Source organism: Saccharopolyspora sp. NPDC049357 (genome assembly GCF_040677225.1).
Lineage (GTDB): Bacteria > Actinomycetota > Actinomycetes > Mycobacteriales > Pseudonocardiaceae > Saccharopolyspora.
Genome location: NZ_JBFAQJ010000036.1, coordinates 1 through 57,671, shown reverse-complemented (window position 1 = coordinate 57,671; position 57,671 = coordinate 1). Strand labels below are relative to the sequence as shown.

Below are 57,671 nucleotides of genomic sequence, written 5' to 3'. Positions count from 1 at the left end.
CAGCACCCGCCGCCAGCCCTCCGCAGGCTCACCCCAGCCCAGCCGCGAGCACACGCCCTGCTTCCAGTCCTGCCCGCGCGGCACCGTCGGCCACTCGCGGATGCCCACCGCAGCGGGCTTGACCGCCTCCCAGATGTCGACGTACGGGTGCCCGGTGATCATCACGTGCTCGTCGGTGATGCCCTCCACCAACCGCGATTCCTTGCTTCCCGCCACCAGGTGATCCACCAGCACCCCGACCCGGCGCCCCGGTTCCGGCCCGAACTCGGCCAGCAGCCCCGGCAGATCGTCCACGCCGTGCAGCGGCTCGACGACGACGCCTTCGACCCGAAGGTCGTGACCCCAGATCCGCTCGACCAGCTCGGCGTCGTGAATGCCCTCCACCCAGATCCGGCTCCCGCGCGCCGTGCGGGCCCGCAGACCCTCCACCTTCACCGAACCCGACGCCGACCGCGCCGGAGCCGCAGGGGAGCTCGTGCGCGCCGGCACCAGCGTCGCGGGCTTGCCCTCGAACAGGAACGCGGCCGGGCGCATCGGGAACAAGCGCTGCTTGCCGTGCCGGTCCTCCAGCACCACGTTGCCCTTCTCCACCCGCAGCACCGCACCGCAGAACCCGCTGGCCGGGTCCTCGACCACCAGCCCCGGTTCAGCCGGGACCTCCGGCACCTTCTCGCGCCGCGAGCCCGACAGGATGTCCCGTCCATAATCAACCGACCGCACGAGCGGACACGGTAATCCGATCGTGGCCCACCGTCGTGCCGCCACGCCGCAACCGTCCATGGGCGGAGTCACACCACACCTCCCCCGGGACCCAGCAAGGGTTTTCGATCCGTACCCTCTACCGACGTGCCATGCCCAAGCGCCACATTGGTTGTCTGGTCGTCCGCCTGGCTGCACGGTGCGGCCGCGTCGGACGACGTGCTCGATGCCCTGCAGACCTGGGGCGAGGTGCAGGAGTTCCGCGCCGCCGACGACGAGCTCGCCGCGCGCCTGGACCTGCCCGGCCCCCACGAGACCCCCGCCGGCCCCGCCCTGCTGCTGGCCGCGCTGCGCAAGGCCGGTGCCTCCACCGGCGAACTGGCGCTGCCCGTGCCCGGCGACGCCCGCGGCCTCGGCGGAGCCACCCCGTTCTCCAAGCTCGCGATGCGCATCGGCGAAGCCACCGTGCTGCCCGAAGCCGGACTGGGGCTGGTCCCCGAGCGCATCGCCGAAGACATCCTGCGCTGGACGGTGTTCGAGACCGGCGAACTGCCGCCCGCCGAACACCTGCCGATCGGCGAAGCCGAGCACGGCATGGCCTCGGCCATGCGCGAAGCCGCCACCGCCCTCATCGAACTCGGAGTCGCCAAGCAGCGCCCCGGTGTGCGCGAGGAGATCGCCCAGACCATCGCCGCCAAACCCACCCCGGACTGGCCGGAGAACATCCCCCAGCGCACGCTGCGGATCCTCCAGCGCGCCACCGAGGTCGAGGCGATCCTGTGGGTGGCCACCGACGACGCACCCGGCGGCGCCCTGTCGGCCTCGGCCATGCGCAGCCGCACCGACGCCCTGCGCCCGCTGTTCGACGCCGTGCGCGCCGCCCGCCGCGCCTCGGTCGCCGAGATGGTCCGCGTCCTGGCCGACCAAGCCGCCCGCTCCTGACCGACGTTGATGGGGGTGCCCGCTCCACCGAGCGGACACCCCCATCAACAGCCGAAAACCCTCAGCAGCAGCCGGGAGCGCACAGCGCCCCGTTGACCGTCGAGCCCGCCATCCGAAGTTCCGAGAGCTTGCACACCGGGGCGGCATCGGTGTGCTCGGCGATCAGCTCCACGATCATCTTCGCGAACCGCGGATCGGTGCCCGCCGTGGCCGCGCGCGCGAAACCCATCCCCAACCCGGCAGCTGCCTCCTCCGCCTCGTTGTCCAGGTCCCACACGACCTCGAGGTGATCGGAGACGAACCCGATCGGACTGACCACCACCGAGCCGACCCCCTTGGCGTGCAGGTCCTCCAGGTGTTCGCAGATGTCGGGCTCCAGCCACGGCACCTGCGGCGGACCCGAACGCGACTGCCACACCACGTCGTAGCTCTCCGCACCCACCCGCTCGGCCACCAGCCGCGCGGCCTCGGCGACCTGCCGCGAGTACCACTGCGGCCGCCCGTCGGCACCCGGCCGCTCATCCGCGCGCAGCGGGATCGAGTGCGCGGTGAACACCAACCGCGCCTGCTCGGCCCGCTCCCCCAGCTTTGCGTAGGCGGCGCGCACCGCATCGGCGTTGGCCTCGACGAACAGCGGGTGGTCGAAGAACTGCCGCAGCTTCACCAGCTCCGGCGCCCGCTGCCCGACCGACTCCCGCGCCCGCACGATGTCCTCGTGGTACTGCTTGCACCCCGAGTAGCCGCCCCACGCCGAGGTCGCGAACACCAGAGCCCGCCGCACCCCGTCATCGGCCATCCGCCCGACGGTGTCCTCGATCATCGGGTGCCAGTTGCGGTTGCCGAAGTAGATCGGCAGATCCCTGCCCCGCGCGTCCAGCTCGGACCGCAACGCGGCCATGATGTCCTCGTTCAGCCGGTTGATCGGCGACACGCCACCGAAGTGCAGGTAGTGCTCGGCCACCTCGTCCAAGCGCTCCGGCGGCACTCCCCTGCCCCGGGTCACGTTCTCCAGGAACGGCCGCACTTCCTCCGGGCCCTCCGGCCCCCCGAACGACAAGAACAGCAACGCATCAAAGCTCACCGAACCATCATCGCGCCGCTGATTCATCCCCGCGCAACCGGGGCGCACCCGATGTGAACCACGAGATGCCGGAAACGACGAAGGGCGCCCCGGACCATCTCCAGGGCGCCCCTCCACAAGATCGATCACACCCCCAGGGAGTGCACACCACCGTCGACCATGATCATCGAACCGGTCGTGGCGGGCAGCCAGTCCGACAGCACCGCGCAGATCGACTTGGCCACCGGCGTCGGGTCGTTGACGTCCCAGCCCAGCGGAGCCCGGTCGCCCCAGCCCGCCTCCAGGTCCGCGAAACCCGGGATCGACTTGGCCGCCATCGTCCGCACCGGACCCGCCGACACCAGGTTCACCCGCACGCCCTTGGGCCCCAGCTCACGCGCCAGGTACCGCGACGTCGACTCCAGCGCCGCCTTGGCCACGCCCATCCAGTCGTAGGCCGGCCACGCGACGCGCGCGTCGAAGTCCATGCCCACGATCGAGGAGCCCTCGCTCAGCAGCGGCAGCGTCGCGGTGCTCAACGACTTCAACGAGTACGCCGAGATCTGCACCGCTGTGGACACGTCCTCCCACGGGGCCTCCAGGAAGTCCCCGCCCAGGCACGACGCCGGCGCGTAGCCGATCGAGTGCAGCACCCCGTCCAGACCGCTGACGTGCTGGCGCACCCGCTCCGGCAGCGTCTCCAGGTGCTCGGCGTTGGTGACGTCCAACTCCAGCACCGGCGCCGGCTTGGGCAGCCGGTTGGCGATCCGCTCCACCAGGCTCAACCGGCCGAAACCGGTCAGCACCACCTCGGCGCCCTGCTCCTGGGCGGCCTTGGCCGCGTGGAACGCGATCGACGCGTCGGTGATCACCCCGGTGACCAGGATCCGCTTGCCTTCGAGCAATCCGCTCACGAATAAACCCCTTCGAAATCACATGCCGGGCGCCCACGCACCCGAGGTGGCCGGCACCAGCGCTGTGCCGGAAGTCCCTTCACCCGCTACCGAGCGGGTCAGTGCCCCATCCCGAGACCGCCGTCGACCGGGATCACCGCACCGGTGACGTACCCGGCCTCGTCCGAGGCCAGCCAGCGCACCGCGCCCGCGACCTCCTCCGGATCGGCCATCCGCGACAGCGGCACCTGCCCGAGGATCTCCTTCTTGCGCTCCTCCGGCAGATCGTCGGTCATCTCGGTCTTGACGTAACCCGGCGCGACGACGTTCGCCGTGATGCTGCGCGAACCCAGCTCACGCGCGATCGAACGCGCCATGCCCACCAGACCGGCCTTGCTCGCCGCGTAGTTGACCTGCCCCGGACCACCGGAGAGCCCCACCACCGACGAGATGAAGATCATCCGCCCGAACCGGTTGCGCAGCATGCTGCTCGCCGCGCGCTTGGCCACCCGGTACGAACCGGCCAGGTTCGCGTCGATGACCCGACCGAACTGCTCCTCGCTCATCCGCAGCAGCAGCGTGTCGTCGGTGATGCCCGCGTTGGCCACCAGCACCTCGACCCGCCCGTGCGCGGCCTCCACCTCGTCGAAGGCCGCCGCGACCTGGTCCGAGTCGGTGACGTCGCACTGAACGCCGAACAGGCCCTCGGGCGCACCCGATCCGCGGTGCGTGACCGCGACCTTGTCCCCGGCCGCCTGGAACGCTCTCGCGATGGCCAGGCCGATGCCGCGGTTACCGCCGGTCACCAGTACGGACCGTGCCACTGTGGATCTCCCATCGAACGCCTCAAGATTCGTTTCAGCCGCGACATTATCCGCTCAGCGAGCCCCACCGCTCATCGACTCCTTACACAAATGGGGCCCCTTTCTGGTGGCGTGCCTACACACCGGGCCACCCGCGCACGACAGACCGCACCCGCGGCCAGTACGGTGGCCCACCACGCTCGCACTGATCACCACGAGCGTGGTGCAACCGACACGAACCTGGGGGAATGCGCGGTCCCGCGACCGGCGTTGCCCGAGTACCTGCCCCACCATCCGAAGAGGGATCCAATGGCCACGGTCGAACTGACCAAGGACAACTTCGACGAGGTCGTCAGCGACGACAAGTTCGTCATCATCGACTTCTGGGCTTCCTGGTGCGGCCCGTGCAAGCAGTTCGCCCCGGTCTTCGAGAAGGGCTCGGAGACCCACGACGACATCGTCTTCGCCAAGGTCGACACCGAGGACCAGCCCGAGCTGGCCGCCGCCTTCGACGTGCAGTCGATCCCGACGCTGGCGATCATCCGGGACAAGGTCCTGGTCTTCCAGCAGCCCGGCGCCCTGCCCGAGAACGTCTTCGAAGACCTCGTCGGCCAGGCCCGCGACCTCGACATGGAGCAGATCAAGAAGGAAGCGGAGTGATCCGCCGGTGCCGGGCCCACGACCGGGCCCGGCACCGCCTCAGAACCCGCCCTCGGCCGCATCACCGGCCGACGCGTGCAGCACGCCCGGCAACTGGCTGATCTCCTGCACCAGCGTCGACACCGGCGTCTTGCCGCGCAGCCGCAGCGCCACCACCGCCGTGCGCTGCTCGTCGTCGGAGTCCTCCCGCTCGACCTGCAGGTCCAGCACCGCCCACCCGCGGCTGGTGCACAGCGTCAGCACGCTGCGCAGCACCCCGTAGCCGTCCAGGTAGCCCACCCGCATCACCTGCGGCTCCCGCAACGCCGGACGCACCGCCCGCAGCAGGTACGGGAAGCCGATCGCCACCAGGAAGTGCACCCCGGTCGTGGCCGCCGCCAGCACCACCAATCCCCCGCCGCAGGCCATCCCGACCGCGGCCACCAGCCACACCGAGGCCGCCGTGGTCAGACCGCGCACGGCATCCCGGCGCACGAAGATCAGCCCGCCGCCGATGAACCCGATGCCGGAGACGATCTGCGCCGCGACCCGCGACGGGTCCAGCGACACCCGGTCGAACACCAGCAGATCACCGAAGGCGTACTTGGACACCAGCATGAACAGCGCCGCGCCCACCCCCACCAGGGCGTGCGTGCGCAACCCCGCGCTCTTGGCCCGGATCTCCCGCTCCAGCCCGATGAGGCTGGAGAACAGCAACGCCGTCCCCAGCTCGATCAGGAGCGGTAGTTCGTCCAGCCCGGACACCACCGCATCAGCAGGCATCCCAGCAACCTAACACCGCTCCCGGCGGCGCGCGGCTACGACGAACGCGGCCTGCGGGCCAGGTACACCACCGCGGGCGGCAGGTTGCGCCACACCGTGCGGCTGACCACCGTCTCCTCGAACGTCGCCTTCAGGTCCGCGTGCTGCTTGCGCGCAGGCGGCGCCCACCGCGTCCAGGTGTAGGCGAACTGCGTGAACACCCCGTCCGGAGCCATCACCGACGCCAGCAGCTCCACCAGCGGAACCCCGTCCACCGGCGCGTGCGCCACCCACGGCAACCCGCTGACGACCACGTCGGCCTCGGCCAGTCCGCGCTCGGCCAGCAGGTCCGGAACGCTGCGAGCGTTCCCGCACACCGAGTCCACGCCCGGGAAGCGGTGCCCCAGATCAGCGGCCCAACCCTCGTTGAGCTCCACCGCCAGGTGCGTGCCCCGCCCGCCCAGGCGCCGCTGGATCACCTCGGTGAACGCACCCGTGCCCGGGCCCAGCTCCACCACGACCGGATCCCCGGTCAGCGGGATCGGCGCCACCATCTGCTCGGCCAGCGCCCGCGAACTCGGGCCCACCGCGGCGGTCGTGGTCGGCGACTTGACGAATTCCCACAAGAAACGAGCTGCCGTGTTCAAGGGGACGAGGCTCCTGTCGTCGGCTACGGCAATCGCCGACCGGCGAACAACGAGATCCCGGCCGCGATGATCGCGCAGAGAGTACCCAGCACCAACCACGGTTTGCTGGCGTCTGTGTGCTTGGTCTCGTAGCCGATCTGCTCACCCAGCGTCTCGTAGACCTCGCGCAACTGCTCCGCGCTGGCGGCCTTGTGGAACTCGCCGCCGGACAACCGAGCGATCTCTTGCATCGCGTCGTCGTCGACCTCGACCCACTCCTGCTCGCCCTCGATCTCGATCGAGCCGTGCTTGGTGCCGAAGGAGATCGTGGAGATCGGAACGCTGGCCTTCTTCGCCTCGAGGGCCTTCGTGTACGCGCCGCGCGGCGCGTCCATCTCTCGCGGAATGGTCTGCCCGCCATCGGCCATCAGCACGATCCGCGCCGGCGGAGCACCCGCCGGACCGCCGACCATCTTGCCGAACGAGTCGATGGCCTGCATCGACGCGTTGATCCCGTCACCGGTCGCGGTCGCCTCGGCCAGCTTGAGGGTGTCGATCGCCTGCTTGACGCTCGAACGATCCGTGGTCGGCATGACCAGCACCGTCGCCGTCCCGGCGAACGACACCAGCCCCAGGTTGATGCCCGGGGTGAGCTTGTCGGCGAACTCCTTGGCCGCGACCTTCGCCGCCTCCAACCGGTTCGGCTCCACATCGGTGGCCTTCATCGACAACGACACGTCGATGGTCAGCATGACCGTCGCCCGGTTGCGCGGAATCCGCTGCTCGGCCGTCGGACCCGACAGCGCCACCGTCAGCAGGATCAGCGCCACCCCCAGCAACGCCGGCGGCACGTGCTTCCACCAGCCCTGCCTGCCCGAGGCGACCCGGTCCAGCACCTCCAGGTTGGAGAACTTCAGCGAATCCCGCTGCCTGCGCCGCATCGCCCACACGTAACCGGCGACCAGGCCGGCGACCACGAACAGCAGCAGGAACCACCACGGCGCGGTGAACCCGGTCAGACTCAACATCACCCAGCTCCTCCGCCGGACCAGCCGCGCTTGCGCGCCATCACGAACCGCACGACATCGGCGATCCAGTCGGAATCGGTGCGCAGCACCAGGTGAGCGCACCCGGCCCTGCGCAGAACATTTGCCACGTCCTCGCGGTGCGCGGCCGCAGCAGCGGCGAACTCCTTGCGCAGCACCGGCGTCGTGTGCACCTCGCGCCGCCGACCCGTCTCCGGGTCCGACAGCAGCACCGTTCCCACGTCGGGCAGCTCCACGTCGCGGGGGTCGATCACCTCGATGGCCAGCAACGAGTGCCGGGCACCCAGCCCGCGCAGCGCGCGCTGCCAATCGGTGGAGCCCAGGAAGTCGGAGACCACCACCGCCAGTCCCCTGCGGCGCGGAGGCCGCCGCAACGATTCCAGGAGCCCGGACAGATCTCCCCGGGTGCCCTCCGGGGCCCGCGGGGTCTCGGCGACCTTCTTCAGCAGCGCCCGGGCGTGCGCGGCACCGCCGCGCGCGGGCAGCCGGTGCTGCCCGGTGCCGTTGTCCACCACCGCACCGATGCGGTTGCCACCGCCGCTGGTCAGGAACATGACGGCGGCCAGCGCCGCCACGGCCAGCTCCCGCTTGTCGCAGGCGGCGGTGCCGAAGTCCAGGCTCGGCGACAGGTCCATCGCCACCCACGTCTCCAGCTCGCGGTCGGCCACGGTCTGCCGGATGTGCGGCTCGGCCATGCGAGCGGTGACCGCCCAGTCCATCCGCCGCACGTCATCACCGGGCTGGTAGGCGCGGGCCTCCCCCGGCTCGCTGCCCGGACCGGGCACCAGACCGAGGTGATTGCCCTGCAGGAGACCGTCGAGCCGACCGCGCACGCTCAGCTCCAGAGCGCGCAGCGCGACCTCCATCCGCCCGGCCTCCAGGGCCGGTGGCGCCCATGCCGGGCGGTCACCGCCGGAGTCCGCGGGTGCCGCCACGTCTGCCCCTCCCCTCACTGGTGCGGTGGCATCGGCGGCTGGCCGTAACCGGGCTGCACGGCCGGACCGACCGGCGCGGCCTGCTGCTGCCCGCCCTGCGGGCGGGCCGACACCTGCGGCAGCGGCACGGTCTGCAGCACCCGGCCCACGATGTGCTCCACCGGGATGCCGTCGGCCAGCGCGTCGTAGGACAGCACGAGGCGGTGGCGCATCACGTCCGGCACGACGTCCACCACGTCCTGCGGCAGCACGTAGTCGCGCCCGCGCACCAGCGCCAGGGCGCGCGCGGCGGCGATGATGCCGAGGCTCGCGCGCGGCGAGGCGCCGTAGGAGACCCAGCCCGCGATGTCGGACAGGCCGTGGTCGTTGGGCATCCGGGTGGCGACCACCAGCCGGACCACGTAGTCGACCAGCGCGTGGTGCACGAACACCCCGGCGGCGACGTCCTGCAGCCGGATCAGCTCCTCGGGGTCGAGCACCCCGTTGGGCTCGGGCGGGGTGACGCCCATCCGGTAGATGATCTCGCGCTCCTCCTCCGCGGTCGGGTACTCGACCGGGAGCTTGAACAGGAAGCGGTCGCGCTGCGCTTCGGGCAGCGGGTAGACGCCCTCGTTCTCGATGGGGTTCTGGGTGGCCAGCACCAGGAACGGCGCGGGCATCGGGAAGCTCTCGCCGCCGATGGACACGTGCCGCTCGGCCATGACCTCCAGCAGCGCCGACTGCACCTTGGCGGGCGCGCGGTTGATCTCGTCGGCGAGCACGAAGTTGGCCAGCACCGGGCCGAGCTCGACGTCGAAGCGCTCGCTGCCCTGCCGGTAGATGCGGGTGCCGAGGATGTCGGCGGGCACCAGGTCGGGGGTGAACTGAAGCCGCGAGAACGAGCCGCCGACGACGCGGGCGAAGGTCTCCACCGCGAGGGTCTTGGCGACACCTGGCACGCCTTCGAGCAGGATGTGCCCCTTGGCCAGCAGGCCGGTCAGCATCCGCTCGACCAGGCGGTCCTGGCCGACGATGACGCGCTTGACTTCGAAGACGGTGCGTTCGAGCAGCTGCGCGTCGCGCGCGGGAGTGCTCGACGAACCCGCCTGACCCGCTGGACGCGCCGCAGCCGCTCCGGCGCCCCCGCTCTCACCGTTGCCGGCCTCGGTCACTTCTCCCAGCCTCCTCGTCGATGCGGCCGTTTCGGGCCGATCAAGATCCTGGCACGCCGCTGGCTCCTCGCGCACGAGGGGGCGCATCGAACGCCCACTCAACCCCATCGGCGGTATGACCCCTGTGAAGCCGAGCCGCGTTCGTCGTCTTGGCGGGGTTTTGGGTCTTGCTCGAGGAGCATTAATTTCATTCGACACTGAAGTCATAGACGCTGTTAACGGTTCGATGCGCCGCTCCCCCGGATTCGGCACCACGGGAGTGGTCAGCGTTCCGGCGTGCGAGCCCGTCGCAGGTCGTGCGGGGTGTCCACATCGGATACCTCAGCCGTGGTGGCGTCGATCCGAAGTGGATCCAGCGGCGCGAGAAGGTCTCGGACCGGCCGGTTCCGGACTTCCGCGGGCATCGCTTCGCGCAGGGACCGCAGGCGCCAGAGGCCGACCAGCCACTGCGCGCGGCCGCCGGGCTCGGACAGGACCGCTCCCCGAGCCGCTGGATCGTCGCGCAGCGCGGCGCGCAACCGGACCAGCGTGTCCTGGGTGAGGTGCGGGTGATCAGCGGCGAGGATCGCGACCAGCCCGTCGGCGTCGTCGATCAGTCGCAGCCCGGCCTCCACGGCCGCGAGCGGCCCTCCCCCGGCCGGCTCCTCGACCGTCCATCGGACGGGCGAGACCGTGGGCCGTTCGGGGCCGACCACCACGACGGGATCAGCGCCCGCCACCGCGTCGAGCGTGCGGTCCAGCAACGTCCGGCCGAGCACCGGCAGCATCACCTTGTCCACGCCGCCGAGCCGGCGCGCTCCCCCACCGGCCAGCACCACCGCCGCGAAATCCGCCACCCGGCAATGCTTGCAGCACCCCTGGTCCGGAGACCAGCCGGGCCGTCAGAGCACCCGCACCGCGTAGGGCGTGATGCCGCCGTAGCGGACCGAGGTGACGCGCACCCGGGAACCCGAGTACGGCGCCTCGACCATCTTGCCGTTGCCCAGGTAGAGGGCGACGTGGTGGATGGAGCCGCCGTCGTCCCAGAACAGCATGTCGCCGCGGCGCATCTGCGAGAGCGGGACGCGCTTGCCCGACTGCGCCTGGTACCCGCTGTAGTGGTCCAGCGAGACGCCCGCGGCGGCGAACGCGTAGATCATCAACCCGGAGCAGTCGAAGCCGATCTTGGCGTAGTCGCCGTAGGCGTCGGCCACTCCCCCGTCCCGGATGCCGCGAGTCGGCCCGCGCGAGTTGCCACCGCCCCACGCGTAGGGCATTCCCAGCTGCGACATCGCCCGTGAGATCACCGCCTCGACGTCGCCGGAGACCGCCGGTGCCGAGCTGCCCGCCTGGTCGTCGTTGCCGACCGGTTGAGCCGCGGCGGCCTGCTCCTCGCGGGCCTTGTCCTCCTGCCACTCCTGGTAGTCGGCGCGCTGCGCCTGCAGCCCGGTGACGCGGGAGCGGGCGGCGTCGAGCTCGGCCTGCGCGGAGTCGCGGTCGGCCTGCAGGCCCTGGGACTGCGCGGCCTGCTGCGCGCGGGCCTGGATCGCCGTCTGCTGCGCGGCTTCGGCCGCGGCGCGCGCCTCGTCGGCGGAGCGGCGCTTGGCCTCGGCCTCGTCGAGCGCGGCGCGGGTCATGGAGTCCTTGTTGACCTTCTCGATGCGCGCGCGTTCGAGATCGTCGAGGACGTCGAGCTGGGAGTCGCTGATCGCGTCGAGCAGCGAGGCCCGTTCGAGCATCTCCTGCGGGTCGCGGGCTCCGGCGTAGGCGGTGATCGAGCCGAGCTTGCTGCCCTGCCGGTAGCTGCTGGCGGCGAACTGGTCGAGCCGGTGGCGCTGCGCCTCGATCCGGTCCGCAGCCGAGCGCGCTTCGGCCGCGGCCGCGTCAGCGGCGACGCGTGCCTGGCCGTAGGCGTCCTCAGCGCGCTGGAGGTCGACGCGAGCCTTGTTCGCGTCCTCCATCTTCACCTCGACCTGCGACTGCAGACCGATCAGCCGGGACTCGGCCTCGGCGAGTCGGTTGGCCAGTTCACCGGCCTGGCCCGCGGTGCGCTGGGCTTCGGCCTTGCCCGCCTGGATCTCGTCGTCGCTGGGATTGGGCGGGGGAGGCGGGACGGCCACGCCGGTGCCGGTGGCTGACAGACCGACCGCGCACAGCAGCACCAGCACGCCGATCCTGCGTGCGCCTCTCGTCGTCGACAACACCCGTCACCTCCAGCAGATGCACCCGTTCGGTACCGAAACTTAGGCCGAACGGAGTCACAATTAGCCGGAGTTTGGCACTCCTGCCCCAGGCGCACCACACGAAACGGACGTTTCCCCTGCAACGTCAACCACTCGTGTCACATCTGTTCCCACGTGCTGGGATCTCCCCAGGTCCGCAGCGGCTCGGCGGAGTCGATCAGCGGCGCCGCCGCGAGGTCGGGCAGCACCTCGGTGAGCGGGCCGCGCAGGACCGCGTCGGCGATCTCGTCGTAGGGGGTGGGCTCGGCGTTGCAGATGATCAGCTTCGCCCCGGCCTTGGCCGCCAGCTCCGCGAAGGCCGCGGCCGGGTAGACGGTCAGCGACGTGCCCGCGGCGACGAACAGGTCGCAGTCCAGCGATGCGCGCCTGGCCTCCCGCAGCACGTCGGCGTCCAGCGCCTGGCCGAAGAACACCGTCGCCGACTTGAGGATGCCGCCGCACGAGCGGCAGTCCGGGTCCCGCTCGCCCTCGGCGACGCGCTGCAGGGCGTCGGTCATGGCGCCCGTGGCACCGCAGTGCACGCACACCGTGCGGCGCATGGTGCCGTGCAGTTCCAGCACCCGGTCGCGAGCCAGGCCGGCGCGCTGGTGCAGCTCGTCGATGTTCTGGGTCAGCAGTGCGCCGAGGCGCCCGGAGGCGTCGAGGTCGACGAAGGCCCGGTGCGCGGCGTTGGGTTCGGCGTGCCAGGCGGGGTTCTCGGCGCGGGCGCGCCACGCCTGCGCGCGGAGGCCCTCGTCGGCGAGGTAGCTGTCGATGTCGCTGAGCCGGGCGGCCTGCGGGTTGCGGGTCCACACCCCGTCCGGGCCCCGGAAATCGGGGATGCCGGAAGCGGTGGACACGCCCGCACCGGTGAGCGCGGTGATGCGCCGGGCGGCGCCGAACAGTTCGCGAGCGCGCTGCCAGGTCGCGCTGTCGTCAGCCCCCGAGGCTCGTTCCGTCACCTCCACAAGGTGCCACGGCCCGGGTCACCGGCGGCGCACCGGGCCGCCGTGTGTTGCCGGTCACGACCGTTCTGACCGGGCGCGCAGCGATCATGTGAAGTCCGTTTTTCTTGGCGGTAACGCGCGGCACGCACCGGGGAAACAGCTGGTTCCTACCTTCGGAGCAACCCGTTGAGAGGAGCCGCGTTGAACACGAACGCACGGGCCCCGAGAGGCCGCTGGATCGAGGGGTGGGACCCCGAGAACGAGGCCCTCTGGGAATCCACCGGTAAGCACGTCGCACGCAGGAACCTGATCTTCTCGATCATCTCCGAGCACATCGGCTTCTCCATCTGGAGCATCTGGTCGGTCCTGGTGCTGTTCATGGGGCCGGACATCGGCCTGCCGTTCACGGCGTCCGAGAAGTTCCTTCTGGTGATCACGCCGAACCTGGTGGGCGCGGTGCTGCGGCTGCCCTACGCGGCCGCGGTGACCCGCTTCGGCGGCCGCAACTGGACGATCTTCAGCTCGGTGGTGCTGCTGGTGCCCGCCGGACTGGCCTTCTACTTCGTGCAGCAGCCCGGAACTCCGCTGTGGGTGTTCATGCTCATCGGCGCCACGGCCGGTGTGGGCGGCGGCAACTTCGCATCGTCGATGACCAACATCACGATCTTCTTCCCGCAGCGGTTGCAGGGCTGGGCGCTGGGGCTCAACGCCGGTGGCGGCAACATCGGCGTGGCGACCATCCAGGTGGTCGGACTGCTGGTGATCGCCTTCGCGGGCAACACCCACCCGTCGTACGTGGCGGCGATCTACCTGCCGCTGATCGCGGTGTCGGCGGTGTGCGCGGCGCTGTTCATGGACAACGTCGATGCCATCAAGGCCAAGCCGGGAGCGCTGCTGGAGGCGTGCGGCAGCAAGCACACCTGGTGGATCTCCTTCCTGTACGTGGGCACCTTCGGCTCGTTCATCGGTTACAGCTTCGCGTTCGGCCTGGTGCTGCAGACCGAGTTCGACTTCACGCCGCTGCAGGCGGCGAGCTGGACGTTCCTGGGCCCGCTGATGGGTTCGCTGTCGCGACCGCTGGGCGGCTGGCTGGCCGACCGGATCGGCGGAGCGCGGGTGACGGCGTGGAACTTCGTGCTCATGGCCGTCGGGGTCGCGGTGCTGCTGGTGGCCTCGGCGCTGGGCTCGTTCGGGCTGTACGTCACGGCGTTCATCGTGCTGTTCCTGCTGACCGGGCTCGGCAACGGCTCGACCTACAAGATGATCCCGGCGGTCTACGCCAAGGAGGCCGAGGACGAGGTCACCTCTGGCGGCGAGGCCGTCGCGGCCTTCGCCAAGGCGCGCCGCCTCTCCGGTGCTGTCATCGGCATCGCCGGTGCGATCGGCGCGCTGGGCGGCGTCGGCATCAACCTGGCGTTCCGCTCCTCCTACAGCGGCGCGGCGGCCAGCGGTGACGCCGCGCTGACGGTGTTCCTCGCCTACTACCTGGTGTGCGTGCTGGTGACCTGGGCGGTGTACCTGCGGGGTGCGCTCAAGCCGGGTCAGGATCCGGCGGGGCTGCCGGCGAAGCGGACCGCGGAGGCCGGCCGTGCCTGAGGTCCGCACAGTGGCCACCCACTGCCCGTACTGCGCCCTGCAGTGCGGGACCCGGCTCACGCGCGAGCGGCGCGGGGTTTCGGTGCGGCCCACGGACTTCCCGGTCAACCAGGGCGGGCTGTGCCAGAAGGGGTGGACCGCTCCGTCCCTTCTGGACGTCCCGGACCGGCTGCGCCACCCGCTGGTGCGCCGCGACGGTGAGCTCGTCCCGGTTTCCTGGGACACCGCGCTCGACACCATCGCCACGGGCGTCGATCGCATCCGGGCCGAGCGCGGCCCGGATGCGATCGGGGTGTTCGGCGGTGGCGGTCTGACCAACGAGAAGGCCTACCTGCTGGGCAAGTTCGCGCGGCTGGCGCTGGGCACGAGTCAGATCGACTACAACGGCCGGTTCTGCATGTCCTCGGCCGCCGCGGCCGGGACGGCGGCGTTCGGGCTGGACCGGGGGCTGCCGTTCCCGGTGACCGACCTCGGTGGCGCCGATGTGGTGCTGCTGGCCGGGGCGAATCCGGCGGAGACGATGCCGCCGCTGATGCAGCACCTGCGCTCGCCGGAGCTGATCGTCATCGATCCGCGCAAGACGGCGACGGCCGAGCAGGCGGCACTGCACCTGCAGCCGCTGCCGGGCACGGACCTGGCGCTGGCGCTGGGGCTGCTGCACATCGCGGTGGTCGACGGGTTCAGCGACGTCGACTACATCCGCGAGCGCACCAACGGCTTCGAAGCGGCCTGGCAGCGGGCGATGTCCTGGTGGCCGGAGCGGGTCGAGCGGGTCACCGGGGTTCCGGTGTCCGAGCAGCGGCAGGCGGTGCGGATGCTCGCCGAGGCGGGCAGCGCCTACGTGCTCACCGGACGCGGTGCCGAGCAGCACAGCAAGGGCGTGGACACCGTGTCCGGGTTCATCAACCTCGCGCTGGCGCTGGGAATTCCGGGCCGTGCCGGCGGCGGCTACGGCTGCCTGACCGGTCAGGGCAACGGGCAGGGCGGCCGCGAGCACGGCCAGAAGGCCGACCAGCTCCCCGGCTACCGGATGATCACCGACCAGGCCGCGCGCGAGCACGTCGCCGAGATCTGGGGCGTGTTGCCGGAGGTGCTGCCCGGCGCGGGGCGCTCGGCCTACGAGCTGCTCGACGCGCTGGGCTCCGACGACGGTCCGCGCGCCCTGCTGGTGTTCGGTTCCAACCCGGCGGTCTCGGCGCCCAACGCCGAGCACGTGGTGCGGCGGTTGAAGTCCCTGGACCTGCTGGTGGTGGCCGACTTCGTTCCCTCGGAGACCACCGAGCTGGCCGACGTGGTGCTGCCGGTGACCCAGTGGGCCGAGGAAGAGGGCACCATGACCAACCTGGAGGGCCGCGTCCTGCGGCGCCGCCGGTTGCAGGTGCCCCCGGGACACGCGCGCAGCGACCTGGAGGTGCTGCACGGGATCGCGACCCGCCTGGGCGAACCCGGTCACCGCTACCCCACCCAGCCGCGCGAGGTCTTCGAGGAGCTGCGCCGGGCCTCCGCGGGCGGCAAGGCCGACTACTCGGGCATCAGCTACGAGCGCCTCGACGCCGGCGAGGCGCTGCACTGGCCGTGCCCGGACGGCGAACACCCCGGCACCCCGAGGCTCTTCCTCGACGGCTTCGCCCACGCCGACGGCCGGGCGAAGTTCCTGGCGGTCGAGCACCGCGACGCCGGTGACGTGCCGGCGGAGGTGTTCCCGCTGACCGCGACGACCGGGCGCGTGCTCGCGCAGTACCAGTCGGGCGCGCAGACCCGCCGCGTCGCCGAGCTCAACGAGGCCTCCCCGGAGGCGTTCGTGGAGGTCCACCCCGACACCGCCACCCGGGCCGGACTCGCCGAGGGCGTGCTGGCACGCGTCACCTCACCGCGCGGCAGCACGATCGCCAAGGTGCGGCTGGTGCCGACCATGCGCACCGACACGGTCTTCCTGCCGTTCCACTTCCCCGGCGACGGGCGGGCCAACCTGCTCACCGGTGACGCGCTGGACCCGCGCAGCCGGATGCCGGAGTTCAAGGTCAGCGCGGTGCGCATCGAACCCCACCGGGAGGTGGTGGCGCCATGAGCACCGTGCTCCCCCTCAACCGCCTCGCCGGGCGCGTGGTCGTGGTCGGCAACGGCCCTGCCGCGCACCGGCTGGTCGAGCGGCTGCGCGCGCTGGACCACGACGGGCCGATCACCGTGCTCGGTGCCGAGGAGCAGCCGGCTTACAACCGGGTGCTGCTGGGTTCGGTGCTCGACGGTTCGCTGCCCGGGCCCGCCGTGTCGCTGCCCGGCCTCGACGCCGAGGTGCACCTGGGTTGCGCGGTGGCCGACATCGACCGCGCGCGGCGGACGGTGCGCTGCGAGGACGGCCGCGAGTTCGGTTACGACGTGCTCGTGCTGGCAACGGGTGCGCGGCCGCTGATGCCCGAGATCATGGGCCTGGGCGCGGACCGGCTCACGGCGCTGCGCAGCCTCGCCGACTGCGCGCGCATCGACGCCGCCACCGGCCCGGTCGCGGTGCTCGGCGGCGGCGTGCTCGGCGTCGAGACGGCGCGGTCGCTGCTGGCGCGCGGGCACCAGGTGACGCTCGTGCACCGCGAGAAGCGCCTCATGGAACGGCAGCTCGACGAGGCCGGCGGCGCGATGCTGGCCGAACGGCTGGGCAAGCTCGGCATCGACGTCCGGCTCGGCGCCAAGGCCACCTCCTACCGGGCCGGGACGCTGCACCTCGGCGACGGTTCGGATGCGGCCGCGGAGCTGGTGGTGGCCTGCACCGGGGCGTGGCCGGAGGTGACCCTCGCGCAGCGCGCAGGGGTGTCGGTCAACCGCGGTGTGGTCGTCGACGACCGGTTGCGCACCAGCGACCCGCACATCCACGCCATCGGCGACTGCGCCGAGCACCGGGGCAGCACGCTCGGGCTGGTGGCCTCGGCGTGGGAGCAGGCCGACGCGCTGGCCGCGCACCTGGCAGGCCGCGACGCGGTCTGCTCCGGCTCCCGGGTGGTGACGCGGCTCAAGGCGCGCGGCATCGACCTGGTCTCCATCGGCTCGGTGCGCGCCCTGGACTCCGGCGACGCCGAGATCGTCACGCTCTCGGATCCGGCGCGGGGCCGCTACGCCAAGCTCGCGCTGCACTCCGGGCGGATCTCCGGCGCCGTGCTGCTGGGGTTCCCGGCCGCGATCGCGGCGATCAGCCAGCTGCACGACCGCGACCTGCCGATGCCGGCCGACCGCCTGTCGCTGCTGCTGGGCACCCCGACCGCGGTGCCGGGCGCACCGGTGGAGCTCCCCGAGGACGCGGTGCTGTGCCGCTGCAACAACGTCACCAAGAAGTCCCTGATCACCGCCTGGCACGGCGGCGCCCGCTCGGTCGCCGAGCTGGCCAGGGCAACGCGGGCGACCACCGGCTGCGGTGGCTGCGTCGACGACGTCGGCCGGCTGTGCAGCTCGTTGGCGGATCGCATCGAATCAGAAAGGGAGGGCGCGGCATGACCCGCACGCTCGTCGTCGTCGGCCACGGAATGGTCGGCCACCGGCTCGTTGAAACGCTCCGCGAACGCGATGAGGCCAACACCTGGCGGATCGTCGTCCTCGGCGAAGAGCCCCGCCCCGCCTACGACCGGGTGGGGCTGTCGTCCTACCTGGACGGCAAGAGCGCCGAGGACCTCAGCCTGACCGGCCAGGACGTCATCGACGACCCGATGGTGGACCTGCGCCTCAACTCCGCGGTGACCGGTGTGGACACCGGTGCCCGCACGGTGACGCTGGCCGACGGCGAATCGCTGACCTACGACGCGCTGGTGCTGGCGACCGGTTCGAAGCCGTTCGTGCCGCCGGTGCCCGGACACCAGCTGCCCGGCAACTTCGTCTACCGCACCATCGAGGACCTCGACGCGATCCGCGACTCCGCCACCGAGGGCGCCGACGGCGTCGTCATCGGCGGCGGTCTGCTGGGGCTGGAAGCGGCGAACGCGCTGCGGCTGCTGGGAATGCGGCCGCACGTGGTGGAGATGGCGCCGCGGCTGATGCCGCTGCAGGTCGACGAGGGCGGCGGGCAGGTGCTGCGCGGTCTCGTCGAGGAACTGGGTCTGACCATCCACGCCGGTGCGGCCACCCAGTCCATCGACGGCGAGGACCACGTCACCGGCGTGACGCTGGCCGACGGCACCGTCATCGACACCGACCTGGTCGTGTTCTCCGCCGGTGTGCGCCCGCGCGACGAGCTCGCCGAGATCGCCGGTGTGACGCGCGGTGAGCGCGGCGGCTTCCTCGTCGACGACGCCTGCCGCACCGACGTCGAGGGCGTGTGGGCCATCGGCGAGTGCGCCGCGGTCGACGGCCGCTGCTACGGCCTGGTCGCGCCCGGCTACACCATGGCCGAGGGCGTCGCCGAACAGCTGCTGGAGCTGGGCGAGGGCACCTTCCCCGGTGCCGACATGTCGACCAAGCTCAAGCTGCTCGGCGTCGACGTCGCCAGCTTCGGTGACGCCCACGGCACCACCGAGGGCGCGCTGGAGGTCGTCTACGCCAACAACGCGGCGGGCACCTACGCCAAGCTGGTGCTCTCCGACGACGCTCGGGTGCTGCTGGGTGGTGTGCTGGTCGGTGACGCCAGCGCCTACGCGGTGCTGCGACCGCTGGTGGACCGCGAACTCCCCGCCCCGCCCGAGCAGCTGCTGCTGCCCGCCGGGTCCGGTGTGGACTCCGGTGCGCTGCCCGACGACGCGACGGTGTGCTCCTGCAACAACGTGACCAAGGGGCAGATCACCTGCGCCATCGCCGAGCACGGGCTCGCCGATGTCGCCGAGGTCAAGTCCTGCACCAAGGCGGGCACCAGCTGCGGGTCGTGCGTGCCGATGCTCAAGACGCTGCTGAACGAATGCGGTGTCGTGACTTCCAAGGCGCTGTGCGAGCACTTCACCCAGTCGCGGGCGGAGCTGTTCGAGATCGTGCAGGCCACCGGCATCGGCTCCTTCTCCGAGCTGATCACCAAGCACGGTTCGGGACGCGGTTGCGACATCTGCAAGCCGGCGGTCGCCTCGATCCTGGCCAGCCTCGGCAACGGCCACATCCTCGAGGGCGAGCAGGCCGCGCTGCAGGACACCAACGACCGGTTCCTGGCCAACATCCAGCGCAACGGCACCTACTCGGTGGTGCCGCGGGTGCCCGGCGGTGAGATCACGCCGGAGAAGCTCATCGTGCTCGGTGAGGTGGCCAAGGAGTTCGGCCTCTACACCAAGATCACCGGTGGGCAGCGCATCGACCTGTTCGGCGCTCGGGTGGAGCAGCTGCCGGAGATCTGGAAGCGCCTGGTGGACGCCGGTTTCGAGTCCGGTCACGCCTACGGCAAGGCGCTGCGCACGGTGAAGTCCTGCGTGGGCAACGACTGGTGCCGCTACGGCGTGCAGGACTCGGTGAGCATGGCCATCCGGCTGGAGCTGCGCTACCGCGGCCTGCGCTCACCGCACAAGCTCAAGTCGGCGGTGTCGGGTTGCGCGCGCGAGTGCGCCGAGGCGCGCGGCAAGGACTTCGGCGTGATCGCCACCGACAAGGGCTGGAACCTCTACGTCGGCGGCAACGGCGGATTCACCCCGCGCCACGCCGAGCTGCTGGCCGCCGACCTCGACGACGAGCAGCTGATCAAGCTCATCGACCGGTTCCTGATGTTCTACGTGCGCACTGCCGACCGGCTGCAGCGCACCTCGGCGTGGGTCGAATCCCTCGAAGGCGGCTTGGAGCACCTCAAGGAGGTCATCGTCGAGGACTCCCTCGGCATCGCCGCCGAGCTGGAAGCCGCGATGCAGCGCCACGTCGACACCTACTCCGACGAATGGGCGGGCGTGCTGTCCGACCCGGGCAAGCTCTCCCGGTTCGTCTCGTTCGTCAACGCGCCGGACGCCCCGGATCCCACCATCCGCTTCATCGAGGAACGCGGACAGATCCGCCCGGGCCCGGTGAGCCTGCCGATGCCCGCATTTCAGTCCCTGAACCAGGAGGTGCACTCGTGAACTGGCAACAGATCTGCGAAATCGAACTGCTGCTGCCCGAGTACGGTCTTCCGGCGCTCGTCGGCGAACACCCGGTGGCGGTGTTCCGCACCCACGACGACCAGCTGTTCGCGGTGGGCAACGTCGACCCGTTCTGCGGCGCCGGGGTGATGAGCCGCGGCATCGTCGGTGACCGCGGTGGTGAGCCCACCGTGGCCTCGCCGATGCTCAAGCAGGTGTTCTCGCTGCGCACGGGTGAGTGCCTGGACGACCCCGACGCGCGACTGCCGGTGTTCCCGGTGCGGCGGCGCGAGGCGTTCGTGGAGGTCGCGCTCCCTTGAGCGAAGAACTGACCGGCTACACCGTCGCCGTGACCGCGGCTCGGCGGGCGGAGGAGCTGGGCACCCTGCTCGAACGACGGGGTGCCCGGGTCGTGCACGGCCCGGCTCTGCGGATCCTGCCGCTGTCCGACGACACCGAACTGCGACGGGTCACCGACGCCTGCATCGCGCAGCCGCCCGATGCCGTGGTCGCCACGACCGGCATCGGGTTCCGCGGCTGGGTGGAAGCGGCCGACGGCTGGGGCGTGGGGTCGGAGCTGCTGGCGGCCCTGGCCCCGGCGCGGCTGCTGGCCCGCGGCCCGAAGGCGCGTGGCGCGGTGCGGGCGGCGGGGTTGCCCGACCCGTGGTCGCCGGGTTCGGAGTCCTCGGCGGAACTGCTGGAGAACCTCCTCGACGGACCGCTGGATGGCTTGCGGATCGCAGTGCAGCTGCACGGCCAACCGCTGCCGGACTTCGTCGAGGCGCTGGAGTGCGCCGGGGCGAAGGTCATCGAGGTCCCGGTGTACCGGTGGACGGCCCCGGCCGACATCACCGCGCTGGAGAACCTGCTGTCCGCGGTGTGCGCGCAGCAGATCGACGCGGTGACCTTCACCAGCGCTCCCGCGGCGGCGAGCCTGCTGTCGCTGGCCGCAGATCGCGGCTGCCGCGAGGAGCTGCTGACCGCGCTGCGCGGCCCGGTGCTGGCGGCCTGCGTGGGCCCGGTGACGCACGCGCCGCTGGCCGATCACGGCGTGGCGGCGGTGATCCCGGAGCGCTTCCGCATCGGCGCGCTGGTGCGCGCGCTGTGCGAGGCGCTGCCGATGCGCTCGCCGACGCTTCCGGTCGCCGGGCACGACCTCCAGCTGCGCGGGCACGCGGCCATCCTCGACGGCGAGGTCAAACAGCTCTCCCCGCAGGGGAAGACGCTGCTGCGCGCGTTGGCCGAACGACCGGGCCGCGTGGTGTCGCGGCGCGCGCTGGCCGAGGCGCTGCACTGCGCCGGAGGGGCCGCCGACGAGCACGCGGTCGAGCAGGCCGTGGCCCGGCTGCGTTCGGCGCTGGGCGCGCCGCAGCTGGTCCAGACCGTGATCAAACGCGGATACCGACTTCCGCTGGAACCGATGAGGGACTCCCCGCGATGCGCAGATCCGCTGTGAACCCGCCGCTGCTGCTGGTCGCCCACGGAACCCGCGACCCCGGAGGTCCGCGGGTGGTCGAGGAGCTGGCCGAGGCCACCTCGGCGCGCCTGGGCGTGCCGGTGCACGTGGGCTACGTCGACGTCATCGGCCCGACCGTGGCCGACGCGCTGGCGTCCGCACCCGGCCCGGTCGTGGCGCTGCCCGCGTTCCTGGCGGCCGGTTACCACGTGCGCGTCGACCTCCCCGAGCAGATCGGCGCCACCGGCCGCGAGGACGTGACGATCACCGAGCCGCTGGGGCCGGCACCGGAGATCACCGAGGCCCTGCTGGACCGGCTCCGCGCGGCCGGGTGGCAGCCGGGCGACCGGGTGCTGTTCTCGGCGGCGGGTTCCTCCGACGAGCGCGCGCTGTCGGACGTGCGCACCGCCGCCCGACTGCTGGGCAGGCGCTGCGGGCAGTGGCTCACCCCCAGCTACATCACCACGGCGAGCCCGGCGACCGAGGCGCTGTGCGGCCCGGACGATTTCATCGCGCCCTACCTGCTGGCACCGGGACTGTTCCACCGCCGCCTCGCCGATCTCCCGGTCGCCGGGGTCGCCGATCCCCTCGGCGTTCACCCGGCGGTGATCGACCTCGTCGCCCAGCGCTACCGCTGCGCCGTGCAGGACGACGTCTTCGCGGCATGATCGACCGATCCGGTTGCGAGTAGGCCGTTCATCCGACGCCCGTGCTCCGTTCGTCGTAGCATTAATTGGTTGTCGCTTCCGCTAGGAGGTCGTCGCCATGGCGAGCACGAGCACCGGATCCGCGCAGCGAGGACGGAGGCAGCCGACGTCGAAGCAGGGCCGCTCGTCGGCGTCCTCGACGAAGAAGACGTCCGCGAGCTCCGAGTCGACGTCGCAGCCGCCCTCGAGCTCCTCGGGTGCTTCGATCCCCGTTCCGTACGTGACCGCGCAGCTGCACACCACGCACATCCCGTTGCCCGAGATCCCCGGACGCAACGAGGTCGCCTCGACGGTGACCGCCGTGCGCGGAGCGCTCCCCTCCCGCGAGCAGCTGCTGTTCTACAGCGGGCTGACGGCCGCGGCGGCGCTGAGCGTCATCGAATGGCCCGTCGCCGCCGCGATCGGCATCGGAGCAGCCGTGGTGCAGCGCAACGCGCGCCAGGGCGACGAGTCGGCCTGATCGCGCAGGGGGTGTGCCGATGCTGCGCTGGCTGCTGTCGCAAGCCGCCGAAGTCGCCGCACCGGTGTTGCAGGCTGCCCGCGCGGCCACCACCTCGCCCGGTGACCGCCGCGTCTGGCGCGGGCACCAGCGCAGCCACCTGGAGATGCGGGGTGCGCACCTGCCCGGCAACGACGACGCCGTCCGCGAGGTGCAGCGCCGGCTGAGCGAACTCGCCGGGGTCCGCAGCGCCGAGGTCAACGGGGTGCTCGGACGTGTGGTCGTCGAGCACGACCCCGAACTGCCCGACCTCACCGAACCCGCGCGGATCATCGGCGAGGTCGAGACCGGTTTCGGGCTGGGAGATCAGGACGTGGCGCCGCGCAGCCGGCGGCACCCGGGCAACGCCGAGGCCGTGCTGCGCGACGCCGGCGCGTTGGCGGTGAGCGCGGTGGGCCTGGGCTACGCGGGGCTGGGTGCGCTGCTGCCGGCGCGGTTGGTCTCCCCGCTGGTGCCGGCCGCGGTGTCGCTGGTCGACACGGTGCCGTGGATGCGCGATGGCCTGCAGCGCGTGATCGGACGCGCACCGCTGGACCTGGCGCTGGCGCTGGGCGGTGCCGCCGGGCAGGGCCTGGCCGGGCGCCCGCTGGGCGCGCTGACCGATCTGTGCGGGCGCTTCTGCTCCGCCCGCGAGACGCTCGCGCGCCATCAGGCCTGGCAGCACTGGGAGGACGCGCTGCCGCACGCCTGCCCCGCGCTGGCGCACCGGCCTCGCCCGCGCCCGGTTCCCGACGGGCCGGTGGAACGGGTCGCCAACGCCTCGGGCGGCGCGGCGCTGGGCGGTGCGATCACCGTCTACGCGTTGTCGCGCGCTCCGCAGCGCGCCCTGGCCGCGCTCATGGCCGCGGTGCCCAAGCCCGCCGCCGGCGGGCGCGAGGCGTTCGCGACGACGTTGAGCACGTCGCTGGCCTCGCGCGGCGCGCTCGTGCTGGAACCGGACGCGCTGCGGCTGCTCGACCGGGTGGACGCGGTCGTCTTCGACGCCCCTGCCCTGCTGACCGGACGGCGCGTGGTCGACTCGGTGATCGCGTTGGACGACGGCGCCGACTCCGCGGAGCTGTTCACCCGCGCGGGCGAGCTCGTCGATCCCGCCGATCCCACCGCGCATCGCAGCAGCGGGAGCTGGTCGGTCGCGCCGCTGGACGCGTCGGCCCATCCGCCGGAGGTCCGGCGCGCGGCGAAGGCCGAAATCGCTTGTGGCGCGACTGTTCTCGGCCTAGTCCATGATGGACGGACGGTGGCGCTGGTGGCCGTGGTCGACGAACTCGACCCGCTCGCCGAGGCCCTGGTCGACACCGCGCGAGCCGTGGCCGCCGACGTGCTCGTGACCGGGTACGGACTGGAGCGCAGGCTACTGGTGGACGGCGCGGTACCGGGCGGCTCCGAACTCGCCGACTCGGTGCGGGCGCTGCAGGACGACGGCGCCGTCGTCGCGCTGGTCTCGCACCTCGGTGGCGACGGCCTGGCCGCCGCGGACCTCGGCATCGGCCTGTCCACATCGGACTCCGCCGCCTGGGCCTCGGACGTGATATGCCCCAGCGCCGCGGTTCTCGACCTGCTGGTGGGCGCGGCCGCAGAGGCGCGGGCGGCGAGCAGGTACGCAGCGGGCATCTCGGTGGCCGGCGCGCTGCTGGGCGCGCTGTTCGCCGCGTTCGGCCCGGCCACCGGTGCCCCCGCCCGCGCTTCGATGCCGGTGCACGCCGCGGCGTTGGCCGCCTACGGAACCGGCGCCTGGGTCTCCCTCCGCGCCACCACCAGACCGCCGCCGCTCCCCCGCGAACGCACGCCGTGGCACGCGATGCCCGCAGCCACCGTCCTGTCCACACTGGACACCTCCGAGCGGGGACTCGCGGCGTCCGCGGCCGCCGAGCGGCACCGGCCATCCGACGACGGGCACGCTCCGGTGGGCGTGTTCGCAGCGACCGTCGAGGGCTTGATCACCCCGATCACGCCCGTGCTGGGCGCAGGGGCGGTGATCTCCGCGGGCCTGGGGTCGGTCGTGGACGCCGGGCTGATCTTCGGCGTGCTGCTGGCCAGCGCGCTCATCGACGGCGTCCAGCGGGCCGCCACCGACCGCGAGCTCGGCAAGCTGCTGGCCTCCGGGCGGACACCGGCGCGGCGACGCCGAGCCGGCAGCACCGAGATCGCCTCCTCCGACGAGCTCGTCCCCGGCGACGTCGTCGAGCTGCGCGCGGGTGACGGCGTGCCCGCGGACTGCCGGTTGCTGTCGGTGGAATCGCTGGAGGTCGACGAGTCGGGCCTGACCGGTGAATCCCAACTGGTCGCCAAGACCGCCGCACCCACCACCGCGCCCGCGGTCGCCGACCGCACCTGCATGCTCTACCAGGGCACGGTCATCGCCAGCGGTACGGGCGTCGCGGTGGCGGTCGCGGTCGGGTCGAACACCGAGCTGGGCCGCACGACCGCTCAGGTCACCGGGACCGACGATTCCACCGGTGTCGAAGCGTGGCTCGCGGAGCTGACCAAGAAGGTGCTGCCGGTCTCCATCGGGGCGGGCGCGCTGCTGTTCGCCTCCGACCTGCTGCGCGGGGTGCCGATGGGTCAGACCGTGGCGCGCTCGGTCGGCCTGGCGGTGGCCGCGGTGCCGGAGGGCCTGCCGTTCGTGGCGACCCTGGCCGAGCTCGCCGCGGCGCGTCGCATGTCCAAGCGCGGCGTCCTGGTGCGCAGCCCCGCCACCATCGAGGCGCTCGGCCGGGTCGACGCGCTGTGCTTCGACAAGACCGGCACCCTCACCCAGGGCCGGATCGCGCTCGGCGAGGTCTCCGACGGTCGCGGATCCCGCGGCGTGCACGACTTGCAGAGCGCGCACCGGGAGGTCGTGGCCGCCGCCCTGCGCGCCACTCCGCGTCCGCAGGACGACCACCCGCTGCCGCACCTGACCGACCGCGCGGTGCTCGACGGCGCCTGCGAGATCGGGCTGACCGCCGACGGCGAGGTGCTCGCCGAGCTGCCCTTCGAACCGTCGCGCGGTTTCCACGCCGTGCACACCGACCGGCTGCTGTCGGTCAAGGGCGCCCCGGAGGTGGTGCTGGACCGGTGTGCGAGCTGGCGGCGCGACGGATCGTCGCGCTCGTTCGACGCCGAGGCCCGCGCCGACGTCGACGCCGAGGTCGAACGGCTGGCGCTGCGCGGTTTCCGGCTGCTGGCGGTCGCCGAACGCCGGGTGGGAGAGGACTACGAGCTCACCGAATCCGATGTGGACGAGCTCGAACTCGTCGGCCTGCTCGGGCTGGCCGACCCGGTGCACGCCACCGCCGCGGAGGCCGTGGAACAGCTGGGGCGCGCGGGCGTGGACGTCATCATGATCACCGGTGATCACCCGAGCACGGCCGAGGCCATCGCCGCCGAGCTGGGGATGCTCGGCAACAAGCGAGTGCTGGCCGGAGCCCAGCTCGACGAGCTCGACGACGAGCAGCTGGCGGGCGAGGTGCCCAAGATCGCGGTGTTCGCGCGGGTCACCCCGGCGCAGAAGGCGCGCATCGTGCGCTGCCTGCGCGACGCCGGTCGGGTGGTTGCCATGACCGGCGATGGCGCCAACGACGTGCCCGCGATCAACCTCGCGCACGTCGGGATCGCGTTCGGTTCGCGTGCCACGGCGGCGGCCCGCGACGCCGCCGACCTGGTGGTCGCCGACGACCGCATCGAAACGCTCACCGACGGCATCGTCGAGGGCCGGGGCATGTGGACCTCGGTGCGCGAAGCGCTCGCGGTGCTGCTCGGCGGCAACCTCGGCGAGATCGGCTACGCGCTGGGCACCGGGCTGATCAGCCCGTCGGCCGCGCTCAACGCCCGGCAGCTGCTGGTGGTCAACATGCTCACCGACGTGCTGCCCACGATCGCCATCGCGGTGCGGCCACCGGCCGACCGGACCCCGGAGAAGCTGCTGGCCGAAGGGCCGGAGGCGTCGCTGGGCTCCGCGCTGGCGCGCGAGGTCGGCGCGCGGGCCGTCGCCACCGCCTCGGCGGCGGGACTGGCCTGGACTCTGACCCGGCCGCTGGCCACCGCCGCGCAGGCACGCACGGCGGGACTGGTCGCGCTGGTGTCCGCTCAGCTGGCGCAGACCCTGACCTCGCGCGGGCGCACGCCGCTGGTCGTGCTGGCCGCGGCCGGCTCGGTGCTGGTGCTGTTCGCACTGGTGCAGCTGCCCGGGGTCAGCCAGTTCTTCGGCAGCAGCCCGCTGCTGCCGCACCAGTGGGCCATCGCGCTCGGCGTCTCGGTGTCCGTCGCCCTGGCGATGCGGGTGTGGCAGATGTGGCCGGTGGGGCGCTCGTTCCTGCCCCGACCAGCGGAATTGGGTGCGGGTTCACCCGTCGGCCACCTGCCTTCCGAACCCGGCTAACCCGCTTGCCCCACAGTCGGAGGCGTCGAAGCACCACTGATTGGACGAGGACGCCACCGATGCCTGCATTCCTGACCACCATCCTCACCGCCGCGGCCATCGCGTTGATCGAGACGCTGGTCGTGCACCTGGTCAAGTCGGCGCTGCGCACCGCCTGAGTCACGGCGCCGGCGAACCGACCGGGCCCGCCAGCGCACCCGCCTCGCGATCGGAGGGTGCGGCGCGTTGCGCGACGTAGGCGCCGATCAGGATCAGCGCTCCGCCCACCAGCTGCGGCGTTCCCAGCGCCTCCGCCAGCAGCACCCACGCCAGCAGCGTGGCCACCACCGGTTCGAGGAACGCCACGCCGCCGGCGACCTGCGGGGACAGCAGGCGCACGGCGACGATCCCGGTGAGGTAGGCCAGCACGGTGGATCCGACGACGACCCACCCGACGGCGGCCATCGCCGGGACGTGGTGTCCGGCCAGCTCCACCTGACCCGCCAGCAGCGCGAAGTCCATCTCCCACGGCCGTGCGATCGCGGTGACCACCGCAGCGCCCAGCAGCAGCCCGAAACCGGCCAGCGCGAAGGGATCGACCTCCGCCGTCGAATCCGAGAGCAGGAAGTAGGTGGCCTGGCACGCCGCGGCTCCCAGGCTCAGCAGCAGGCCCAGCGGGTTGAAGCTCAGACCCGAGAACAGCTCGACCACGCACGCCAGGCCGACCACCGCCAGCAGCACGCCGATCACCGCGGAGCGGCTCACCGGTGCGCGGCGGACGAACCGGATCCAGCCCAGCACCAGCACCGGGCCCAGGAACTCGATCAGCAGCGCCACGCCGACCGGGATGGTGGCGATGGCGGCGAAGTAGCAGACCTGGACCCCGGCGACCGAGAACAACCCGTAGCCGATGATCAGGCGCGGGGCGCGGCGCAGCACCGGCAGGTGGCGCAGCAGGACCGGCAGCAGGAGCAGCGCTCCCCCGGCCAGCCGCAACCAGGCCACGTGCAGCGGGCTCAGCCCGGCGTTGATCAGCGGTTTGGCGAACGGTCCCGATCCGCCGAAGAAGATCGCAGAGGCCACGGCCACGGGCAGGCCGACGGCGCGGGGATCACGAGTCGGTGAGCGCACGGGCACATCGAAGCACGCCGAACCGCAACTCCGGTACTGGCGTGCCACACCGCCGAACAGCGCCACTGTCGCGTCCACGAGGCCCGCTGCCGGCAACATTCGGCCTCCCCGGTGTTCCAGAACCGAAAACGCCGCGTCCCGTGGTGGAAACACCCGCGTTTTTTGACGAAAAGCGCATAAGCGATCGACAGTCAGGTCACCCTTTGTTGAGCGGCTTTATAGGACACGCGTACTGTTAGCGGTGAAGAGCGCGAGTCCCCGCGCACGCTCAGCTGACGTGCGCGAGACTCGCAATCGTTCCCGAACTTGCGCCCGTCGCGAGATGGAGTTGAACGTGACTGCACCTGCGAGCAAGGACAGCTTCGGCGCACGCGGCACGCTGAACGTCGGCGACGCCTCTTACGAGGTGTTCCGACTCAGCGCCGTCGATGGTGCCGAGCGGCTGCCCTACAGCCTCAAGATCCTCCTGGAGAACCTGCTGCGCACCGAAGACGGTGCCAACATCACCGCCGACCACGTGCGCGCACTGGCCGGTTGGGACTCCAAGGCGGAACCCGCCACCGAAATCCAGTTCACCCCCGCCCGGGTGATCATGCAGGACTTCACCGGCGTTCCCTGCGTCGTTGACCTCGCCACCATGCGTGAGGCCGTCGCCGACCTCGGCGGCGACACCTCCAAGGTCAACCCGCTGGCGCCGGCCGAGCTGGTCATCGACCACTCGGTGATCATCGACGTGTTCGGCAAGCCCGACGCCTTCGAGCGCAACGTCGAGTTCGAGTACGGCCGCAACAAGGAGCGCTACCAGTTCCTGCGCTGGGGCCAGGGCGCCTTCGACGAGTTCAAGGTCGTCCCCCCGGGCACCGGCATCGTGCACCAGGTCAACATCGAGCACCTGGCCCGCACCGTGATGTCGCGCAACGGCCAGGCCTACCCCGACTCCTGCGTCGGCACCGACTCCCACACCACCATGGTCAACGGCCTGGGCGTGCTGGGCTGGGGCGTCGGCGGCATCGAGGCCGAGGCCGCGATGCTCGGCCAGCCCGTGTCGATGCTCATCCCGCGCGTGGTCGGCTTCAAGCTCACCGGTGAGATCCCCGCCGGCGCCACCGCCACCGACGTCGTCCTCACGATCACCGAGATGCTGCGCAAGCACGGTGTCGTCGGCAAGTTCGTCGAGTTCTACGGCTCGGGCGTCGCCTCGGTGCCGCTGGCCAACCGCGCCACCATCGGCAACATGAGCCCGGAGTTCGGTTCCACCGCCGCGATCTTCCCGATCGACGACGAGACCGTGCGCTACCTCAAGCTCACCGGCCGTCCGGCCGACCAGGTCGCCCTGGTCGAGGCCTACGCCAAGGAGCAGGGCCTGTGGCACGACCCGAGCCACGAGCCGGAGTACTCCGAGTACCTCGAGCTGGACCTGTCCACCGTGGTCCCGTCGATCGCCGGTCCGAAGCGCCCGCAGGACCGCATCGTGGTCTCCGAGGCCAAGCAGTCGTTCCGCACCGCGCTGACCGACTACACCGCCGCGCCCACCGATGACGCGGCCCTCGACGAGGCCGGCGAGGAGTCCTTCCCCGCCAGCGACCCGACGTCGATCAGCCCGCACGCCAAGCCGGAGTTGGTCTCCGCGGCCAACGGGTCCAACGGCCGGATCTCCAAGCCCGTTTCGGTCTCCTCCGACGAGCTGGGCGAGTTCGAGCTCGACCACGGTGCCGTGGTGATCGCCTCGATCACCTCCTGCACCAACACCTCGAACCCCTCGGTGATGCTCGGTGCCGCGCTGCTCGCGCAGAAGGCCGTCGACAAGGGCCTCACCCGCAAGCCGTGGGTGAAGACCTCCATGGCCCCGGGCTCGCAGGTCGTCACCGACTACTACGAGAAGGCCGGTCTGTGGCCGTACCTGGAGAAGCTCGGCTTCCACCTGGTCGGTTACGGCTGCACCACCTGCATCGGCAACTCCGGCCCGCTGCCGGAGGAGATCTCCGCCGCCGTGCAGGAGAACGACCTCACCGTCACCTCGGTGCTGTCGGGCAACCGGAACTTCGAGGGCCGGATCAACCCCGACGTCAAGATGAACTACCTGGCCTCGCCGCCGCTGGTCATCGCCTACGCCCTCGCGGGCACGATGGACTTCGACTTCGAGAACGACCCGCTGGGCAACGACACCGAGGGCAACCCGGTGTACCTGCGCGACATCTGGCCGTCGCCGCAGGAGGTCCAGAAGACCATCGACTCGGCGATCACCAACGAGATGTTCACGTCCTCCTACCAGGACGTGTTCAAGGGTGACGAGCGCTGGCGCGCGCTGCCCACCCCGGAGGGCGAGACCTTCGAGTGGGACGCGCAGAGCACCTACGTCCGCAAGCCCCCGTACTTCGAGGGCATGCAGATGGACCCGGCCCCGGTCACCGACATCTCCGGTGCCCGCGTGCTGGCGCTGCTGGGCGACTCGGTCACCACCGACCACATCTCCCCGGCCGGTGCCATCAAGCCGGACTCCCCGGCGGGCCAGTACCTGTCGGAGCACGGCATCGACCGCAAGGACTTCAACTCCTACGGTTCCCGCCGGGGCAACCACGAGGTGATGATCCGCGGCACCTTCGCCAACATCCGGCTGCGCAACCTGCTGCTGGACGACGTGCAGGGCGGCTACACCCGGGACTTCACCCAGGAAGGCGCTCCGCAGGCGTTCATCTACGACGCCGCGCAGAACTACGCCGCGCAGGACACCCCGCTGGTCGTGCTGGGCGGCAAGGAGTACGGCTCCGGTTCGTCCCGCGACTGGGCCGCCAAGGGCACCCGCCTGCTGGGCGTGCGCGCCGTCATCGCCGAGTCCTTCGAGCGCATCCACCGCTCGAACCTCATCGGCATGGGCGTCATCCCGCTGCAGTTCCCGGCGGGTTCCTCGGCCAAGTCGCTGGGCCTGGACGGCACCGAGACCTTCGACTTCTCCGGCATCACCAAGCTCAACGACGGTGAGACCCCGGAGACCGTGAAGGTCACCGCCACCAAGGCCGACGGCTCCCAGGTCGAGTTCGACGCCAAGGTCCGCATCGACACCCCCGGTGAGGCGGACTACTACCGCAACGGCGGCATCCTGCAGTACGTCCTCCGCAAGATGATCCGCTCCTGATCCTCCTGCTTTACCCTGGCAGGATCCTTTGAGAACGGGTCCGGTGGGAGTCACAAGCTCCCGCCGGACCCGTTCTCTCTTTTTTGTGTTCAAGACTCTGTGGTCTTGCTGTTTAGCGGTGCCGGAAGCGGAACCTGAGCGGCGGTGTCAGTTGCTTGCTTGGGGTGAAGAGAAAGCGACTCCGTCGCTTGCCTGACGGGGGTGCCGGTTTACGGCAGGTTCGGGCGCCGGCAGACGTAGGTCCTTGCCGGGGGCATGTTGCGCCAGACCGTGCGGGAGGTGATGACCTCGTCGAAGCTGACGTCGAGGCGGCGGCGGAACTGGCGCGCGCCGGACATGCCCAGGGCGTGCAGGTAGGCGAAGGTCGTGAAGGCGCCACCGGGGGTGAGCACCGAGCCGACCTGCTGCAGGATGTCGTGCTGCAGCTTGGCCGGGAAGATCGACCACGGCAGGCCGCTGACCACGGCGTCGACCCGGTCGATGCCCGCGGCCGACAGCAGCGCCCCCAGGTGCGAGGCGTCGCCCTGGATGACCTCCAGCCACGGGAGTGCCCGGTTGAGGTGTTCGACCATGCCCGAGTCCAGCTCGATCGCCACGTGCCGGCCGCCCGCGGGAAGCCGGTTGGCGATGGCCGAGCTCAGGGCACCCGTGCCGGGGCCGAGCTCGACGACCACGGGGCTACCGGTGCGCGGCACCACCGAGCCCATCTCGCGCGCGAGATGGGGTGAGCTGGGCGCGACGGCACCGACCTGGCCGGGCTTGCTCACCGCGCGCTCCAGGAAGGTCCGGTAGTTCTGCAGCACCGACGCGCCCCCTCGTCCGCTCCCCGGCCCCGCAGCGGGCGTCGTCGGGTCCGGGCTGCTGGGCGTGTGTGGAGAGGTCACGGATGCCTTCCCGATCGGTGAAGCCGGTCGTTGGTGCGCACCAGCCTATCGGGCGATCTGCGACCGGGCGCACAGCAGTGCCGCACACCACGGGACGCGAGGAGAAGATCAGGAAACCCGCAATTCACCGGGAAGTGCTCGACCGGTCGCGGAAAAAAGGGCGCGGAATTGCGTCGGAACCTGTAACGAAGTGCGTTCGAAGAACGATAGGGAAAGCTTCACGGGCTTGTCCCGAGTGGGAGCAAGCCCGTGCGCGCGCTTACCTCAGGCGACCTGCCCGACGGGCTCGATGACCTGGTCCGGGGTCTCGTCCGAACGCCTGACCCAGCTGGTCAGCGCTCCGGCCGCACCCAGAAGAACGATCGCCTCGGCCGCCAGGGCCACCCACACCGTTGCCACTACTTGCCTCCCTTCCACTGTCCGCCCCGCCTTCCGAGCGCGCGCACGCACATACCCGCCCAGGCGGGTCGATCGGAAGGAGGTTTGGGTAATAACCCGGTACGAACCAATCCTACGGCCGTGTTTCGGGACTTCCCAAACCAGACGGCTGTAATGTGCACGACACTCGAACAGCTGATCATCGCAGCCCCCGAGTCATCCACTTTCGGGTGAACGTCGCAGGTAGCGCGATCGTTCGCGCCGCGAAGCAAAATGGACGTCACTCATCCCCTTAACGGAGTACGCGGCATGCGACAATCCGCCCGAAGCACAACAGGGCCGAATCGAGGATCATGACCACCGAAACGACGCCGCGACTGCGCGCAGACGCACGCCGAAACCGGGACCGGATCATCACCGCCGCCCAGGCCGTGTTCACCGAACGCGGTACCGAGGTACCCATGGAGGAGGTCGCCCGAACCGCCGGCGTCGGCGTCGGCACCCTCTACCGCCGCTTCCCCGATCGGGACTCGCTGATCCGGGCCGTCGCCCACGACGCCTTCAGCTCCGTGCTGGAAGACACCCGCGCGACCATCGAGCAGGAGCCCGACGCGTGGCGGGCGCTCAGCCAGATCCTGCACCGCGGCATGGCGCTGCGCACGGTGGTCCGGCTGACGGTCCTGTCCTCCAGGGCGCGGGCGCTCATCAACGCCGACCCCAACACCGAGTCCGTGAACAACGAGTTCATCGCGCTGGTCGATGGACTGGTCAAGCGGGCCCAGGCCGACGGGACGCTGCGCGACGACGTCAGCACCGGCGACATCGCCGTGCTGAGCTCGCTGGCGCTGCAGGGCGTGCAGGCGCTGCCCGAGGAGCTGCGCACCGTGGCCCCGGCCCGCTACATCGCGGTGCTGCTCGACGGGTTGCGCGCCGACAACAGCCGCCCGCTCCCCGGTCGCCCGATCTCCGCTCAGGAAGTCGTGGTCCGCACCCCGGAGCTGGACATCTAGCTCCGGCGTGCCACGCCCGCGCGCAGCAGGTGGTAGCCGACCAGCGTCACCACCGTGCCCAGGGCGATGCCGCTGAACTCGAACGACGGGGTGATCTGCAACGACACCCCGCCGATGCCGGCGACCAGTCCGGCGGCCAGGGGCAGGAGGTTGACCGGGTCGGCGAAGTCCACCCGGTTCTCCACCCAGATCTTCGCGCCGAGCAGGCCGATCATCCCGTAGAGCACCACGGTGATGCCGCCGAGCACGCCACCGGGTGTGGCGGCGATGACCGCGCCGAACTTCGGGCACAGCCCGAAGGCGATGGCCACGATCGCCGCCACCCAGTAGGCGGCGGTCGAGTACACGCGGGTGGCGGCCATGACGCCGATGTTCTCCGCGTAGGTGGTGGTCGGCGGGCCGCCGACGGCGCTGGACAGGGCGCTGGCGAACCCGTCGGCGAAGATCGCGCGGCCGAGGCTGCCGTCGAGCTGGCTGCCGGTCATCTGCTCGACCGCCTTGACGTGCCCGGTGTTCTCGGCGATGAGCGCGATGACGGCCGGGAGCACGACGATGATCGCGGCCAGGTCGAACGAGGGCGCGTGGAATTGCGGCAGCCCGAACCAGGGCGCGTCGGCCACGCCGCTGAGGTCCAGCCTCGGGTGGGTGCTGACGTTGCCGTCCGCGTCGGGCGCGGTGATCGGACCGAAGAGCGCGTCGAACGCCCACGACAACGCGTATCCGCCGACCAGGCCGAGGAAGACGGCGATGCGCCCCCAGAAACCGCGCAGCAGCACGCTGGCCGCCAGAACGATCACCATGGTGATCAGCGCGACCCACTGGTCCTGCGGCCAGTAGGTCTCGGCGACCACGGGCGCGAGGTTGAAGCCGATCAGCATGACCACCGCACCTGAGACCGCCGGTGGCAGCATCCGGTGGATCGCCGCCGGCCCCGCGAAGTGCACGATCACCCCGACAGCGCCCAGCACGAGCGCGCAGATCAGGATCGCGCCGGTGACCGCCGAGCTGTCCCCGCCTCCGGCGCGGATGACGGTCACGGCCCCGACGAACGAGGCGCTGGAACCGAGGTAGCTGGGGATCTTGCCCTGCACGATGAGCAGGAACAGGATCGTGGCCACGCCCGAGACCATGATCGCCAGGTTCGGGTCCAGTCCCATCAGGACCGGGAAGACGAAGGTGGCTCCGAACATCGCCACCACGTGCTGGGCGCCGAGCCCGATCGTCCGGCCCCACGAGAGCCGTTCGTCCGGCGCGACGGCCTCACCGGGGCGCGGTGTCCCTCCGTCGCCGTGCAGCCGCCAGCCGATGCCCAGCTTCGAGCCCAGTCCCTGCCGCATGGGGCGCGCCTTCCTGTTCCACCCGCAGCGCGGGACCGCTAGATCGAGCGGAACTCTACAAACCGGTACCCGTGTGACTGCCGCCGCAGCCGGGCAACCACGCGGATCGGGTCAGCCCAGCACGGGGATGATCTCCTCGCCGTAGGCGCGGACGGTGTCGTCGATCGCGTCGTGCATGGCGTAGACGGCGAACTGGTCCACGCCGATCTCGCGGAGTTCGGCGAGCCGGTCCAGGTGCGCGGCTACCGGTCCGAGCAGGCAGAACCGATCGACGATCTCGTCCGGGACGAAATCGGTGCTCTGGTTGCCCGCGCGGCCGTGGTGCGTGTAGTCGTAGTGGCCGCCGCGGTTCTTGACGTAGTCGGTGAGGGCGGCCGGTACGGCCTCCCCCGCGTCGCCGTAGCGGGAGACGAGGTCGGCGACGTGGTTGCCGACCATGCCGCCGAACCACCGGCACTGCTCGCGCGCGTGCGCGAGGTCGTCACCGACGTAGGCCGGAGCCGCGACGCACACCGTGACCTCCCCCGGATCTCGTCCGGCCCGCTCTGCCGAGTCGCGGACGTGCTCGACCATCCACCGGGTCAGGTACGGGTCGGCGAGTTGCAGGATGAACCCGTCGGCCTGACGCCCGACCAGCTCCAGGGCCTTCGGCCCGTAGGCGCCCATCCACACCGGCAGACGCCCGTCGCGGACCCACGGCAGCCGGACCGGCGTGTCGTTCAGCACGGCCTCGCGACCTTCGGCGAGGTCCTTGATCACCCCCATCGCCGTGCCGAGAGTGGCCACGGTGGTGGGTCTTCCGCCGGTGACGCGCACCGCGGAATCACCGCGGCCGATGCCGCAGATGGTGCGCGGTCCGAACATGTCGTTGAGGGTGGCGAACAGCGAGGCGGTCACCGTCCAGTCCCGGGTGCTGGGGTTGGTCACCATCGTTCCGACTCGCAACCGCCGGGTGGCGGCGAGCATTTGGCTGTAGATGACGAACGGCTCCTGCCACAGCACGCAGGAGTCGAACGTCCAGCCGTGGGTGAAGCCCATTTCCTCCGCCTGCCGCATCCGGTCGACCAGCACCGATGCGGGCGGGTCGGTCTGCAGCACGAGTCCGAAGTCCATTGCCGCGCTCCTCAGCTCAGGTATCCGCAGGGTTCACGGCGCAGGAACCGGCCCCTGCCGGGCCGGCCGTGGTACTCGCCGTCGTGCACGATGGCCTCGCCCCGGGACAGCACCGTGCGCACCCGGCCCGTGATCCGCCTGCCCTCGTAGGCGTTGTAGTCCACGTTCATGTGGTGGGTCTCGGCCGAGAGCACCTGTTCGGCGCCGGGGTCGTAGATGACGAGGTCGGCGTCGGCGCCCGGGGCGATGGTGCCCTTGCGCGGGTGCAGCCCGAACATCCGAGCCGGGGCGGTGCTGGCCAGTTCGACCCACCGGCGGCGGCTGATCCGGCCCGCGACCACGGCGTCGTGCAGCAGGTCGAGGCGGTTCTCCACGCCCGGGATGCCGTTGGGGATCTTGGAGAAGTCGTCGCGCCCGAGTTCCTTCTGGCCGGCGAAGCAGAACGGGCAGTGGTCGGTCGAGACCACCGACAGGTCGTCGGTGCGCAGCGCCCGCCACAGCGACGCCTGGTGGTCGGCCGGGCGCAGGGGCGTGGAGCAGACGTACTTGGCGCCTTCGAACCCGGGTGCGGCCAGGTCGTCGACGGTCAGGAACAGGTACTGCGGGCAGGTCTCGCCGAAGACGGCGTGACCCTCGTGGCGGGCCTTGGTGATCTCGGCGACCGCCTCGGTCGCCGACACGTGCACCACGTAGAGCGGTGAACCGGCCACTTTGGACAGCTGGATGGCGCGGTGCGTGGCCTCGGCTTCCAGCAGAGGGTGGCGGACGCGACCGTGGTACTTCGGATCGGTGTGCCCGGCGTCGAGCGCCTGGCGGACCAGGACGTCGATGGCGATGCCGTTCTCGGCGTGCATCATGATCAGCGCGCCGTTCTCGCCCGCCTGCTGCATGGCGCGCAGGATCTGCCCGTCGTCGCTGTAGAACACGCCCGGGTAGGCCATGAACATCTTGAAGCTGGTGATGCCTTCGCCCACCAGCGCGTCCATCTCCTTGAGCACGCCGTCGCCGACGTCGGAGAGGATGCCGTGGAAGCCGTAGTCGATGGCGCAGTTGTCGTCGGCCTTGGCGTGCCACGCTTCCACGCCTTCGCGCAGCGTGCGGCCGACGGGCTGGATGGCGAAGTCGATGATGGTGGTCGTGCCGCCCCACGCCGCGGCGCGGGTGCCGGTCTCGAAGGTGTCGGCGGCGTAGGTGCCGCCGAAGGGCATCTCCATGTGCGTGTGGGCGTCCACACCGCCGGGGATGACGTAGTGGCCGGTGGCGTCGAACACCGCGTCGGCGGTCCAGTCCCGCGCCACGCCGGGTGCGGTGATGGCGGCGATCGTGTCGTCCTCGACCAGGACGTCGGCTTCGATCTCCTCGGTCGCGGTGATCACCAGACCACCGCGGATGACGGTTCTGCGCATCGCGGGCTCCCTCAGGGCTGGGTCAGCGGGCCGTAGGCGTCGGGGCGGCGGTCGCGGTAGAAGGCCCACTTGCGGCGGACCTCCTCGACGACGTCCAGGTCGAGGTCGCGGACCAGCAGTTCTTCGTCGGTGTCGCTGGCGGGGTCACCGACGAACTGGCCGTAGGGGTCGACGAAGTAGCTGGTGCCGTAGAAGTCGTTGTCGCCGTACTCCTCCACGCCGACGCGGTTGATGGCGGCGACGAAGTACTCGTTGGCCACGGCTGCCGCGGGTTGTTCGAGCTTCCACAGGTAGGACGACAGGCCCCGGCTGGTGGCCGACGGGTTGTAGACGATCTGGGCGCCCGCCAGGCCCAGCGCTCGCCAGCCCTCCGGGAAGTGCCGGTCGTAGCAGATGTAGACCCCGACGCGTCCGATCGCGGTGTCGAAGACCGGCCAGCCGAGGTTGCCGGGCCGGAAGTAGAACTTCTCCCAGAACCCGGGCAGGTGCGGCAGGTGGTGCTTGCGGTACTTGCCGAGGTAGGTGCCGTCCGCGTCGATCACCGCGGCGGTGTTGTAGCGGAAGCCGGGCCCGTCGACCTCGAAGACCGGCACGACGACGACCATCGACAGCTCGAGGGCGAGCGCGCACATGCGCCGCACGGTCGGGCCGTCGGGCACCGCCTCCGCCCAGCGGTGGTGCTCGTCCTCCTGGACCTGGCAGAAGTAGGGCGCGTTGAACACTTCCTGGAAGCCGATGATCCGCGCGCCCTGCGCGGCTGCGGCTCTGGCGTGCTGCTCGTGCGCGTCGACCATGCTCGCGGTGTCACCGGTCCACTTGGCCTGCACGAGTGCTGCGCGAACGACGTTGGGCATCGAGGAGGCCCCTCCCGCTCGGACTGACCGCCGGATCTCGGGCGGATGAAACCGAACGTAGGCCCCCTGGTGAACACCCGCAATGACCGCGCGATCACTCACGGTGACGCACTGCGCTCACGGGAGGAACCGCGTCACTCCCACCAGGGGCGGTAGCCGACGCCGTGCTTGTTGGCGCGGTCGACGTCGCGGCGCAGGGTGCGGGTGTCGCGGGCGACGCCGGGCGGGAAGCCGTGCTTGATGGCGCGATGCTCGCCGGTCTCGCCCATGTAGCAGACCGAGTAGAACAGCCCGACCAGCAGACCGAGGGCCAGCGAGCTCAACCGGATCCACATCGGACCGGGCAGCAGCATCAGCACGGCGCAGAACGGGGCGAGCTGGGTCAGTGCGCGGGCGAGGTGCCGCAACACCCAGGTGCGGCAGGTGACGTCGTGCAGCACCCACTCGGCGCACCGGTCCGGCAGCTTGCCGCCGAAGGCGTACCAGACCCATTGCGCCGGGTTGGGTCGTGATGACGGCGCGGGCGGGGTGGTCGCCATGGCTCCAGGTTAGTCCTCGTCGCAGTGCTTCGGGACCGTCCGTTCGGCCCTCGCGAACCGATCCTATGCACGCGTTGCCGGACGACATGACGCGACCACCGACAGCGATCTGCGTCACATTCGGGTGATTTGACGCCACGCTGGCGGGTGAAGCGCGTCCCAGTAGTAACGAGGGATTGCGGGAGCTCGATACCGCAATCGGAAAGGGGAGGAAAAGTGTTCGTCGTCGTCGTGGCAATGCTGCTGGTTCTGGTTCTGGGGTTCGTGATGTTCACCGACGCGCTGGAGGGCACCGGGTCGATGAGCACCCGGCGGGGGCTCCGCGATGTGGCCGCGCAGGTGAAGCGCAGCGCGCGGCTGTCCGACCACAACTGAGCGAAGACCACCGGCCCACCTCGCGGGCCGGTGGAGTTCTCCGGGGGTCAGAAGGGGGTCAGAGCAGTCCGCGGTGGACCAGGTTGGCGAGCAGGGAGCGCACGCCGAAGGTCCACTGCGGACACCGCTCGCTGCGGTTGACCCGGTTGGCGAGGGTGCCGAGCTTCGGGGTGGAAATCCGCACCACGTCGCCGACCTGGTGGGTGAAGCCCTTGCCGGGCGCTCCCCGATCCTCGGTGGGGGCGAAGAGGGTTCCGGTGTAGAGGATCAACCCGTCGGGGTACTGGTGGTGCGGTCCCAGCGCGGACGCGGCCAGTTCCTCGGGGTCTCGGCTGATCTCGCGCATCGAGCTGTGCCCGTCGAGGACGAACCCGTCCTCACCGCGCACCTCCAGCCGCACGTCCAGGTTCCGCACGTCGTCGAGGCCGAACCCGTCGTCGAACAGGCGCAGGAACGGGCCCAGGGATGCCGAGGCGTTGTTGTCCTTGGCCTTGGGCAGCAGCAAGGCGCTGCGGCCCTCGACGTCGCGCAGGTTGACGTCGTTTCCCAGCGTGGCGGCCACGATCCGGCCGTCGCTGCGGATCGCCAGCGCGACCTCGGGTTCCGGGTTGTTCCAGTCCGAGCCCTCCGCGATGCCGATCTCCGCGCCCGCGCCCACGGCCGCCAGCAACGGTGCCTTGGTGAAGATCTCCGGGTCCGGGCCGAGCCCGACCTCCAGGTACTGCGACCAGAGTCCGTCGCGCACCAGCACTTCCTTGACCGCGCGGGCCTCCTCCGAGCCCGGCCGGATCGCGGCGAGGGTGCCGCCGATCGCGGACTCGACCTGCTCGCGGATCTCCGCCGAACGGGTCACGTCGCCCGCGGCGCGTTCCTCGATGACCCGCTCCAGCATGCTCTTGACGAAGGTGACCCCGGCCGCCTTGAGCACCTGCAGATCTGCCGGCGCCAGCAACCTCGGCCCCGGCCCGCCGTCGACCGTCGCGTCGAGCACGCTGGCCAGCGGCCAGCTCTTGCGCGGCGCTGCGCCGCGGGCGAGCCCGACGGGATCGCGGTGCTCCAGCAGGTCGGTCAGCGTCGGGACCGTGTCGCTGAGGTCGACCAGCTCGTCTCCGCGCACGGCGACCACGGACGGGCCGGCCTCCTGCGGGTCGTGCACGCGGCCGACCAGGGTGGCCGCGTCGCGGTCGGTGGGCAGCACTTCACGCACGTCGTCGAGCAGCTTCACGTCGCACCTCTCGTTCGGCTCGACCGCAACATAGCGCCTCGAACACCGCGCGCCCCGCCTCTTCTCGCCCGCCCGCCATCCGGTGGGGAGGTGCGCTCGTCCCGCGTCCGGGAGGAATCAGGACGGTGCTGGCGAACGGGCGCGATGGTGACGTAAGGTTCGATCGACTCTCACTCGTTCGGGTGATGGTCTTTGGGCGGAATGGATCAACCGGCAGTGGGGTGAGTGGCAGTGGGCAGGTCGTCGTTGGCGCGATCCGGGCGAGGACGCCACCGGCGCGGCGCCGCGTGGCGGTACACCGCACCGGTGCTCGGGTACACCACCGCGGCGGTGCTCGCCGTCATCGCCGCCACCAGCGCGCACTACTCGCAGACGCGCGCGGACGAGGTCGCGATGCCGGAGCCGGAGAACGCCGCGCGGGCCCAGGCCGCCGCGCCGTCCCGGCAGTACCTCCCGCAGCTGATGCTGCCCCAGCCCGGCACTCCCCCGGTCGTCCCGATCATGCCGCCGCCGGCACCGACCGCACCGGCGATGGCGGGGCAGCAGACCGCTCTGCCGCCCTCGGAGGCTCCCGAGGAGACCACCGCGCGCAACTCCGCGCCGTCGACCACGACCGAACCGACGAGCACCCCGTCGGCGACCTCGGAGCCGACGCGGACCTCCGCACCCGCCCCGACCTCGGAGCCCGCCCAGACCTCCCAACCGACCCAGCCTTCCGAGCCGAGCCAGCCCTCGGAGCCGACGCAGCCCAGCACGCCGTCGGAGCCGAAGCCGGGCCTGCTGCCGCTGGTCGGGGGCGTCGTCGACGGTCTCGCCGGTCCGCTGCTGGGGAGCTGACGCCGCTCGCGGAGGCCGCGCACCAGTGGGATCGTGATCCCAGGAGGTGCCGGCCCATGGAAACGGTCGCGATCACCGGTGGCACCGGTCATCTGGGACGTCAACTGGTTCGCCTGCTCAAGCCGACGCACCGGGTTCGGGTGCTCACCCGCCACCCGGGCACGGACACCGACGTCGAATGGGTGCCCGGGGACCTGGCCACCGGCGCGGGCGTCGAGGAGCTCGTCGCCGGGGCGAGCACCGTGGTGCACGCGGCCACCTGGTCACCGGGGGCGCAGCGCGGATACCTGCTGCCGGTGGACTTCTGGCGCAGCCCACCGGACGTCGACGTCGACGGCACCTCGCGGCTGATCGAAGCCGCCACGGCCGCGGGCGTCGGCCACCTGGTCTACGTCTCGATCGTCGGCATCGACCGACCGGCGCTGCCCTACCTGCGGCTCAAGCACACCGCGGAGGAACTGGTCAGCGTCTCGGACGTGCCGTGGTCGATCGCGCGAGCCACCCAGTTCCACTGGCTGCTGGACCGGATGTTCGGTCGCGCCGCTCGACTTCCCGCCATCCCGCTGCCGGGCGAGCTGCTCACTCAGCCGGTCGACGAGCGCGATTTCGCCGACCACCTCGCGGGATGCGTGACCGAGGGGCCATCGGGACGGCGTCCGGACTTCGGGGGCCCCGAGGTGCTCACGCTGAAGCAGGCGCTGACGGCCTGGCGCGAGGCGCGCGGGACGAAGCCGCGCGTGCTCAACCTTCCCGCCCCCAAACGCCTTCGGCGCATCGCGTCGGACTGGACGTGCCCGAACGACCGGCGCGGCCGGACCACCTGGGCGGAGTGGCTGCGCAACCACCCCGCCCAGTGAGCTGATCAGGCGATCTTCACCAGCATCTTGCCGGTGTTGTCACCGCGCATCAGGCCCAGGAACGCGTCGGGAGCGTTGCGCAGACCCTCCACGACCGTCTCGCGGTAGTTGATCTTGCCCTCGGCCAGCCAACCGCCGACCTCGCTGACGAACGCCTCCTTGAGGTGGGCGTGATCCCCGACGATGAAGCCGCGCAGCTTCAGGCGCTTCTGCACGATCATCATCATGTTGCGCGGGCCGGGCTGCGGGGTCTCGTTGTTGTACTGCGAGATCATCCCGCACTCGGCGGCGCGGCCGAAGTCGTTGAACGCCGAGATCGCGGCCTCGAGGTGCTCACCGCCGACGTTGTCGAAGTACACGTCGATGCCCTCCGGCGCGGCCTCCTCGAGCTGCTTGCGGACGGGTCCGTCGTGGTAGTCGAACGCCGCGTCGAAGCCGACCTCGTCGAGCAGGTACTTGACCTTCTCCGGGGAACCGGCGCTGCCGATGACCTTCTTGGCGCCGCGCAGCTTGGCGATCTGGCCGGCCAGCGAGCCGACCGCGCCCGCCGCGCCGGAGACGAACACGACGTCGCCCTCCTTCTGCTCGGCGACCTCGACGAGACCCGCGTAGGCGGTCATGCCGGGCATGCCGAGCACGTAGAGGTAGGCGCTCGGCGGCGCCACGTTCGCGTCGACCTTCGTGGCGTGCTTGACGGGTACGACCGCGTAGTCGCGCCAGCCCAGCATGTGCAGCACCAGGTCGCCGGGCTGGTAGCCCTCGGCGTTGCTGCTCACGACCTCACCGACGGCACCGCCCTGGAGCGCCTCGCCGACCTCGAAGGGCGGCACGTAGGACTTGCCCTCGTTCATCCGGCCCCGCATGTACGGGTCGACGCTCATGACCAGGTTGCGGACCAGCACTTCCCCGGCGCCCGGCTGCGGAGCCTCCACCTCGACGAAGTCGAAGTTGTCCATCGTCGGCAACCCCTGCGGGCGGGACGCGAGGCGGATCTCCAGGCCCTTGCTCATTCAACTGCTCCTTTCACCAGAACACTTTCCCCGGACTCTACGCGGCGGCACCGGCCGGTCGCCGGGGGACGATCACGATCGATCTCGGACGCGGCCGCGCGCCCGCAACGCCGCGTTGGGCAGCTCCGGCGCGGCCAGCGCGGGCTCCGGGTATCCGCGCACGACACCGAAACGCCCTCGCTCGTCGGTGGTTTCGCGCCCGTTCTCCCACTCGGCCCTGGCCTGTGCGACCTCGTCGTGGGTGCGGCCGACGAAGTTCCACCACATGACGATCTCCTCCTCGAAAGGCACGCCGCCGAGCAACATCGCCCGACCGGGGCCTGCTGTCTCGATCGTCACGTCGCCGCCGCCCCGCCCCACGTAGAGCATGTCGCCGGTGCGCACCTCCCGGCCGTCGACCACCAGGTCCGACAGCGCCAGCACCGCGTGCTCGAAGTCCCGCTCGACCGGGATGCGCATGGTCGCACCAGGATTGATGGCCAGTTCCGCGCCGACCAGCGGGGTGTAGGTCTTGGCCGGGGAGGCCGCGCCGAGCAGCGAGCCCATCAGCACCACCACCGAGCCCTCCGGGGTGGCGATCACCGGCAGGTCGCCGTGGTGCTCGAAGTGCGGGTCCACTCCCCGCTCGTCGGCGGGCAGCGCGACCCACAGCTGCACGCCGTGCAGGACCGCCGAGTGATCCGCCGGGGACTCCTCGGAGTGCGAGATGCCTCGGCCCGCGGTCATCAGGTTCAGCTGACCCGGCTCGACGAGCTGGGTGTTGCCGAGGCTGTCGCGGTGCAGGACCTGCCCGTCGAGCAGCCAGCTGACGGTTTGCAGACCGGTGTGCGGGTGCGGCGGCACCTGCATCCCGGCCTGACCTGAGATGTCCGCCGGACCGTAGAAGTCGGCGAAGCACCAGGCGCCGACCATCCGCCGGTCGCGGTTGGGCAGCGTCCGGCCGACCAGCATCGCGCGCGGACCGCCGAGCGGAACCTCGCGCGGTCGCAGCAGTTCGGGTTCTGGAGCAGCGGTGGTCACGCCTCCGCAGCGCAGCTCGTCGGGTTCGTTCTCGACATTGCTCACGTCCTCAGCCTCCTCCAGCGGGCCCGAGCATGCACAATCATCGTTGAAACATCATCCAACGACGGGAGAGCCGCGGTGAGCACCGAGCCCGCGATCACGGACAACCCCGACGCCGACCGGTTCGAGATCCACGTCGGCGGGGAGCTGGCGGGCTTCGCCGAGTACAAGCTCAAGACCGGGCAGATCTCGTTCACCCACACCGAGATCGACGACGGCTTCAGCGGTCAGGGCCTGGCGAGCCGGCTGGTGCGCGCCGCGCTGGACGAGGCTCGGGGGCGCGGGCTGGCGGTGCTGCCGTTCTGCCCGTACGTGCGCGGCTGGATCGCCAAGCACCCCGACTACGTCGACCTGGTCCCCGCCGAGCGCCGCGCCGGCTTCGAGCTGTGACACCACGTCCCAGATTGTGAGCCCTGCTAACTACCGGGGCTAGGCTGGCCACGACCACCCCCTACGCGATCAGGAGTCGATCCGTGCCCGACACTCCCCCACGTCGCCGACTCGGCCGCAACGGTCCCGAGGTCAGCGCCATCGGCTACGGCGCGATGGGCCTGTCCGGCGTCTACGGCACCGCCGACGACGCCGAATCGGCGAAGCTGCTCAACGACCTGCTCGACCTCGGGGTGAACTTCCTCGACACCGCCGACGTCTACGGCGACGGCCACAACGAGCAGCTCATCAGCGGGCTGCTCGCCGAACGCCGCGACGAAGTCGTGCTGGCCACCAAGTTCGGCGCCAACAAGGAGACCGGCGGCGGAAAGCCCGAGTACGTCCGGCAGGCCGTGGACGCCAGCCTGTCCCGGCTGGGCACCGACCACATCGACCTCTACTACCTGCACCGGCTGGACCGCACCACGCCCATCGAGGACACCGTCGGAGCGATGGCCGAGCTGGTCGCCGAGGGCAAGATCGGCCACATCGGGCTCTCGGAGATCAGCGCCGCGACGCTGCGCCGCGCGCACCAGGTCCACCCGATCACCGCGGTGCAGCAGGAGTACTCGCTGTTCACCCGCGACCCGGAGGCCGAGCTGCTGCCGGCGACCCGCGAGCTCGGCGTGAGCCTGGTGGCCTACTCGCCGCTGGGACGCGGGGTGCTCACCGGCTCGTTCACCAGCGCCTCCGACGTGGAGAACCTGGAGGTCCGCAAGAAGCGCTACCCGCGGTTCCAGGAGGAGAGCCTGCAGCGCAACATCGAGCTGACCCGGCCGCTGCGCGAGCACGCGGACCGCCTCGGGATCACCCCGGCGCAACTGGCGCTGGCGTGGCTGCTGGCTCAGGGCGAGGACGTCCTGCCGATCCCGGGCAGCCGCCGGATCGCCCGCGTCGAGGCCAACGTCCAGGCGGCCCACGTCAGCCTCAGCCCGGAGCTCGTCGCGGAGCTGTCCGAGCGGTTCCCGCCCGGCACCGCCGCGGGCGAGCGCTACCACCCGGACGGGATGTCCCGCCTGGACCGCTGACCACCTCAGCCCCGGGCGCCACCGTCCACGGCACCGGCGCCGATCAGCCGACGGTGGCTCCGAACAGAACGCCGAGCAGGTAGGTGACCGCCGCGGCCCCCAGGCCGATGGCCAATTGCCGCAGCGCCCGGGGCAGCGGGGCGGCTCCGGACAGAACGCCGACCGTGGCGCCGGTGAGCATCAGCGCGAGCCCCACCAGCACGACCGAGGTCACGATCGCCACCGGCCCGGTCAGGCCGACGGCGAAGGGCAGGACCGGGATCAGCGCACCGGAGGCGAAGAACACGAAGCTCGACACCGCTGCCTTCACACCCGACCCGACCACCTCGTGGTCGTCCGCGGCCTCCGCCGACGCCTCCGCGCGCAGGCTGGTCTCGGGGGCGTCGTCGGATTCCTGGTGGACGTGCGGCAGCGTCGACCGCAGCTGCCGCAGCAGGGCGTCGGCGCGGCGCTGCGCCTCGGCCTCGTCCATGCCCCTGGCCCGGTAGACGAGGGCGAGCTCGTTGGCGTCGACGTCGAGGTGCGGGACGACCGCGCGGGCTTGCGGGTCCGGAGCGGCCGCGGCGAGGAGCTCGCGCTGGGAGCGGACCGAGATGTATTCGCCGGCACCCATCGACAGGGCTCCCGCCAGCAGACCCGCGAACCCGGTCAGCAGCACGACCTCGGACGACAGGTTTCCGCCGATCACGCCCAGGACCAGCGCGAGGTTGCTGACCAGACCGTCGTTGGCGCCGAAGACCGCCGCGCGGAACGATCCCGACACCCGGGCGCGGCCGCGCGCGGCCAGGGCGCGCACGACCTCCTCGTGGATGCGCTCGTCGGCCGCCATCGAAGCCGGCACGTCCTGGTCGTAGTGGTACGGCGAGCGGCTTTCGGCGCGCTGGGCCAGGGCCAGGACGAACACCGAGCCGAAGCGGCGCGCCAGGGCCACCAGGACGCGCATCCGGACCTGCCCGCGCCGCTGCGGGCCGATCTCGTCGCCGAGCAGGTCCTCCCAGTAGCGGGCGTGGCGCTCCTCGGCTTCGGCGAGGTCGAGCAGGATCTCCCGCTCCTCGCCGCTGCGGCGAGCGGCCAGGCTCCGGTAGACGCGGGCCTCCTCGCGCTCGTCGGCGAGCCGGCGCCGCCAGCGCCGGATCGAACGGCCGTCATTGATCTTGTCCTGCACGCGTGCAGCCTCCCAGCGCCGACACGCGGTCACCACTCGACTCGCCGCTCACCCCTTCCGGCGACGGGCGGCCCAACCCGGCCCACTCCACCCGCGTGCCAACCCGGGTGAGGACACCTGCGCGGCTGCGGCACATCCGTTCCGTGACACGCGTGACCCCGTCGCGTGACGGCTGGGGCGGGTGGTGCAAGGTAGGGTTCCTGCGGCGCCGGGCGGACCGACGGAGGCTGATCGCATGAACCCCAAAGCCGTGACCGTGATCGTGATCGTCGTGGTGCTGGTGTGCGGCTCCCTGCTCGTGCGCGACCCCGTCTCGGCCGCTGAGGCGGTCCGCAACGCGGTCACCACCATCATCGGCGCGGTGACCACCGTCGTGAGCTCGCTGACCACCTTCTTCCAGGCGCTGTTCCAGCCCAAGTAGCACGAACTCGGCTGCTCAGCACCGCCGGAGGCAGTAGTCTGGGTCGGCAATGTCGTGAATCCGGGACACCTGGGGTCGACATGAGCAAGCTGACCCAGCCGACGAAGCCCGAGAGCAAGCTGTCCCGCTCGATGGCCGAGGGAGCCGACGAGCTGGACAAGCGATTCCGCGCGGCACCGGGGATGAGGCGCCAGCTCAACAAGGTCTTCCCCACCAACTGGGGTTTCCTGCTCGGCGAGATCGCCCTCTACAGCTTCATCGTCCTGCTGCTGACCGGCACCTACCTCGCGTACTTCTTCGACCCGTCGATGGCCGAGGTGACCTACGACGGCCGGTTCACCAACCTCCGCGGCGTCCAGATGTCCCGGGCGTTCGAGAGCACGCTCGACATCTCCTTCGAGGTCCGGGGCGGGATGTTCGCCCGGCAGCTGCACCACTGGGCCGCGCTGATCTTCATGGCCGCGATCGTGGCGCACATGTTCCGGATCTTCTTCACCGGAGCGTTCCGACGCCCGCGCGAGACCAACTGGCTCATCGGCGTCAGCCTGTTCGTGCTGGGCATGTTCGAGGGCTTCATCGGCTACTCGCTGCCCGACGACCTGCTCTCCGGCACCGGCCTCCGGATCGCCTCCGGCATCCTGCTGTCCATCCCGGTCATCGGCACGTGGCTGCACTGGCTGCTGTTCGGCTCGGAGTTCCCCGGTACCGAGATCATCCCGCGCTTCTACCTGTTCCACGTGTTCCTGCTGCCCGGGATCATCCTCGCGCTCGTCGCGGCCCACCTGGCGATCGTGTGGTACCAGAAGCACACCCAGTACCCGGGGCCCAAGCGCACCGAGTCCAACGTGGTGGGTGTGCGGATCATGCCGGTGTTCGCGGCGAAGTCGGCCGCGTTCTTCCTCATCGTCACCGGCGTGCTGGCGATCATGAGCGGCATCTTCCAGATCAACTCCATCTGGAACTTCGGCCCCTACGTCGCGTCGCAGGTCTCCTCCGCCTCCCAGCCCGACTGGTACATGATGTGGACCGACGGGATGGGCCGGTTGTGGCCGCCGTGGGAGCTCTACCTCGGGCCGTTCACCATCGGTTCCCCGTTCTTCCCGCTGATCCTGGGCATGGGGCTGGTGTTCACCGTCGCCGCGATGTACCCGATGCTGGAGCGCAAGCTGAGCGGCGACGACGCGCACCACAACCTGCTGCAGCGCCCGCGCGACAACCCGGTCCGCACCTCGCTGGGCATGATGGCGATCGCGTTCTTCGTCGTCGTGCTCATCTCCGGGATGAACGACATCGTCGCCTTCGTGTTCCACCTGTCGCTGAACATGACGACCTGGGCCGGACGCATCGGGGTGCTGGTGCTCCCACCGCTGGCCTACTACATCACCTACCGGATCTGCATCGGGTTGCAGCGCGGCGACCGCGAGGTGCTGGAGCACGGCGTGGAGACCGGCATCGTCAAGCGGCTCCCGCACGGCGAGTTCATCGAGGTGCACCAGCCGCTCGGCCCGGTCGACGAGCACGGCCACCCTCGACCGCTGGACTACCAGGGCGCCCCGGTGCCCAAGAAGATGAACAAGCTCGGCGCGGCGGGGCACTCCGTCCCCGGCAGCCTGCTGCGGCCCGACCCGCCCGAGGAGACCCGGGCGCTGGAGTCCGCGCAGGAACAGGACGAGGAATCGCAGGTGAAATCCGGTCGACCACGCCCGCCCGAAGACTGAGGCCCGGTCCGCGCGAGCCGATCCGGCGCATAGGGTGCTCGACGTGTCCAACCGGGAACTCGTCGTGCTCGGCACCGCAAGCCAGGCGCCGACCCGCACCCGCAACCACAACGGCTACCTGCTGCGCTGGGACGGTCTGGGGCTGCTGTTCGACCCGGGAGAGGGCACGCAGCGGCAGATGACCTTCGCCGGCGTCAGCGCCAACGACGTCGACCACCTGTGCATCACGCACTTCCACGGTGATCACTGCCTGGGGGTGCCCGGGGTGGTGCACCGGATGTCGAGCGACCGGGTTCGCGGCGCGGTGCACGCGCACTACCCGGCGTCGGGCGCGAAGTTCTTCGGCCACCTGCGCTACGCGGCGGCCTACGACGACTCGGTCCAGCTCGACGAGCACCCGATCACCGGCGACGGCACGATCGCGCGAGGCCCGTTCGGATCGTTGCGGGCGGTGCGGCTGGAACACCGCATCGAGGTCTTCGGCTACCGGCTCGAAGAACCCGACGGCCGCCGCATGCTGCCGGACGCGCTGGCGCGGCTGGGCGTGCGCGGACCCGACATCGGCAGGCTCCAGCGGGAGGGATCGGTGCGGGTCGCCGACCGGACCGTGGAGCTGGCGGAGGTCAGCGAGCAACGCGCGGGGCAGCGGTTCGCGTTCGTGATGGACACCCGCCTCTGCGACGGCGTGTTCGAGCTGGCCGACGACGCGGACATGCTGGTCATCGAATCGACCTTCCTCGACCAGGACGCCGACCTCGCCGATCGGTACCGGCACCTGACCGCCGCGCAGGCCGGCCGGGTCGCCGCGGACTGCGGGGTCCGGTGCCTGGTGCTGACCCACTTCTCGCAGCGCTACACCGACCCGCGCCGCTTCCACGACGAGGCGGCGGCGGTCTTCGACGGCACGATCGTCGTCGCGTCCGATCTCGACCGCATCCCGGTCCCGCCGCGCCGCTGACACCGCAACACGCCGTTCTGGATCCGCTGCCGGTGGCGGTGGTGCGCCGTACGGTGTGCGCAAGCGTTTGCCGCCGGATGTGAGGAGCGGGACCGGATGACCAGCGCCGATGTGCTCGTCGATGCGTTCAGCCGGATTCAGGGAGCGGTGCACGAATCGGTCGCCGGTCTCGACGAGGAGGCGCTGGCGCAGCGCATCGACCCCGAGTCCAATTCGATCGCCTGGCTGCTGTGGCACCTGGCGCGGGTGCAGGACGACCACATCGCCGACGTCGCCGAGACCGAGCAGGTGTGGCTGGTGCAGAACTGGGCCGCGCGGTTCGCGCTGCCGCTGGACGAGGAGGACACCGGCTACGGCCACGACTCGGACCAGGTCGAGTCGGTGCGCGCCACCGGCGAGCTGCTGACCGGCTACTACGACGCGGTGCACGAGCAGACGCTGCGGTTCGTCACCGGCCTCGACGACGCCGACCTGGACGAGATCATCGACGCCAGCTGGTCCCCGCCGGTCACCCTGGGCGTGCGCTTGGTGAGCGTGATCGCCGACGACCTGCAGCACGCCGGCCAGGCCGCGCTGCTCAACGGGTTCCTGCGCCGCACCCGGTGACCGTGGCGATCCGCTGCGCCGATGCCGGACAATCGCGGCATGAGCGAACGCAAGCCTCCCGGGGTCACGTTCGAGTCGTGGGTGGACCGGCAGATCCGCACCGCCCAGGAACGCGGTGACTTCGACGACCTGCCCGGGGCGGGCAAGCCGCTGCCGGGTGCCGGTGCTCCGCTGGAGGAGCAGTGGTGGATCAAGGAGCAGATCCGCCGCGAGGGCCTCTCCGGTGATGCGCTGCTGCCCACTCCCCTGAGGTTGCGGCGCGAGGTCGAGAACCTGCCGGAGACCGTGGCCGACCTGACCACCGAGCAGGCCGTGCGCGACGCTGCGGGCGAGCTCAACCGGCGCATCGTGGAGCACCTGCGCTTCCCCGCGGGCCCGCAGGTGGCGGTGGCTCCGGTCGACGTGGACGCGCTGGTCGAGCGGTGGCGGTCCCAGCGGCCCGCCCCGGGGCCGCGCGAAACTCCGGCCCCGCCCGCCCAACGGCGCGACGCTCCTCGCAAGCGCCGGTGGTTCCGCCGCTGACCTGTGCGTTCCCACTGCGCGGGAGCGCTTTGACCAGAACAGTGGGAACTGCTTCCATCTTGTGGCATGGCCTCCGGACCGCTGCTCGTGCAGCGTGCGCACATCGACCTGCTGTGGGTCGCCTCCGCTGCGTGTCCGCGCGGTTGAGCTCTTCCGCTCCCGTCCGTTCACACCCCGCAGCGATGGAGAAACGTGCCATGACGCTGGACCCGACAACAGCCGACTTCGCCCCGGAGGACGCCGGTCTCGTCGAAGTGACCGCCCGATTCGTGGTCACCCGCGAAGACCTGGGCCTGCTGGAGAGGATCCTGACCCGCAACGCCGAGCTGCGCGAAGCGATCCCGGCGCAGTCCACGGTGGACGCCACGCCGGTGGAATCGCCGAAGCTGCGAATCCTGGTGGCCGGCAGGCAGATCGTCCGCCCGGACGGCACCCACATCCGCTTCACCCGGCTGGAGTTCGACCTGCTGCTGTTCCTGGCCCGCAACCCCGGCCGGGTGCACCACCGCAACACGCTGCTGGCGGCGGTGTGGGACTTCTCCAGCGAACCCCGCACGCGCACCGTCGACGTCCACGTCCGCCGGCTCCGCAACAAGCTCGGCCCCGAGATGGATCTCATCACCACGGTGCGCGGCGTCGGATATCGGCTCGATCACGCCGAGCGCATCCGAATCATCACCGACTAGACAGATCGCGTTGACCGCGAACAGCGATCGCGCAATCCTGGTGAAGTTTCGTCGGCGAACTGAATCCAGGGTGGGACATGACCGTGGTGATCGGCGTCCTGGTGCACGCGCGGCACCAGGAGGTCTTCCGCCAGGCAGCGAGCACCGTCTCCGGCGTCACCCTGCGCTGGGCCGTCTGCGGGGAGCCCGCCCAGGCCGGGGACGGGCTGCGGGAACTGCTCACCTCGCCTGGGGTGAACGGGCTGCTCATCGGCCCGCGTTCCTACGAGGCCGTGCGCGGTCAGGTACCCGAGGAGCTCCCGGTGGCGGTGACGCGACCGAGCTCGCTGGAGCTGGCGCTGGCGGTCGCCAGGATGCGCAACGACTACCCCGAGCACCGCAGGGCCAGCATCGACACCTTCGACCACCACGTGATCCAGGAGGTCGCCACCACGCTCGGCGTCCGCCACTCCGCGCTCCCCTACGCCACCGATCAGCCGATCGCGGAGATCCTGGCCCACCACCGCGCGGCGTTGCGCAACGGCGGCGTGGTGATCACCCCGCGCCTGGAGGTGGCCGAGGCGCTGCGCGCCGAGGCACCGGTGGTCGACACCGACCTGCTGGCGGCATCCGTGCGCGCCGAACTGCAGGACCTGCTGCTGCGGGTGAGGGCCGGTCAGGCCGAGGATCGTCGTTTCGCCGCCGGGGTCTTCCAGGTCCGCGACGGTGAGGACGTCGAACGCGCGCGGGCGGGGTTGCGTGAAATCCTGCTGCAGGACCCGCAATTGGCCGGCTCGTGGGTGGAGAACCGCGGCAAGCGCGGACTGGTCCTGTTCGCCCACAAGGCGTTGCTGGAAGGCGCGACGGCGGGCTGGCAGGTGGTTCCGGGCTTGCAGCAGGCCGAACGCAGCATGGACGTGCGCATCGCCGCCGGTTTCGGGCTGGGCGCTTCGGTGCGGGCCGGGATCGCGCTCGCCGAGCGCGCGGCGGTGCGCGCCGAGGCCGAGCCGCACTCCTGCGGGTTCGTCATCCAGGACAGCGGCGTCATCATCGGTCCGATCGGAGGTGCCGGACGGCGCACCGAGTTCGCCTACCGGGACCACAGCGCCGAGCTGGAGCGGATGGCCCGCGAGGTCGGGTTGAGCCCGACGACGCTGTCCCGCCTGGTCTCGCTGGAACGCGAGCTGCGCGGGCGGGCGGTCTCGCCCAGCGAGCTGGCCACCTTGCTCGGCATCACCGATCCGAGCGGGAGGCGGCTGATCCGCAAGCTCGGCACCGCCGAACTGGTCACGTCCGAGGGCAGCGCACAACCCACCCGGCGCGGCCGACCGACCCGCCTCTACCGGCTCCGCGTCGGCGAAGCCCTGGGCCAGTCAGGCACCGCCCTCGACTAAGAGGTGTTTAGGAATCACTCTGCTTGGCGGTGCGGGTAGCGGAACCTGAGGCAGTCCTCCTGCTCCGGGCGCGTCGACTCATGTATGCCAATACACCACGTCGACACGTCCTCACAGGAGGACCACCTCAGAACCCGCGGCGGTGCGAGCTGAGTCCCGCACCTGAAACAGCGGCTACCGCCGCATTCCTCAACAGGACCCAGACGCACCGCTCGACCGTGAGAACGGCGGTTGATCGCGGCGATGCCGTCGGTCAACCGTCCCCGCGCTCTGGGCGGGTGAGTTCGGCAAGAGGTTGACAAGCTTGCGCAAGTTTGGTCAATATCTCTTCTGCCCGGCGCACCGCCGGGGTGCGACGGAGCGGAGGGGCGATGGCGCCGACCTTGACCGACGTGGCGAAACGAGCCGACGTCGCGCTGTCCACGGCCTCGCGCGCCTTCAGCGACCCGCAGCGGCTCGGCCCGGGCACCTTGCGCAAGGTCCTCGACGCGGCCCAGGAACTCGGCTACCAGACCACCAAACCGCCGGAGGGGCAGGTCGCCGGTTCCACGGTGGCGATGGTCGTGCCCGACATCGCCAATCCCGTCTACGGCACGCTGGTCAAGGCGGCGCAGGGCGAAGGACGGCGGCGCAGGCACACCCTGGTCCTCCACGACACCGACCGCGACCCGGAGCGCGAACGCGAGGCCATCGCGCACCTGCGCAGCCAGGTCTCGGCCATCGTCCTGTGCTCGTCGCGGTTGCCCGCCGACGAACTCGTCGAGCTGTGCGGGTCGACGCCGTCAGTGCTGATCAACCAGGAGCACGACGCCGTCGACTGCGTGCTCGCCGACGCCGGTGACGGCCTGCGCCAGGCCGTCGACTACCTCGCCGCGCTGGGCCACGGGAGCATCGCGTTCGTCTCCGGCTCCACGCACTCCTGGTCCAGCCCCCGCCGCGTGCGGCTCGTCGAAGCCCTCGCCGCCGAGGCCGGCCTCTCGCTGCACGTGCTGGACTGGCACGCCGAAACCGTCGCCGCCGGAACGGCCGTGGCGGCCAGCGTGCTGGCCACCGGAGCCTCAGCGGTCATCACCCACAACGACCTGGTCGCCTTCGGCGTGATCAAGGGTGCTCGCGCGCTGGGGGTGCAGGTCCCCGAAGGGCTCAGCGTCATCGGCATCGACGACGTGGCGCTCACCGAGGTCTCCCGCCCGTCGCTGACCAGCATCTCCATCCCGTGGTCCAAGGCGGGAACGCTGAGCATGGAGCTGCTCGGCCCGATCCTCGGCGGACATCGCCCGCCGCCGCGCAAGCACCTGCTGCCCGCGCACCTGGTCGTGCGCGACTCGACCGCTCCCCCCGCCCGTCGGCCCGCCTGATTGGTTCGCCATGCAACGACTCAACGCGTCCACCACGCCCGTCTCCGCCCTGCAGCACCACCGCTCGCTGGGCGCGCCGGGCATCGTCCACCTGGGACTCGGCAACTTCCACCGCGCGCACCAGGCCGTGCACACCGCCCGCGCGCTGGAGCACACCGAAGGGCCGTGGGCGATCGTCGGCGTGGCCAACTCCTCGGCGGCCACCGCCCAGGCCATGCGCGAGCAGGACATGCGCTACGGGGTCGTGGAGATCTCCCCGGAGCGCACCGAGATCGGCGTCCCGGCCGTGCACAGCGACGTGCTGGTCGCCGCGCAGCAGCCGGACGCGGTCCTGGACGCGCTGTCGGCGCACGAGACCCGCATCGTCACGCTGACGATCACCGAGAAGGGCTACAGCTACTCGCCGCGCACCAAGTCCCTCGACCTCGACGACCCGGGAATCCGGGCCGACCTGGCCGGTGGCGCACCGCGCACCACGATCGGCCGGCTGGCGCGCGCGCTCCAGCGCCGCGCCGCCACGCACGCCTCGCCGGTGGCGATCCTCAGCTGCGACAACCTCACCGGCAACGGCGAGCTCACCGCACGCCTGGTGCGCGAGTTCGCCGAGGCCCTGCCCGCCGCCGAGCGCGACGACCTGCTCGCCTACCTGCGCGGCTCGGTCAGCTTCCCGAACGGGATGGTCGACCGGATCGTGCCGGCGACCACCGACACCTACCGCCGGGCCGTCGCCGACCGGCTCGGACTGCGCGACGAGGCCCCGGTGCCCGCCGAACCGTTCAGCATGTGGGTGCTGGAGGACCACTTCGCCGCGGGCCGTCCGGCCTGGGAGCACGGCGGCGTCACCTTCACCGACGACGTCGAGCCCTACGAGCTGATGAAGCTGCGGCTGCTCAACGGCACGCACTCGCTGATCGCCTACCTGGGCGCGCTCGACGGCTGCGACCTGATCGCCGAGGCCACCGCCCGGCCGCACATCGCCGAAGCCGCGCGGCGGCTGATGCGCGCCGACTACCTGCCGACGCTGACGATGCCCGCCGACATCGACTTCGAGGACTACTCCGCCCAGCTGTTCACGCGCTGGAGCAACAGCGCGCTGGGCCACCGCACGCGGCAGGTCGGCTCCGACGGCTCGACCAAGCTCGCCCAGCGCGTCCCGGAACCCGCCGCGCTGCACCTCAAGGCCGGCCGGGTGCCGCAGCACCTCGCGCTGAGCGTGGCCGCCTACCTGCGCTGCACCACCGCGCCGGAGACCACCGAGCACACCGCGGCGATGGTCGACCCGGCCGCCGAGGCGCTGCGCACCGCGCGCGCGAACGCCTCCGGCACGCGCGAGTTCGTCGCCGCCGCACTGCGCGACGGACTGCTGGGCGACGAAATCGCCGCGCACCAGGAGTTCCAGACGCGGGTCGCCGAGCTCGTCGACGTGCTCAGCACCCACGGGGTCGCCGCGGCGACCGAAGAAGCACTGCAAGCCGACGGATAACGGACCGCACGAGAAGATTGCGTGGACCCATGAGCGAACAAAGAAGTTCCACTGCGGACACCACCGAAGCCCCTCCGGACCGCAAGGCCGTGCGGCGCGCGGCGTGGGCCGGGCTGATCGGCACGACGCTGGAGCAGTACGACTTCGTCATCTACGGCACCGCGTCGGCGCTGATCTTCAGCAAGCTGTTCTTCCCGAACATCTCGCCGGTCGCCGGGATCCTGGCCTCCTTCAGCGCCTACGCCGTCGGTTTCGCCGCGCGGCCGCTGGGCGGGCTGATCTTCTCCCGCTTCGGTGACCGACTGGGCCGCAAGTGGGTCCTGGTGGCCACGCTGCTGCTGATGGGCGGGTCCACGCTGGCCATCGGCCTGCTGCCCACCTATTCGCAGGTGGGGCTCTTAGCGCCGGTCCTGCTGGTCGCGTGCCGGTTCTTCCAGGGCATGGGTGCCGGTGCCGAGCAGGCCGGTGGCGCCACGCTGCTCACCGAGACCGCTGGGCGGGGCAAGCGCGGTGCGCTGGCGTCGCTGGTGATGACCGGTGCCGCGCTGGGCACCGCGCTCGGTGCGGTCGCGTGGATCCTCGCGCAGTCGCTGCCCGAGGACGCCTTGATGAGCTGGGGCTGGCGGCTGGTGTTCGGCAGCAGCCTGCTGGTGACGATCGCCGCGCTGGTCATCCGGCGCAAGCTCAACGAGAGCCCGGTGTTCCAGGAGCTCAAGGAGCAGGTCGGCGAGACGAAGGCACCGGTGGCCGAGACGTTCAGCAAGGGTCGCAAGCCGCTGCTGCTGGCGTTCTTCCTCAACGTCGGTTCCAACGCCCAGTCCTACACCTACCAGGTGTTCATGGCCTCCTACCTGGTCTCCACGGTCGGGGTGGACAAGGCGTTCGTGCCGAAGGTGCTGCTGCTGGGCGCGATCTGCGGTGGCATCGCCGCGTTCGGGTTCGGCGCGCTGTCCGATGTGGTCGGTCGCAAGAGCGTCTACTCCACCATCATGGGCGCGCTGGTGCTGCTGCCGGTGCCGACGTTCATCGCGCTCAACACCGGCTCACCGGTGGCGATCACGGTGGCGATCGTGCTCGGGTTCATCCTGGCCTGCCACGGATCGGTCGGCGTGCAGATGAGCTACTTCCCGGAGCTGTTCGGCAACCGCTACCGCTACGCGGGCGTGGCGCTGGGCCGCGAGTTCTCCTCGGTCGTCGGCGGCGGCGTCGCGCCGCTGATCTGCGCGGGCCTGATGGCCGCGTTCGGCGGATCGTGGGTCCCGGTCGCGATCTACATGATGGTGATCATGGCTATCAGCTTCATCGCCTCCCTCGTCGCACCGGAGACCAAGGACCGCGACCTCAACGTCGCCCACGACGCGGCCTGAGCTCTCCACCCGGAGCGGGCATCGGCCACGTGACCTCGTGATCGTGCCGATGCCGGTGCTGCGGTAGGCGGTCGCCACGTCTCCCCAGGGCAGCGAGGTCACCTGGCGC

Annotated in this window: 53 protein-coding genes (1 of these 53 running past the window's edge); 28 read left to right on the top strand and 25 right to left on the bottom strand. The window is 71.1% G+C overall.

Translation table 11 applies throughout. From position 1 onward, the window contains the following. Window positions 1–720, bottom strand: the 5' portion of a protein-coding gene (locus AB0J91_RS25270) for a DUF3097 domain-containing protein (RefSeq protein ID WP_363873325.1). The gene continues 87 nt to the left of window position 1, outside the view; the window shows 720 of its 807 coding nt (coding positions 1–720); the start codon lies at window positions 718–720; the stop codon falls past the left edge of the window. Between the two features lie 126 nt (window positions 721–846). On the opposite strand from AB0J91_RS25270, the gene AB0J91_RS25265 reads away from it, so the two are divergent. Next, the gene (locus AB0J91_RS25265; protein ID WP_363873322.1) at window positions 847–1,641 is read left to right on the top strand and encodes a hypothetical protein; all 795 of its coding nucleotides are present in this window, start codon (window positions 847–849) and stop codon (window positions 1,639–1,641) included. 61 nt (window positions 1,642–1,702) lie between these two features. Here AB0J91_RS25265 and AB0J91_RS25260 read toward each other — a convergent pair whose 3' ends face one another. The 3 genes from AB0J91_RS25260 to AB0J91_RS25250 form a co-directional block, all read right to left on the bottom strand. After that, window positions 1,703–2,722 carry a ferrochelatase gene (locus AB0J91_RS25260; RefSeq protein WP_363873319.1) on the bottom strand — a complete coding sequence of 340 codons (1,020 nt, stop codon included), beginning with the start codon at window positions 2,720–2,722 and terminating at the stop codon, window positions 1,703–1,705. A gap of 125 nt (window positions 2,723–2,847) precedes the next feature. Further along, window positions 2,848–3,615 carry an enoyl-ACP reductase FabI gene (gene fabI, locus AB0J91_RS25255; protein WP_132679804.1) on the bottom strand — a complete coding sequence of 256 codons (768 nt, stop codon included), beginning with the start codon at window positions 3,613–3,615 and terminating at the stop codon, window positions 2,848–2,850. 98 nt (window positions 3,616–3,713) lie between these two features. Further along, window positions 3,714–4,418, bottom strand: a complete 705-nt coding sequence (locus AB0J91_RS25250; RefSeq protein WP_363788529.1) for a beta-ketoacyl-ACP reductase — start codon at window positions 4,416–4,418, stop codon at window positions 3,714–3,716. A gap of 288 nt (window positions 4,419–4,706) precedes the next feature. Here AB0J91_RS25250 and trxA point away from each other — a divergent pair, with 288 nt between their 5' ends. Further along, window positions 4,707–5,057: a thioredoxin gene (gene trxA, locus AB0J91_RS25245; protein WP_132679806.1), complete on the top strand. Its 351-nt coding sequence runs from the start codon at window positions 4,707–4,709 to the stop codon at window positions 5,055–5,057. Between the two features lie 39 nt (window positions 5,058–5,096). Here the strand turns inward: trxA and AB0J91_RS25240 are convergent, their stop codons facing one another. From AB0J91_RS25240 to AB0J91_RS25205, 8 genes are all read right to left on the bottom strand, one after another. Then, a complete protein-coding gene (locus AB0J91_RS25240) occupies window positions 5,097–5,819 on the bottom strand; it encodes an MgtC/SapB family protein (RefSeq protein ID WP_363873316.1) in 723 nt (240 codons plus the stop codon). A gap of 35 nt (window positions 5,820–5,854) precedes the next feature. Further along, the gene (locus AB0J91_RS25235; protein WP_363788535.1) at window positions 5,855–6,445 is read right to left on the bottom strand and encodes an SAM-dependent methyltransferase; all 591 of its coding nucleotides are present in this window, start codon (window positions 6,443–6,445) and stop codon (window positions 5,855–5,857) included. Window positions 6,446–6,468: 23 nt separating this feature from the next. Beyond that, window positions 6,469–7,449 (bottom strand): VWA domain-containing protein, encoded by a 981-nt coding sequence (locus tag AB0J91_RS25230; protein ID WP_363873354.1) that lies wholly within the window; start codon window positions 7,447–7,449, stop codon window positions 6,469–6,471. A gap of 2 nt (window positions 7,450–7,451) precedes the next feature. Then, a complete protein-coding gene (locus AB0J91_RS25225) occupies window positions 7,452–8,336 on the bottom strand; it encodes a DUF58 domain-containing protein (RefSeq protein ID WP_363788890.1) in 885 nt (294 codons plus the stop codon). Between the two features lie 83 nt (window positions 8,337–8,419). Then, on the bottom strand, window positions 8,420–9,454 hold the full coding sequence (locus AB0J91_RS25220; RefSeq protein WP_363873351.1) for a MoxR family ATPase: 1,035 nt from the start codon (window positions 9,452–9,454) through the stop codon (window positions 8,420–8,422). Window positions 9,455–9,819: 365 nt separating this feature from the next. Beyond that, on the bottom strand, window positions 9,820–10,392 hold the full coding sequence (locus AB0J91_RS25215; protein ID WP_363873313.1) for an NTP transferase domain-containing protein: 573 nt from the start codon (window positions 10,390–10,392) through the stop codon (window positions 9,820–9,822). 45 nt (window positions 10,393–10,437) lie between these two features. Further along, a complete protein-coding gene (locus AB0J91_RS25210; RefSeq protein WP_363873311.1) occupies window positions 10,438–11,736 on the bottom strand; it encodes an NlpC/P60 family protein in 1,299 nt (432 codons plus the stop codon). A 140-nt stretch (window positions 11,737–11,876) separates the two neighbouring features. Beyond that, complete coding sequence (locus AB0J91_RS25205; protein ID WP_363873348.1) at window positions 11,877–12,662, bottom strand: Sir2 family NAD-dependent protein deacetylase; 786 nt, start codon at window positions 12,660–12,662, stop codon at window positions 11,877–11,879. Window positions 12,663–12,905: 243 nt separating this feature from the next. On the opposite strand from AB0J91_RS25205, the gene AB0J91_RS25200 reads away from it, so the two are divergent. The 7 genes from AB0J91_RS25200 to AB0J91_RS25170 are packed head-to-tail and all read left to right on the top strand — an operon-like array spanning window position 12,906 to window position 22,420. Beyond that, window positions 12,906–14,300: a nitrate/nitrite transporter gene (locus AB0J91_RS25200; protein ID WP_363873308.1), complete on the top strand. Its 1,395-nt coding sequence runs from the start codon at window positions 12,906–12,908 to the stop codon at window positions 14,298–14,300. Next, on the top strand, window positions 14,293–16,368 hold the full coding sequence (locus tag AB0J91_RS25195; RefSeq protein WP_363873304.1) for a molybdopterin oxidoreductase family protein: 2,076 nt from the start codon (window positions 14,293–14,295) through the stop codon (window positions 16,366–16,368). The genes AB0J91_RS25200 and AB0J91_RS25195 overlap by 8 nt, the downstream gene beginning before the upstream one ends. Beyond that, a complete protein-coding gene (locus AB0J91_RS25190; protein WP_363873301.1) occupies window positions 16,365–17,780 on the top strand; it encodes an FAD-dependent oxidoreductase in 1,416 nt (471 codons plus the stop codon). Before AB0J91_RS25195 ends, AB0J91_RS25190 begins: the two co-directional genes overlap by 4 nt. Further along, entirely contained in the window at window positions 17,777–20,296 is a 2,520-nt protein-coding gene (gene nirB, locus AB0J91_RS25185) for a nitrite reductase large subunit NirB (RefSeq protein WP_363873298.1), read from the top strand. Before AB0J91_RS25190 ends, nirB begins: the two co-directional genes overlap by 4 nt. Beyond that, entirely contained in the window at window positions 20,293–20,616 is a 324-nt protein-coding gene (nirD, locus tag AB0J91_RS25180; protein ID WP_363873295.1) for a nitrite reductase small subunit NirD, read from the top strand. The genes nirB and nirD overlap by 4 nt, the downstream gene beginning before the upstream one ends. Then, the gene (locus tag AB0J91_RS25175) at window positions 20,613–21,752 is read left to right on the top strand and encodes a uroporphyrinogen-III synthase (protein ID WP_363873292.1); all 1,140 of its coding nucleotides are present in this window, start codon (window positions 20,613–20,615) and stop codon (window positions 21,750–21,752) included. The genes nirD and AB0J91_RS25175 overlap by 4 nt, the downstream gene beginning before the upstream one ends. Beyond that, entirely contained in the window at window positions 21,734–22,420 is a 687-nt protein-coding gene (locus AB0J91_RS25170; protein WP_363873289.1) for a sirohydrochlorin chelatase, read from the top strand. The genes AB0J91_RS25175 and AB0J91_RS25170 overlap by 19 nt, the downstream gene beginning before the upstream one ends. Window positions 22,421–22,501: 81 nt before the next feature. On the opposite strand, the gene AB0J91_RS25165 is transcribed toward AB0J91_RS25170, so the two are convergent. Then, window positions 22,502–22,699 (bottom strand): hypothetical protein, encoded by a 198-nt coding sequence (locus AB0J91_RS25165; RefSeq protein WP_363873286.1) that lies wholly within the window; start codon window positions 22,697–22,699, stop codon window positions 22,502–22,504. Here AB0J91_RS25165 and AB0J91_RS25160 point away from each other — a divergent pair. Next, entirely contained in the window at window positions 22,680–22,919 is a 240-nt protein-coding gene (locus AB0J91_RS25160) for a hypothetical protein (protein ID WP_363873284.1), read from the top strand. The genes AB0J91_RS25165 and AB0J91_RS25160 overlap by 20 nt on opposite strands. A 19-nt stretch (window positions 22,920–22,938) precedes the next feature. Beyond that, window positions 22,939–27,318, top strand: coding sequence for a cation-translocating P-type ATPase (locus tag AB0J91_RS25155; protein ID WP_363873281.1), 4,380 nt, complete (start codon window positions 22,939–22,941; stop codon window positions 27,316–27,318). A gap of 159 nt (window positions 27,319–27,477) precedes the next feature. Here the strand turns inward: AB0J91_RS25155 and AB0J91_RS25150 are convergent, their stop codons facing one another. Then, the gene (locus AB0J91_RS25150; RefSeq protein ID WP_363873279.1) at window positions 27,478–28,527 is read right to left on the bottom strand and encodes a DMT family transporter; all 1,050 of its coding nucleotides are present in this window, start codon (window positions 28,525–28,527) and stop codon (window positions 27,478–27,480) included. 235 nt (window positions 28,528–28,762) lie between these two features. Between AB0J91_RS25150 and acnA the strand changes: the two genes are divergently transcribed. Then, the gene (gene acnA, locus AB0J91_RS25145) at window positions 28,763–31,561 is read left to right on the top strand and encodes an aconitate hydratase AcnA (protein WP_363873276.1); all 2,799 of its coding nucleotides are present in this window, start codon (window positions 28,763–28,765) and stop codon (window positions 31,559–31,561) included. A gap of 209 nt (window positions 31,562–31,770) precedes the next feature. Here acnA and AB0J91_RS25140 read toward each other — a convergent pair whose 3' ends face one another. Both AB0J91_RS25140 and AB0J91_RS25135 read right to left on the bottom strand, forming a co-directional pair. Then, complete coding sequence (locus AB0J91_RS25140; RefSeq protein WP_363788895.1) at window positions 31,771–32,328, bottom strand: methyltransferase domain-containing protein; 558 nt, start codon at window positions 32,326–32,328, stop codon at window positions 31,771–31,773. A gap of 381 nt (window positions 32,329–32,709) precedes the next feature. After that, complete coding sequence (locus AB0J91_RS25135) at window positions 32,710–32,844, bottom strand: hypothetical protein (RefSeq protein ID WP_363788562.1); 135 nt, start codon at window positions 32,842–32,844, stop codon at window positions 32,710–32,712. A gap of 332 nt (window positions 32,845–33,176) precedes the next feature. Between AB0J91_RS25135 and AB0J91_RS25130 the strand changes: the two genes are divergently transcribed. Then, window positions 33,177–33,833: a helix-turn-helix domain-containing protein gene (locus AB0J91_RS25130; RefSeq protein ID WP_363873273.1), complete on the top strand. Its 657-nt coding sequence runs from the start codon at window positions 33,177–33,179 to the stop codon at window positions 33,831–33,833. Here AB0J91_RS25130 and AB0J91_RS25125 read toward each other — a convergent pair. The 5 genes from AB0J91_RS25125 to AB0J91_RS25105 all read right to left on the bottom strand — a co-directional run bounded on the left by AB0J91_RS25125 (window position 33,830) and on the right by AB0J91_RS25105 (window position 39,082). Next, window positions 33,830–35,170: a solute carrier family 23 protein gene (locus AB0J91_RS25125; RefSeq protein ID WP_363873270.1), complete on the bottom strand. Its 1,341-nt coding sequence runs from the start codon at window positions 35,168–35,170 to the stop codon at window positions 33,830–33,832. The genes AB0J91_RS25130 and AB0J91_RS25125 overlap by 4 nt on opposite strands. Before the next feature lie 111 nt (window positions 35,171–35,281). After that, on the bottom strand, window positions 35,282–36,283 hold the full coding sequence (locus AB0J91_RS25120) for a TIGR03842 family LLM class F420-dependent oxidoreductase (protein WP_363873267.1): 1,002 nt from the start codon (window positions 36,281–36,283) through the stop codon (window positions 35,282–35,284). Between the two features lie 11 nt (window positions 36,284–36,294). Next, entirely contained in the window at window positions 36,295–37,689 is a 1,395-nt protein-coding gene (hydA, locus tag AB0J91_RS25115; RefSeq protein WP_363873264.1) for a dihydropyrimidinase, read from the bottom strand. An 11-nt stretch (window positions 37,690–37,700) separates the two neighbouring features. Beyond that, window positions 37,701–38,543: a nitrilase-related carbon-nitrogen hydrolase gene (locus AB0J91_RS25110; protein ID WP_363873261.1), complete on the bottom strand. Its 843-nt coding sequence runs from the start codon at window positions 38,541–38,543 to the stop codon at window positions 37,701–37,703. Between the two features lie 134 nt (window positions 38,544–38,677). Next, window positions 38,678–39,082, bottom strand: coding sequence for a DUF5313 family protein (locus AB0J91_RS25105; protein WP_363788572.1), 405 nt, complete (start codon window positions 39,080–39,082; stop codon window positions 38,678–38,680). Window positions 39,083–39,298: 216 nt separating this feature from the next. Here AB0J91_RS25105 and AB0J91_RS25100 point away from each other — a divergent pair, with 216 nt between their 5' ends. After that, window positions 39,299–39,457 carry a hypothetical protein gene (locus AB0J91_RS25100; RefSeq protein WP_165943868.1) on the top strand — a complete coding sequence of 53 codons (159 nt, stop codon included), beginning with the start codon at window positions 39,299–39,301 and terminating at the stop codon, window positions 39,455–39,457. Window positions 39,458–39,515: 58 nt separating this feature from the next. Here the strand turns inward: AB0J91_RS25100 and AB0J91_RS25095 are convergent, their stop codons facing one another. Next, entirely contained in the window at window positions 39,516–40,682 is a 1,167-nt protein-coding gene (locus tag AB0J91_RS25095) for a fumarylacetoacetate hydrolase family protein (protein ID WP_363873258.1), read from the bottom strand. A 306-nt stretch (window positions 40,683–40,988) separates the two neighbouring features. On the opposite strand from AB0J91_RS25095, the gene AB0J91_RS25090 reads away from it, so the two are divergent. Continuing rightward, window positions 40,989–41,519, top strand: a complete 531-nt coding sequence (locus AB0J91_RS25090; protein WP_363873256.1) for a hypothetical protein — start codon at window positions 40,989–40,991, stop codon at window positions 41,517–41,519. Between the two features lie 56 nt (window positions 41,520–41,575). After that, complete coding sequence (locus AB0J91_RS25085) at window positions 41,576–42,376, top strand: NAD(P)H-binding protein (RefSeq protein WP_363873253.1); 801 nt, start codon at window positions 41,576–41,578, stop codon at window positions 42,374–42,376. 5 nt (window positions 42,377–42,381) lie between these two features. Here AB0J91_RS25085 and AB0J91_RS25080 read toward each other — a convergent pair whose 3' ends face one another. Together AB0J91_RS25080 and AB0J91_RS25075 are read right to left on the bottom strand one after the other, a co-directional pair. Further along, window positions 42,382–43,386, bottom strand: a complete 1,005-nt coding sequence (locus AB0J91_RS25080) for an NADP-dependent oxidoreductase (protein ID WP_363873251.1) — start codon at window positions 43,384–43,386, stop codon at window positions 42,382–42,384. A gap of 72 nt (window positions 43,387–43,458) precedes the next feature. Then, window positions 43,459–44,451: a pirin family protein gene (locus AB0J91_RS25075; protein ID WP_363873248.1), complete on the bottom strand. Its 993-nt coding sequence runs from the start codon at window positions 44,449–44,451 to the stop codon at window positions 43,459–43,461. 75 nt (window positions 44,452–44,526) lie between these two features. Here AB0J91_RS25075 and AB0J91_RS25070 point away from each other — a divergent pair, with 75 nt between their 5' ends. Together AB0J91_RS25070 and AB0J91_RS25065 are read left to right on the top strand one after the other, a co-directional pair. Further along, on the top strand, window positions 44,527–44,838 hold the full coding sequence (locus tag AB0J91_RS25070) for a GNAT family N-acetyltransferase (protein WP_363873245.1): 312 nt from the start codon (window positions 44,527–44,529) through the stop codon (window positions 44,836–44,838). An 83-nt stretch (window positions 44,839–44,921) separates the two neighbouring features. Then, complete coding sequence (locus tag AB0J91_RS25065) at window positions 44,922–45,905, top strand: aldo/keto reductase (protein ID WP_363873242.1); 984 nt, start codon at window positions 44,922–44,924, stop codon at window positions 45,903–45,905. Window positions 45,906–45,948: 43 nt separating this feature from the next. On the opposite strand, the gene AB0J91_RS25060 is transcribed toward AB0J91_RS25065, so the two are convergent. Next, window positions 45,949–47,070: a VIT1/CCC1 transporter family protein gene (locus tag AB0J91_RS25060; protein WP_363873240.1), complete on the bottom strand. Its 1,122-nt coding sequence runs from the start codon at window positions 47,068–47,070 to the stop codon at window positions 45,949–45,951. A 235-nt stretch (window positions 47,071–47,305) separates the two neighbouring features. On the opposite strand from AB0J91_RS25060, the gene AB0J91_RS25055 reads away from it, so the two are divergent. From AB0J91_RS25055 to AB0J91_RS25010, 10 genes are all read left to right on the top strand, one after another. Beyond that, complete coding sequence (locus AB0J91_RS25055) at window positions 47,306–47,491, top strand: hypothetical protein (RefSeq protein WP_363788585.1); 186 nt, start codon at window positions 47,306–47,308, stop codon at window positions 47,489–47,491. An 80-nt stretch (window positions 47,492–47,571) separates the two neighbouring features. Continuing rightward, window positions 47,572–49,209, top strand: a complete 1,638-nt coding sequence (locus AB0J91_RS25050) for a ubiquinol-cytochrome c reductase cytochrome b subunit (protein WP_363873237.1) — start codon at window positions 47,572–47,574, stop codon at window positions 49,207–49,209. Between the two features lie 43 nt (window positions 49,210–49,252). Beyond that, window positions 49,253–50,167, top strand: a complete 915-nt coding sequence (locus AB0J91_RS25045; RefSeq protein ID WP_363873234.1) for a ribonuclease Z — start codon at window positions 49,253–49,255, stop codon at window positions 50,165–50,167. 96 nt (window positions 50,168–50,263) lie between these two features. Further along, entirely contained in the window at window positions 50,264–50,773 is a 510-nt protein-coding gene (locus AB0J91_RS25040; RefSeq protein WP_363873231.1) for a DUF664 domain-containing protein, read from the top strand. A gap of 39 nt (window positions 50,774–50,812) precedes the next feature. Further along, a complete protein-coding gene (locus AB0J91_RS25035; protein ID WP_363873229.1) occupies window positions 50,813–51,295 on the top strand; it encodes a DUF1992 domain-containing protein in 483 nt (160 codons plus the stop codon). A 182-nt stretch (window positions 51,296–51,477) separates the two neighbouring features. Beyond that, window positions 51,478–51,981: a winged helix-turn-helix domain-containing protein gene (locus AB0J91_RS25030; protein WP_363873226.1), complete on the top strand. Its 504-nt coding sequence runs from the start codon at window positions 51,478–51,480 to the stop codon at window positions 51,979–51,981. 77 nt (window positions 51,982–52,058) lie between these two features. Beyond that, window positions 52,059–53,354, top strand: a complete 1,296-nt coding sequence (locus tag AB0J91_RS25025) for a hypothetical protein (RefSeq protein ID WP_363873224.1) — start codon at window positions 52,059–52,061, stop codon at window positions 53,352–53,354. A 371-nt stretch (window positions 53,355–53,725) separates the two neighbouring features. After that, a complete protein-coding gene (locus AB0J91_RS25020) occupies window positions 53,726–54,712 on the top strand; it encodes a LacI family DNA-binding transcriptional regulator (protein ID WP_363873221.1) in 987 nt (328 codons plus the stop codon). 10 nt (window positions 54,713–54,722) lie between these two features. Next, complete coding sequence (locus AB0J91_RS25015; RefSeq protein WP_363873218.1) at window positions 54,723–56,195, top strand: mannitol dehydrogenase family protein; 1,473 nt, start codon at window positions 54,723–54,725, stop codon at window positions 56,193–56,195. Window positions 56,196–56,224: 29 nt separating this feature from the next. Beyond that, window positions 56,225–57,562 (top strand): MFS transporter, encoded by a 1,338-nt coding sequence (locus AB0J91_RS25010; protein WP_363873215.1) that lies wholly within the window; start codon window positions 56,225–56,227, stop codon window positions 57,560–57,562. The last annotated feature ends 109 nt before the right edge of the window (window positions 57,563–57,671 follow it).

Excerpts from the sequence above, each read along its gene's own strand:
- AB0J91_RS25240 (WP_363873316.1), bottom strand. The coding sequence starts at position 5,819 with ATGCCTGCTGATGCGGTGGTGTCCGGGCTGGACGAACTACCGCTCCTG.
- AB0J91_RS25035 (WP_363873229.1), top strand. The coding sequence starts at position 50,813 with ATGAGCGAACGCAAGCCTCCCGGGGTCACGTTCGAGTCGTGGGTGGAC.
- AB0J91_RS25110 (WP_363873261.1), bottom strand. The coding sequence starts at position 38,543 with ATGCCCAACGTCGTTCGCGCAGCACTCGTGCAGGCCAAGTGGACCGGT.
- AB0J91_RS25025 (WP_363873224.1), top strand. The coding sequence starts at position 52,059 with ATGACCGTGGTGATCGGCGTCCTGGTGCACGCGCGGCACCAGGAGGTC.
- AB0J91_RS25010 (WP_363873215.1), top strand. The coding sequence starts at position 56,225 with ATGAGCGAACAAAGAAGTTCCACTGCGGACACCACCGAAGCCCCTCCG.
- AB0J91_RS25155 (WP_363873281.1), top strand. The coding sequence starts at position 22,939 with ATGCTGCGCTGGCTGCTGTCGCAAGCCGCCGAAGTCGCCGCACCGGTG.
- AB0J91_RS25190 (WP_363873301.1), top strand. The coding sequence starts at position 16,365 with ATGAGCACCGTGCTCCCCCTCAACCGCCTCGCCGGGCGCGTGGTCGTG.
- AB0J91_RS25170 (WP_363873289.1), top strand. The coding sequence starts at position 21,734 with ATGCGCAGATCCGCTGTGAACCCGCCGCTGCTGCTGGTCGCCCACGGA.
- AB0J91_RS25120 (WP_363873267.1), bottom strand. The coding sequence starts at position 36,283 with ATGGACTTCGGACTCGTGCTGCAGACCGACCCGCCCGCATCGGTGCTG.
- trxA (WP_132679806.1), top strand. The coding sequence starts at position 4,707 with ATGGCCACGGTCGAACTGACCAAGGACAACTTCGACGAGGTCGTCAGC.
- AB0J91_RS25020 (WP_363873221.1), top strand. The coding sequence starts at position 53,726 with ATGGCGCCGACCTTGACCGACGTGGCGAAACGAGCCGACGTCGCGCTG.
- AB0J91_RS25055 (WP_363788585.1), top strand. The coding sequence starts at position 47,306 with ATGAACCCCAAAGCCGTGACCGTGATCGTGATCGTCGTGGTGCTGGTG.
- AB0J91_RS25130 (WP_363873273.1), top strand. The coding sequence starts at position 33,177 with ATGACCACCGAAACGACGCCGCGACTGCGCGCAGACGCACGCCGAAAC.
- AB0J91_RS25225 (WP_363788890.1), bottom strand. The coding sequence starts at position 8,336 with ATGGAGGTCGCGCTGCGCGCTCTGGAGCTGAGCGTGCGCGGTCGGCTC.
- AB0J91_RS25040 (WP_363873231.1), top strand. The coding sequence starts at position 50,264 with ATGACCAGCGCCGATGTGCTCGTCGATGCGTTCAGCCGGATTCAGGGA.
- AB0J91_RS25030 (WP_363873226.1), top strand. The coding sequence starts at position 51,478 with ATGGAGAAACGTGCCATGACGCTGGACCCGACAACAGCCGACTTCGCC.
- AB0J91_RS25015 (WP_363873218.1), top strand. The coding sequence starts at position 54,723 with ATGCAACGACTCAACGCGTCCACCACGCCCGTCTCCGCCCTGCAGCAC.
- AB0J91_RS25050 (WP_363873237.1), top strand. The coding sequence starts at position 47,572 with ATGAGCAAGCTGACCCAGCCGACGAAGCCCGAGAGCAAGCTGTCCCGC.
- AB0J91_RS25080 (WP_363873251.1), bottom strand. The coding sequence starts at position 43,386 with ATGAGCAAGGGCCTGGAGATCCGCCTCGCGTCCCGCCCGCAGGGGTTG.
- AB0J91_RS25105 (WP_363788572.1), bottom strand. The coding sequence starts at position 39,082 with ATGGCGACCACCCCGCCCGCGCCGTCATCACGACCCAACCCGGCGCAA.
- hydA (WP_363873264.1), bottom strand. The coding sequence starts at position 37,689 with ATGCGCAGAACCGTCATCCGCGGTGGTCTGGTGATCACCGCGACCGAG.
- AB0J91_RS25125 (WP_363873270.1), bottom strand. The coding sequence starts at position 35,170 with ATGCGGCAGGGACTGGGCTCGAAGCTGGGCATCGGCTGGCGGCTGCAC.
- AB0J91_RS25150 (WP_363873279.1), bottom strand. The coding sequence starts at position 28,527 with ATGTTGCCGGCAGCGGGCCTCGTGGACGCGACAGTGGCGCTGTTCGGC.
- AB0J91_RS25085 (WP_363873253.1), top strand. The coding sequence starts at position 41,576 with ATGGAAACGGTCGCGATCACCGGTGGCACCGGTCATCTGGGACGTCAA.
- nirB (WP_363873298.1), top strand. The coding sequence starts at position 17,777 with ATGACCCGCACGCTCGTCGTCGTCGGCCACGGAATGGTCGGCCACCGG.